Origin of the sequence: Pseudomonas sp. NPDC096950 (assembly GCF_044762525.1) — a bacterium.
Taxonomy (GTDB): domain Bacteria; phylum Pseudomonadota; class Gammaproteobacteria; order Pseudomonadales; family Pseudomonadaceae; genus Aquipseudomonas.
Map to the genome: position 1 here is coordinate 1 of NZ_JBIWEL010000006.1, position 46,062 is coordinate 46,062.

Consider the following 46,062-nt stretch of genomic DNA (forward strand, 5'->3'; position numbering starts at 1 on the left):
GTGGCGTAGATTACCATGGTGCCGTTGGGCGCAACAGTAGGCGACTCGTCCAGAGTGCTATCAGTGAGGATTTTTACGCTTCCGCGCTGCAAATCCTGGGCCGCCACCTTGAAATTAGTGAAGCCATCCTGGCGGTGAATCATCACCAGGGTCTTTTCATCGGCCGAAAGTTTCGGGTTGGCGTTGTAGTTACCGATGAAAGTCACGCGTTCCGCACCGCCACCACCGACGCTGGTTTTGTAGATTTGTGGCTTGCCGCCACGGTCGGAGGTGAAGTAGATGGTCGAACCATCCTTGCCCCAGAACGGTTCGGTGTTGATGCCGGGACCGTTGGTGACGCGGGAGATCTGACGTGAACCCAGGTTCATCACATAGATGTCAGGGTTGCCGTCTTTCGACAGTACGAAGGCCAGGCGATTGCCATCCGGAGACCAGGCTGGCGCGCCATTCAGGCCTTCGAAGTTGGTGATCTGCTCACGGCGACCGGTGTCGATGTTCTGCATGAAGATGCGCGGACGCTTCTGCTCGAACGAAACATAGGCGATGCGCTTGCCATCCGGTGCGAAACGCGGCGACAGGATTGGCTCGCGCGATTGCAGCAGGGTCACGGCGCGGGCACCGTCATAGTCCGAACGTTGCAGTGTGTAGCGCGTGTTCTTCTCGGAGAAACGCTCGGCTGTCACGTACAGAAGACGCGTCGAGAACGCACCTTTAATACCGGTGAGTTTTTCGAACGACTGGTCCGCGATGTAGTGCGCCATGTCGCGCAGCTGATCGACGCTGCCCGACACGCTGCCGGTCAGCACTTGCTGCTCGGTGGCGACGTTGAACAATGCGTACTGGACCTGCAGGCGACCGCCCGCCGGAACAATGCTGCCGACCATGATGTACTGGGCGCTGATCGCCTTCCAGTCACGGAAAATGATTTCGCTGGCCTGGCTCGGCTGGCTGATCATTTGCTGCTTTGGAATCGGCGAGTAGTAGCCCGAGTTGCGCAGATCGTTACCAATGATTTCGGCCATGTCGTCCGGCAGGACAGTGCCGCCCTGGAAACCGAACGGCACTACCGCGATCGGGGTAGCCCGATCACTGCCGCTGGTGACCAGAATGTTTTTTTCATCTGCTACCGCCATCCCTGCCAGGCAGCAGATAACGACAAGCATTCCTCGAAGAAGGTTTCTCACAAGGCTAGATCCTCAGGTGTGAATGTCATCTTGAATGAACGATACGGAGCGAAATCGCTCGGCTTCATTCCCTGCATTTCTGTCAAACGTCCAATATTCTTGACCGCGGCCACAGCGGACGAGTCAAACGGACCATCGCCACTGGACTTGGCAACGCTGACCGAAGTCACCGTACCGTCCGGCAACATGCCGATTTGCAACACGACCGTCATGCCTTTGCGTGCCGAAGGTGGACGAGCCCAGCCTTCCGCTGCACGAGCACGAATCAGGTCATCGAAACTGCCGGCGACTTCGTCACCCTGCTCATCGGCCAACGCCTGCTGACGCTGTGGCGTGTCGGAAAGCAAATCAGCCAAGGCCTGGGCCTTTTTGTCTTCGGTCGATTTACGTGCCGCATCCTGCGATTTCTTCTTCGCAGCATCGGCAGCAGCTTTCTTCTTCGCTTCGTCGGCGACTTTCTTCTTCGCCTCTTCAGCTTCAGCTTTTTTCTTGGCGTCGTCCGCGGCTTTCTTCTTCGCGTCTTCGACGATCTTTTTCTTCGCTTCTTCAGCGGCCGCTTTCTTGGCCTCTTCTTCAGCAGCCTTCTTGGCTTCTTCTTCAGATTTCTTCTTGGCTATATCAGCCAATTGTTTCTCTTCGGCCTTTTTGGCTTCGGCGGTCTTCTTCGCTTCGTCGGCCTTCTTGGCTTCATCAGCCTTTTTCGCTTCCTCAGACTTCTTGGACTCGTCGGCCTTCTTGGCTTCCTCGGCTTTTTGAGCCGCTTCTTCTTTCTTTTGTTCCGCAGCCTTTACCGCTTCCTGCTCGACCTTCTTCTGTTCCATCTGTTCGACTTCGGTCTGGCGCGCAGCAGACTTCACCGCTTCACCCGCAATCTTCTGATTGGTCTGGGTGGTCGCCCGACTTTTCGATTTCAGCTGGTACAGGGTCGCCTGGACAATCGGCTTGGCCGGCGGCAACTCAGGCGTCATGGCGAAACTGACGAACAGCATGCCGAAAACCAGCACGTGCAAGCCAATCGCCCAGACACTAGGCCAGAAGTAGCTTTCCGAGGCTGTTGGCTCTCGTTGTTGCTGCATCAGGGCGCCTCGGTAATCAAGCCAACATTACCGACTCCGGCCTTCTGCAACCCGCCCATGGCGCCCATGACCGAACCGTAGTCGACGGTCTTGTCGCCACGAATGAAGACTTGGGTGTGCTTGCCGTTTTCGTTGCCGGCGCTGATGATTTTGGTCACGGCGCTGGTCATCTGCGGCAAGGTCATGGCCTTGTCCTGCTGCTTGTCGGTGTCGACTTCGCTGCCAAGGTTCCAGTAGTAGGTCTTGTCAGACTTGATCGAAATGGTCAGGACCTGGGTGTTGTTGTCCTGCGGCAAGGCTTCGCTGGAAACCTTGGGCAGATCAACTTTCACGCCCTGATTGAGCATCGGCGCGGTCACCATGAAGATGACCAGCAGTACCAGCATCACGTCGATGTAAGGCACTACGTTCATCTCGGCGACCGGCTTGCGCTTTTTGCGAGCTCGAGCGATTAAAGCCATTGGAAATTACCTGCTTATTCTTCGCTGGTGTGCACTTTGCGGTGCAGGATCGCCTGGAATTCGTCGGCGAAGGTGTAGTAACGGCTCAGCAGGGTTTCGCTGCGAGCAGCAAAACGGTTGTAAGCGATAACGGCCGGGATCGCTGCGAACAGGCCGATGGCGGTGGCCACCAGTGCTTCGGCGATGCCCGGGGCCACGGTGGCCAGGGTCGCTTGCTGGGCAGTTGCCAGGCCACGGAAGGAGTTCATGATGCCCCAGACCGTACCGAACAGACCGATGTACGGGCTGACGGAACCGACGGTGGCGAGGAACGGCAGGCTCTGCTCGAGCTTTTCTTCTTCGCGGGAAATGGCGACGCGCATGGCACGGGCCACGCCTTCCATGACCGCTTCCGGGTCAACGCCTGGCTGCTGGCGCAGACGGGAGAATTCCTTGAAACCGGCACGGAAGATCTGCTCGACGCCCGAATCCGGGTCAGGGTTGCTGCCGGCCTGACGGTAGAGTTTGGACAGGTCGATACCCGACCAGAAGCGCTCTTCAAAGCTCTCCAGGGCACGTCGACCGGCGCGCAGCAAGTTGCTGCGCTGAAAGATCATGATCCATGAGGTCACCGATGCGGCTACCAGAATCAGCATTACCAACTGCACCACGACGCTGGCATTGCTGACCAGGCTCCACATGGAGGAATGGTCGACGACGTTAGCTTCCACGCTTTATCTCCTGCTTTGAGTGTGTACCCGCGCCGCTCACGTCGGCAAAGGCCGCACGTAGAGCTTCGGGAATGGCCCGGGGTTTCAAACTGTTAGTGCGCACACAGGCCACCAAAAACTGCCCTTCACAGAGCAGCGCATTATCCGTAGCCCGCCTGACCTGCTGTTTAAAGCGCAGGCTGACACGGTTCAATTCGATTACTTCAGCGCTTACCAGCAGCTCGTCGTCCAGTCGCGCCGGCGCGTGGTAACGCGCTTCGCTGGAATGCACGACGAACAACAGGTCCTCCCCTGCCAGCTGGGATTGGGCAAAGCCCAGTTCCCGGAGCCGCTCGGTTCGAGCCCGTTCCATAAACTTGAGGTAATTAACGTAATACACGATGCCGCCCGCATCGGTGTCCTCGTAATAAACGCGACAACGATGTGCGAAAGGCTCAAGCCCGTTTTGCGCGCGCATACTCTAGTGCTTACTCCTCAGGTTGCCAATCCGGCGAGGCAACTGTTTTTCATTGTTCTGCGGCTTTCTAGTGAAAGATTCGTCATGTGAGCCAGTAGGACCACACAAACCCCCAATCGATCAGCCCGCAAACGTTAATTAATCGTCCACTGCATCGAGAAATTCGTCTACCACGGGCATCTCGCCCAATCGTGACGGAATGTTTAAACCGAAATGCAGATACGCGTGCCGGGTCACGACCCGCCCCCGCGGGGTACGCATGATATAGCCTTGCTGGATCAGGTACGGTTCCAGCACGTCTTCAATGGTGTGACGCTCTTCGCTGATAGCCGCCGCGAGACTGTCCACGCCAACCGGACCGCCGTCGAATTTCTCGATCATGGTCAACAGCAGACGCCGGTCCTGATGATCGAAGCCACGTTCGTCGACGTCCAGCAGGTTCAGGGCCAAGTCGGCGATCGGTTTGGTGATGTGACCCTTGGCGCGCACTTCGGCGAAATCCCGCACCCGGCGCAGCAACCGGTTGGCGATCCGCGGCGTACCACGGGCGCGACGGGCGATTTCGAAAGCACCCTCCGGGTCCAGCGGCAGGCCGAGAATGTTCGCCGAACGGCTGACAATCGTCGCCAGGTCGGCGGTGCTGTAGAACTCCAGGCGCTGGACAATCCCGAAGCGGTCGCGCAACGGGTTGGTCAACATGCCGGCGCGAGTGGTCGCGCCGACCAGGGTGAACGGCGGCAGATCCAGCTTGATCGAACGCGCGGCCGGCCCTTCGCCGATCATGATGTCGAGCTGGAAATCTTCCATGGCCGGGTACAGCACTTCTTCGACGATCGGCGACAGCCGATGGATTTCGTCGATGAACAGCACGTCGTGGGGCTCAAGGTTGGTCAGTAGCGCCGCCAGGTCACCCGGACGTTCAAGGACCGGGCCCGAGGTGCTTTTGATCGACACGCCCATTTCCTGGGCGATGATATTGGCGAGCGTAGTTTTACCCAGGCCCGGCGGACCGAAGATCAGCGTGTGGTCCAGGGATTCGCTGCGGCCACGGGCGGCCTGGATGAACAACTCCATTTGCTCGCGAACGGTCGGCTGGCCAATGTACTCGGCCAGGCTGAGGGGACGAATCGCCCGGTCCTGGACTTCCTCGCGGTCGCGAGGGCCAGGCGTGGCGGCAATCAGACGATCAGCTTCAATCACTTAAATCATTCCCTTCAGGGCACGACGAATCATGTCTTCACTGCTCAAACCTTTCTCCTTGATCGCGGAAATCGCCTTGCTGGCTTCCTGCGGCTTGTAGCCCAGGGAAATCAGCGCGCTGACCGCGTCATTTTCGGCGGTGGCCACCGGCGCCGGGGCATCCGGACCACCCGGCTGGTTGGGCACCAGGGCGAACATCGCCGGCACGGTTTCCCAAGCCTTGAAGCGGTCCTTGAGTTCCACCAACAGACGCTCGGCAGTCTTCTTGCCCACACCCGGCACCTTGGTCAGCGCCGAAGTGTCCTGGGACTGCACGCAGCGCACCAGCTCATCGACTTCCAGGCTCGACATCAAGGCCAGGGCCAATTTCGGCCCCACACCATTAAGACGGATCAACTCGCGAAAAAAGTCTCGCTCACGCTTGCCGTAGAAGCCATAGAGTAACTGCGCGTCTTCGCGTACGACTAAATGGGTGTGCAAGGTCAGCGGTTCACCGACCGACGGCAAGCGATACAGCGTGGTCATGGGCACTTCCAGCTCATACCCCAGGCCGTTTACATCCAGAATCAGGTGCGGCGGCTGTTTCTCAGCCAGGGTGCCGCGCAAGCGTCCAATCACGTTTCGAATCCTTGAGCGTTGGCCAGCCTGAGGCCAGCGACTGACAGAGTAAGGGTTTTGCGCCGACAACCCAGGCGCAAAACCCTCATCCCGTAAAAATGATTGCTGATGCTATCAGAGACGCAGGCGCCCGCCACGACTGCGTGCCGTGCCCAAGCCATGGGGCAGCAGGCTGGAACGGGTGTGAGCGTGGCAAATCGCGATGGCCAAGGCATCCGAGGCATCGATTTGCGGCTTGCTGGTCAATTTGAGCATATGCATGACCATCATTTGCACCTGCTCTTTATTCGCCGCACCAGTACCGGTTACCGCCTGCTTGACCTGGGTCGCGGTGTATTCAGCGATTTCCAGGCTTTCTTCGGCGCCGGCAACGATGGCGGCACCACGGGCCTGGCCCAGTTTCAGCGCGGAGTCGGCATTGCGGGCCATGAAGACCTTTTCGATGCCCATGGTCGTCGGGCCGTAGGTCTGGATGACTTCCCGCACGCCGCGATAGACGATTTGCAGACGTTCGTGCAACTCGCCGGAGCCGGTGCGAATACAGCCCGAGGCCACGTAGACGCAGCCGCGCCCGGTATCGCGTACCACGCCATAACCGGTGATGCGCGAACCGGGGTCGATACCAAGGATTAAAGTCATAACGCCTGCGGGTTCAGTAAAAGCAAGATATCCAATACACCAAATAAAATGTGGGAGCGAGCCTGCTCGCGAAAGCGGTTTCATATTCAGCAACGATGTTGCCTGAAAATCCGCATTCGCGAGCAGGCTCGCTCCCACATTGAATCCTGGTCGCCCTTAACCCAGTTGCGCGGCAACCGACTCCGGAATGTCCGCGTTGGAGTAGACGTTCTGCACGTCATCCAGGTCTTCCAGCATGTCGATCAGCTTGAGCACCTTCTCTGCACCTTCCAGGTCCAGTTCGGCACTGGTGGTCGGCAGCATCACGATTTCCGCGTCATCGCCTTTGAAACCGGCGGCTTCCAAGGCGTTACGCACCGAGTAGAACCCGGCGAACGAAGTGAACACATCAATCGAGCCGTCTTCATGGGTGACCACGTCATCCGCGTCGGCTTCCATGGCCGCTTCCATCAGCGCGTCTTCATCGACGCCCGGAGCGAAGGAAATCTGGCCCTTGCGCTCGAACAGATAGGCCACCGAACCGTCGGTGCCCAGGTTGCCGCCGCACTTGCTGAATGCGTGGCGAACCGCGGCTGCGGTGCGGTTACGGTTGTCGGTCATGCACTCGACCATCACCGCCACACCGCCCGGGCCGTAACCTTCATAGGTCAGCTCGACCATGTCGTCGGTATCGGCCGCACCGGCACCGCGGGCCACTGCGCGATCAATGATGTCGCGACTCATGTTCGCGCCGAGGGCCTTGTCCAGGGCCAGGCGCAGACGCGGATTGGAACCCGGATCGCCGCCGCCCTGACGGGCCGCAACGGTCAGCTCACGAATCCACTTGGTGAAAATCTTGCCCTTCTTGGCATCCTGACGTTCTTTGCGGTGCTTGATGTTCGCCCACTTGGAATGACCCGCCATATCTCGCTCCGAATTCTCTTTGAAACATTGCCCGCCGCGCGTTGAGCGCCAGCCAGCAACAAAAAAATCTCGACCTGTAAAAAAGGCGCATCCCATGAGGATGCGCCTTCAGGGTCAGCCTTACTCAGCCTTTGGCGTTTCGCGCAGACGAATGTGCAATTCGCGCAATGCCTTGGCATCTACAGCACCCGGTGCCTGAGTCATGACATCAGCCGCGCTCTGGGTTTTCGGGAACGCGATGACTTCACGGATCGACTGGGCGCCGGTCATCAGCATTACCAGACGGTCCAGACCGAAGGCCAGGCCACCGTGGGGCGGCGCGCCGTATTTCAGGGCGTCGAGCAGGAAGCCGAATTTCTCTTCCTGTTCCGCTTCATTGATACCCAACAGGCGGAACACGGTCTGCTGCATTTCCTTGCGGTGGATACGGATCGAACCGCCACCCAGCTCGGTGCCGTTCAGGACCATGTCGTAGGCACGGGACAGAGCGATGGCCGGGTTGGCTTCCAGCTCTTCCGGGGTGCACTTCGGCGCGGTGAACGGGTGGTGCAAGGCGGTGAAGCTGCCGTCTTCGTTCTCTTCGAACATCGGGAAGTCGACAACCCACATCGGTGCCCACTTGCAGGTCAGCAGGTCCAGGTCGTTACCGACCTTGATCCGCAGCGCGCCCAGGGCTTCGCTGACGATCTTAGCTTTGTCGGCACCGAAGAACACGATGTCGCCGTCAACCGCGCCAACGCGATCGAGGATCACATTGAGGTTGGCTTCAGGGATGTTCTTGACGATAGGCGATTGCAGGCCTTCGACGCCTTTGGCGCGCTCGTTGACCTTGATGTACGCCAGGCCCTTGGCACCGTAGATGCCGACGAACTTGGTGTAATCGTCAATCTGCTTGCGTGGCATGCTCGCCCCGCCTGGAACGCGCAGAGCGGCAATGCGGCATTTCGGGTCGTTGGCCGGACCGCTGAACACCTTGAAGTCGACTTCTTTCAGTTGGTCGGCAACGTCAACCAGTTCCAGCGGGTTACGCAGGTCTGGCTTGTCGGAACCGTAACGGCGCATGGCTTCTTCGAAGGTCATGTGCGGGAAGTCGCCGAATTCCAGGTCCAGCACTTCCTTGAACAGGTTGCGGATCATTTTTTCGGTGATGGCCATGATCTCTTTTTCATCGAGGAAGCTGGTCTCGATGTCGATCTGGGTGAACTCAGGCTGACGGTCGGCACGCAGGTCTTCGTCGCGGAAGCACTTGGCGATCTGGTAGTAACGGTCGAAGCCGGCGACCATCAGCAGCTGCTTGAACAGCTGTGGCGATTGCGGCAAGGCGAAGAAAGAACCGGCGTGAGTACGGCTCGGCACCAGGTAGTCGCGAGCGCCTTCTGGTGTGGCACGGGTCAGGATCGGCGTTTCGACGTCGAGGAAGCCATTCTCGTCCAGGAAGCGACGGATGCTGGTGGTCATGCGCGAACGCAGGCGCAGCTTCTCGAGCATTTCCGGGCGACGCAGGTCGAGGAAGCGATAACGCAGGCGGGTTTCTTCGCCGACGTCGGAGAATTCGTTGAGCGGGAACGGCGGGGTTTCCGATTCGTTCAGCACTTCAAGCTCGTAGCCCAGCACTTCGATCATGCCCGACGCCATGTTGGCGTTGGTGGCACCGGCCGGACGCAGGCGCACCTTGCCAGTGACCTTGACCACGTATTCGCTGCGCACACGGTCGGCGACGGCGAAGGTTTCAGCGCGGTCCGGGTCGAACACAACCTGGGCCAGACCATCACGATCACGGATATCGAGGAAAATCACCCCACCGTGGTCACGGCGACGGTGAACCCATCCGCAAAGGGTAATTTCCTGGCCTTCCAGGGCTTCGTTCAGTTGGCCGCAATAATGGCTGCGCATCATGGTAGTGGTTTCACTTCTCGTAATCGAAATTCGGTTGGAGGCCTTGCAGATGATGCAAGAGCTCGCGCGTGTCGTTCAACTCAGGTTCCAGACCTTAGTCAGCTTTGTCGCCGCCGGCCAGATTCTTCTTGGAACCGGTCTTGAAGTCGGTTTCATACCAACCGGTGCCGCTGAGGCGGAAACCCGGCATGGACAGCATCTTCTTGAGCTCTGGCGCCTGGCACGCAGGGCAGTCGACCAGCGGTGCTGCGCTGATCTTTTGAATGGCTTCCAACTGATGACCACAGGAAGCACATTGATAGTCGTACATCGGCATGGGGGTTGTCTCGGCGATCAGATTGCTACCGCTTACGCTGGGTTTTGCGGCAAAGAGCGGGATTATATCCATTAAATGCAGCCTGTGCAGCCGTAAGACTGCACAGACTGACATACCACCTGTTCCAGGCCGAAACCTGTGAGCCCGACGTTACTTCAAGCTGTGCACGACACACACGACGCGCACCAGACCGGTGAAATTCTTCACCCCGCCGTGACGCAAATGCACTTCGCGATCCACGTGGGACAACAGTGCACTGACCGAGCAGCCATTGAGCGTGGCCATTTCGCCGAGGATTTCCCAATACACCTGCTCAAGCCGCAGGCACGTCGCAAAACCGTTCAGGCGTACCGATCGGGCTAAGGGCTTGGCCAACCCCATATCGAATTCACTGACGAACGGGTCAATCTTTATCGCCGGTTGCGCACCGAGCCTCCATTCGCTGCCACTTTCTCCATAAACCATCGCGCTGACACTCCTTTGTCATACCTGATTTTCATAAGAGCAATCTCCTGTTTCCTTATAAAAACGCAGGCGCAAAGTTATATCCAGATGACTTTATGACCATCAACGTAGGATAAGCCAACAATGAAGTGAGGATCATGGACACGGTCCTACGTCGGACCATTTCCTACGAAACCCGGGAAATTTTCTTCAGCCGAAAGGGCGTTTATCTGAGAGAAAAAGCTGTGTGCGAACAACGCCCCCGGCGCCATTCGCACACTGGCGTGATTACTGATCGAGCAGCGAGCGCAACATCCACGCGGTTTTTTCATGAACCTGCATACGCTGGGTCAGCAGGTCCGCCGTGGGCTCGTCGCTGACCTTGTCCAGCAACGGGAAGATCCCGCGGGCGGTCCGGGTCACCGCTTCCTGCCCATCGACCAACTGCTTGATCATGTCTTCGGCGCTGGGTACGCCCTCTTCTTCCTTAATAGAAGAAAGACGGGCATACACCGAATAGGCGCCGGGTGCTGGAAAGCCCAGTGCGCGAATGCGCTCGGCAATCGAATCGACCGCCAGGGCCAACTCATTGTATTGCTCCTCGAACATCAAGTGCAGGGTGCGAAACATCGGGCCCGTGACGTTCCAGTGGAAGTTATGGGTTTTCAAATACAGCACATAAGTGTCCGACAACAGCCGCGACAGCCCGTCGACGATGGACTTGCGATCCTCTTCACTGATACCGATATCGATTGCCATGCTTATCCCCTAATGAAATTCATCCGACAAGTGCAAGACCACTGTAGCAAGGCTGTCCACACCCTGCAGCCATGGATGGCCGGCCAACCTGCGACAAATCGCCCCCGGGGACACCGCCGGACCGCCTGATTTGAGTAGCCGCGGGCTTTGCTGTTAAATAGGCAGTGTGTCGCTACGCCCCTATTTTTCGGGGTGCAGCGCATAGGCTGATAGCGGGTACGTGTCCACCGCCTCTTATTGTTTTGAAGCGGACCGTGCTCAATCAGCTCTTCCTTGTGATCCGTCTTAACGTGAGTCAATCAAAATGTTGAAAATCGTCCACCTGCTAATGGGCGCAGCTGCTTTGCTGCTGTCCTTCTTCCCTAGCTTGCAACCCGAAGCTGTTCCTTACCTGCAACAACCCGATGCGCTGTACCTGGCCTTTTTCGGCCTGCTCAACCTGACCCTCGCTCCGGTTATCCCATACTGGAACAAAGGTCCTCGTCACCAACTGCAAAACCTGGTCAGTGCCCTGCTGGTCCTGGCTGTTGTCCTGCAAACCCTGACCCTGATCGCGAAGATGCCTTTTATCGCCGGCCAACCTTCCGTTCTGTTCAGCCTGCTGACTGCCGTGGTCGCCGTCCTTCTGCACCTGGCCATCAGCTTCTACAAATCGTCACCGGCCGCCGCCTCGCCTAGCTATGACATGAGCAACCGCGATACCGGCACCGTCAAGTGGTTCAACACCTCCAAAGGCTTCGGCTTTATCTCCCGGGATTCCGGCGATGATATTTTCGTGCACTTCCGGGCCATTCGTGGCGAAGGTCACCGCGTCCTGGTCGAAGGCCAGCGCGTGGAGTTCTCCGTCATGAATCGTGACAAAGGCCTGCAAGCCGAAGATGTGATTGCCGCACTGCCCCGTCGCTGATCCCGAGCGATAAAAAAACCGCGAACAGCCTGGCTGTTCGCGGTTTTTTATTGCCCGACGTTTCGCCGGCCCACTCAATAATGCGGCGGCGGGGCCTCTTCCTCGGAGGACTCGAACTGCCCGGCCATTTCTTCCTGGCGCCGCAGCAGCGCGGCCATTTGCAGTTGCAGGCGCTCGACCACCCGCTGTTGCGTCACCAGGATATCGTTCAATGACTGAATGGTGTCGTCCTGGAACGCCAGTTGGCTTTCCAGATCGTTGACGCGTTCTTCCAGGCTCATGGCTCAGCCCTCCAGAAACGTGAAGTGATCGGTCAGGACCAGGCGCAGTCGTTCGCGAATCACCGCGACCTGCTCGGCACTGTAGGGCGTGGCCGGGTGTTTGCCCCAGACCGGGGCTGGCCAGGCGGCGTCCTCGCGTTTGCGCACAATCACATGCATATGCAACTGGCTGACGACATTACCCAGAGTCGCGACATTCAACTTGTCGGCGTCGAACGAGTCCTTGAGCATTTCCGCCAGGGCGGTGGTTTCCTGCCACAGCTGCTGCTGATCGGCGACATCCAACTGAAACAACTCGCTGATATCTTCGCGGCGCGGCACCAGGATGAACCAGGGGTAGTTCGAATCGTTGGACAAGAGCAGCCGGCAGAGTGGGAAGTCTCCGATCGGTAAGGTGTCTTGTTGAAGTCGTGGATCTAAAGCGAACACTGTGCGCACTCCCGCCGGTTTCATCATTTTTCAGCTTAGCGCCCCTCAATTGAGGCTGCGCGCCAAGCGACAGGACCGCAGCATACCTGCGAATGCACCGAGCTTCACGACCAACCTTGGTCGACGTCCGCGCGAATAATTCTGCTGAGCGGAGCTCGCGCCCCGACATGAGACATTTTTCGCCGGAGCGCACCATTACAGAACCGCTGCTGCGACAAAAAATGCCGAAGTGACCGATGAACACTCATCGGTTCGCAGGCTACCGATCGCCGCACTGTATGAATTCAGCACAGCGATTAAAATTTTTTGCACCAAAACCGCACATCACGTCTACGCTGAGAGCGTCGGGGATCCGCCGATTACTCACTTTTGGGGTGAACCGGTAACGTTTTTTGTGGTCGCGCTATTGTCATGATGGCGCAACACCATGCAACGGACGGCGTCAAGTGCAAACAAAACGCGCTTGAAACCCCCGGTTTTATGAGGTTTTTACAGCTGCAAACGGGCCTTCGGAAAAAAACAGTGACAGATTTCTGATTTGAGCACGCTTGTTGCATTCACACCTATATCGCCTGCAAAGCGTCCGCTGGAAGTGGAAGCTCTCAGGCAAATAAAAACAGCGGCAGGGTTGCCCGATGGAGATTCAAACGTTTCACCAGGGACTCTTTTTACCAGTGCTCAAGGCTTGGAAAACAACGCTAAAGTTGTCAATCCGCTTGCATTGGGGCAGTGAATTTGCGACATCTACCAAGCCATTTGCGACAGGGTCGTAAAGAAGCTGAAAGGATAGATACGCAAGTATCGCCAACATTGTCGGCGTGATATAAGTTTGCGCCGACACAAAAAGAAAGAGCCGCCCAGATAATAAAACAGGTGGGACGGCAGTACTCTTCTAAAACCAAAGGAGCAAATCACGATGCGCGTGATGAAGTGGAGCATGATCGCACTGGCAGTTGCAGCAGCAGCCAGTACTCAATTGGCTACGGCCGCACCTTTCGTAAGTGACCAGTCTGAAGCCAAGGGTTTTGTTGACGACGCCAAGTTGAACTTGCTGGTTCGCAACTATTACTTCAACCGTGACAACAAGAATGGCGGCCGCGACCAAAAAGACTGGACCCAGGGCATTTGGGGCAACTTCAGCTCCGGTTACACCCAGGGTACTGTTGGTGTTGGCGTTGACGCATTCGGCTACCTGGCCATCAAACTGGATGGCGGCGATGGCACTTCCGGCTCGGGTAACATGAGCCGTAGCGACACCGTTAACGCTAACGGCGGCCGCGACGTCAATGACAGCCAGGGTAAAGCAGGCGCAGCGATTAAATTCCGCGTCTCCAAAACCGAGCTGAAAGTCGGCGACATGCAGCCAAGTACTGCTCCAGTGTTCGCTGTAGGCGGTTCCCGTATCCTTCCGCAAACTGCCAGCGGTTTCCAACTGCAAAGCAGCGAAGTCAAAGATCTTGACCTCGAAGCCGGTCACTTCTACTCGGGTACCAGCCAAGACAAAAACGCCCATGACGGCGGCGTGTTTGCAACCTACGCAGGCGTTGAAGCTGACACCATCGACTACTTCGGTGGCAAATACGGCATCACCGAAAACCTGAGCGCATCGTTGTATGGCGCCAAGCTGGAAGATATCTGGAACCAGTACTACGCGAACGTGAACCTCACCACCCCAATCAGTGGTGACACCTCGCTGAACACTGACTTCAACATCTATCGCACCACCGACACCGGTGACGCGAAAGCCGGTGACATCAGCAACACCGCGTTCTCGCTGGCTACTGCTCTCTCGTTCCTGAAAGCACACACCATCACCCTGGCCTTCCAGAAGGTTAATGGCGATACCCCGTTCGACTACATCGGTATCGGCAAGAACAACCGTGGCGGCGACTCGATCTTCCTCGCCAACTCCATCCAGTACTCTGACTTCAACGCCCCTGGCGAGAAGTCTGCCCAGATCCGTTACGATCTGAAAATGGCTGAGTACGGCGTTCCTGGTCTGAGCTTCATGACCCGTTACGTAACCGGTTGGGACATCGACGGTACCCACACCCCGGCTGGCAGTGCTTACACTGGCCTGTACGGCGAAGACGGCAAGCACCACGAAACCAACTTCGAAGCCAAGTACGTAGTTCAATCTGGCCCAGCGAAAGACCTGTCTTTCCGCCTGCGTCAAGCTTGGCACGTAGCTAACGCCGACGAAGGTGAAGGCGACGTTAAAGAGTTCCGCCTGATCGTTGACTACCCGCTGTCGGTTTTGTAATCGCATCCAGTTAGTTTGCGGTAACAAACAAAAAGGCCCATCTTCGGATGGGCCTTTTTTATTTGACTGCGGTTTACGCTTAATTGATTAGCTTGCTACTCAATAAGCCTGACTGTTAAGTCAGGCATGAGTCGCACTCACCTCAATTCACCGATGCTTCCTGAACCACACGAATAACTCGCTGCGGGAACGGAATATCGATACCAGCCGTTTTCAAACGATCACGGGACTGTTCATTGAACATGAACATCACATCCCAGTAATCCGCGGTCTTCACCCACACTCGCAGGGAAACAGTAATCGAACTGTCGCCCAGGGTAGAAATGACGGCTTGTGGCGCAGGTTCCGCCAGGATTCGTTCATCTTTGGCCAGTTCCAACAACACTTCGCGGGCCTTCTGCAAGTCCGCTTCGTAGTCCACGCCTACATCGAACACGACTTTGCGGGTTGGCTGACGGTTGGTGTTGGTGATGATGCCGTTCGACAGATTACCATTCGGGACAATGATGGTTTTGTTGTCGCCAGTGCGCAGCACGGTATGGAAAATCTGAATGCTGTCCACCGTACCGGCAACGCCTTGGGCTTCGATCCAGTCACCAATGCGGAACGGACGGAACAACAGAATCAGCACGCCGCCCGCGAAGTTCGCCAGGCTGCCCTGCAACGCCAGACCAATGGCCAGGCCGGCCGCACCGATGGCTGCGACGAACGAGGTGGTTTCCACACCGATCATCGAAGCCACGCTGACAATCAGCAAAACCTTGAGAATGATGTTGGCCAGGCTGCTGATAAAGCCTTGCAGCGCCAAGTCGGCATTGCGCAGGGCCAGCAGACCGCCGAGCTTTTGCGTGACTTTATTGATCAGCCACCAGCCGATGCCCAGAGTTATCACCGCCAGCAGCACACGGCTGCCATATTCCATGATCATCGGGATCCAGGCTTGAGACGCCTTGACCAGATTGTCTACTTCAGCATTCAAATCCATCTACTTTCTCCTGATTCCCGGCCATCCGGCACGCGAAAAATAAGCGGCATAAAGGACTGCCGGGGTTAAGCACAATCCAGTGTGGGAGCGGGCTTGCTCGCAAAGGCCGTGTCAGTCGAAATCATTGCTGAATGACACACCGCTTTCGCGAGCAAGCCCGCTCCCACAATGGTCAGTCGCGGAAGTTGTTGAACTGCAGCGGCATGTCGAACGTCTTGGCGCGCAGGGCCGCGATGGCTTCCTGCAAATCGTCGCGCTTCTTGCCGGTGATGCGTACTTGCTCGCCCTGGATGGAGGCCTGGACCTTGAGTTTGGCGTCCTTGACGTGAGCGACGATTTTCTTCGCCAGCTCTTTGTCGATGCCTTCCTTGAGGACGGCTTCCTGCTTCATCAGCTTGCCCGACGCATAGGCGTCCTTGACCTCAAGGCACTGCACGTCGATCTTGCGCTTGACCAGGGACAGCTTGAGGATCTCGATCATCGCTTCAAGCTGGAAGTCGGCTTCAGCGGTCAGGTTGACGGTCAGGTCCTTTTCCTTGAACTCGAAGGTGCCCTTGCCTTTCAGGTCATAACGACGATCGAGTTCCTTGACGGCGTTCTCGACCGCGTTGGTGACTTCGTGTTTGTCCAGTTCGGATACCACGTCGAACGACGGCATGTAGTTTCTCCAATAAAAAGGCGCGCGCGATCACGATGGCGCGCGCTTGGCTTGCGGTTAAAATCGGGCTCATTATAACGGGTCTTTCCCCACCGATACTGCGAGCCTCACATGCCAGCCTCAAACCGAGCAAAAAGCTGATGTCCATGACCTGGCATGTCCTCGGCGCCGGCAGCCTTGGCACCTTGTGGGCCACCCGCCTGGCGCGGGCCGGCGTTCCGGTGCGGTTAATTGTGCGCGATGAGCAACGCTTGCAGGCGTATCGGGCGGCCGGTGGCCTGACGCTGGTGGAGCACGGCGAAGCAAAAATCTATGAGATCCCCGGCGAAACGTCCGACAGCAGCGAACCGATCAATCGCCTGCTGGTGGCCTGCAAAGCCTACGACGCCGTGCACGCCGTGGCCCGCCTGGCGCCGCGCCTGGCCCCCGGTGCCGAGCTGATTCTGTTGCAGAACGGTCTCGGCAGTCAGGATGCAGTCGCCGCGCAGGTGCCCCAGGCCCGCTGCATCAGCGCTTCGAGCACCGAAGGCGCATTTCGTGATGGCGACTGGCGCGTGGTGTTCGCCGGTCACGGTTACACCTGGCTGGGGGATGCCAGCCATCCGGTGGCGCCGATCTGGCTGGAAGACCTGACGGCCGCCGGAATCCCCCACGAGTGGACGACCGACATTCTTACCCGTCTGTGGCGAAAACTCGCGCTCAACTGTGCGATTAATCCGCTGACCGTGCTGCACGACTGTCGCAATGGCGGTTTGCAGCAGCACCATTGCGAAGTGGCCACCCTTTGCGCCGAGCTGACCGAATTGCTGGAGCGCTGCGGGCAACCGGCTGCCGCCGAACATCTGCAACAGGAAGTTGAACGGGTGATCCAGGCCACCGCCGCCAATTACTCATCGATGTATCAGGATGTCGCCAACCAGCGCCGCACCGAAATCAGCTATCTATTGGGCCATGTCTGCAAAGTCGCGGCGCGGCACCAGTTGAACCTGCCGCATCTCAATCAGCTTGAAGCAAGGTTGACCGCCCATCTGCACAGCCTTGGATTGCCCAGCGACTGAGCAGCGGCTACGCTGGCCACTTGTTCCTTTGCAGCGATGAACCTGATGCCACTGCGCCAGCGCCTCGAAAACCTCCCTGTCGGCCAGAAACTGCTGGCCGCCCTGCTGGTGCTGTTGATCACCGTCCTGCTGGTCGCCAACCTGACCTTTATCAGCGCCGCGTACTACATTTCCCAGGAAAGCATGGCGCCCCAAGCCCTGCAGACCATCGGCCGGCTGGTGTCGAACCCGAGCCTGGTGTCCGAGGCATTGAAATCGCCGCAAAGCGCCGAACGTCTGCTCAACGAACTCAACAGCTACTCGCCGTTGCGCGCAGCAGCGCTGTATGACGGCGATGGTGTGCGCCTTGCCCAGTTGCAGCACGGCGAAAAGCTCAAGTTGCCGGAGCGCTACCGGCATATCGAAGCGTGGCAAGCCACGGAGTTTCGCAGCAATCAAATCATCACCCTGCCCCGCCCCGGCACCGAGCCGGGCCACCTGTTGCTGGTGGCAAGTAGCGAACTGCCAGTGGCGTTCTACACCGGCACTCTGACCGCCAGCCTGGGCATCCTGATCTTCAGCGTGTTGCTGTGGCTGGTGATCGCCCGGCAGATCAAGCGCCTGATCACCCGGCCGATCCATGAACTCGAAGAGTTGTCCCGGCAGGTCACCCGGGAAGAGAACTACGCCTTGCGCGCCTCCCGGGGCAACCATGACGAAATCGGCAGCCTCGCCGAGGCGTTCAACACGATGCTTTCGCGCATTGAAGCCCGGGAACAGCAGCTCAAGCGCGCCCGGGACGATTCCCAGGCCGCTTATGATCAGGCCCAGGGCCTGGCGGAAGAAACCCGTCACACCAACCGCAAACTGGAACTGGAAGTCCAGGTGCGGAGCAAGATCGAGAAGAAACTCACCGGGTTCCAGAATTACCTCAACAGCATCATCGACTCCATGCCGTCGGCCCTGATCGCCCTCGACGAACAGCTCTATGTCACCCAGTGGAATCAGGAGGCCAGTGCCTTGTCCGGCACGCGCCTGGATGAAGCCCTGAACCAGCCGATCTTCCTCGCGTTCGAACCGCTCAAGCCGTTCCTGCCGCAACTCAAGCAAACCGTCGAACAGCACACCGTGGCCAAGATCGAGCGGGTGACGTGGTTCAAGGACGATGAAGCCAAGCACTACGCCCTGACCTTCTACCCGCTGATGGGCGGCGCCGGGCGTGGTGTGGTGATCCGGATCGACGACATCACCCAGCGCCTGTCCCTGGAAGAAATGATGGTGCAGTCGGAAAAAATGCTCTCGGTCGGCGGTCTCGCCGCCGGCATGGCCCACGAGATCAACAACCCGTTGGGAGCAATCCTGCACAACGTGCAAAACATTCGCCGCCGCCTGTCCCCGGACCTGCCGAAAAACCTGGAGCAAGCCGAACACGTCGGCGTCGAACTGGAAACGGTCAACCAGTACCTGCAAGCCCGGGAAGTGCCGCAATTGCTCGATGGCATCCAGCAGGCTGGGGCGCGGGCGGCGAAGATTGTCACGCACATGCTCAGCTTCAGCCGTCGCAGCACCCGCCAGATGGCGCCGTGCGACCTGCCGGCGTTGATCGATCAAGCGGTGGAAATCGCCGGTAACGACTTTGATCTGGCCATCGGTTTCGACTTCAAGGGCCAGGCGATCATTCGTCAGTTCGACCCAGCGCTGGGCCCGGTGCCCGGAACCGCCAACGAATTGGAACAGGTGCTGCTCAACCTGCTGAAAAACGCGGCCCAGGCGATTCATCAACGGGAAGACGATCGCGAACCGGGTCGGATCATCCTGCGCACCAAGCTCAATCCACCCTGGGCGGAAATCCAGGTCGAGGACAACGGCATCGGCATGAGCGAGAACGTGCGCAAACGCACCTTCGAGCCGTTCTTCACCACCAAGGAAATCGGCCAGGGCACCGGCCTCGGGCTGTCGGTGTCGTATTTCATCATCACCAACAACCACAAGGGTCAGATGGAAGTCCAATCGACCCTCGGCCAAGGCACCTGCTTCACCTTGCGCCTGCCGTTGGCGGGCACCCCGCTCGTCTCCCAAGAACTCAATCAGCTATCGAGGTAACCATGGGCTTTCGCCTGTCGAAGATTTACACCCGCACCGGCGACACAGGCGAAACCGGCCTGGGCGATGGCCGTCGCGTGCCCAAGGATCACCCGCGAATCGAAGCGATTGGCGAAGTCGATACGCTGAACAGTCAGGTGGGTGTTTTGCTGGCCGGGCTGGAAGCGGAAAGCGCTGCTTATCCAGGCTTGAAGGAAGTGATCGAGGTACTGGCGCCGTGTCAGCATCGGTTGTTCGACCTTGGCGGTGAACTGGCAATGCCGGTGTATCAGGCGCTGAATGCGGTGGAAATCGAACGGCTGGAAGCGGCGATCGATGTGTGGAATGAAGAACTGGGGCCGCTGGAGAATTTCATTCTGCCGGGCGGTTCGGCTTTGATTGCCCAGGCTCACGTTTGCCGCAGCCTGGCTCGCAGTGCGGAGCGGCGGTGTCAGCATTTGAATGCGCTTGAGCCGTTGGCCGGGGTGGGCCTGGCGTATATCAATCGGTTGTCGGATTTGCTGTTTGTGGTGGCGCGGCTGATTGCCAAGCGCCAGGGGATTGCCGAGATTCTTTGGCAGCCGGCGGCAAAGCCTGAGGTTTAGTCGCCGTATGTAAGGACGCCTTCGCGAGCAAGCCCGCTCCCACATTGGATTTGTGAACGCCACAGATCCAATGTGGGAGCGGGCTTGCTCGCGAAGGGGCCAGCAGCCTCAACGCAGAATCAGGCCTCAGGCCAAAACGCCCGAATCCCCGCCACACCCTGCGCCCCAATTTCCCAAGCCTTCTGCCGCTCCGCCGGGCCAACACCACCCAGCAAGAACACCGGTTTGCTGGAGCCTGCGATCAGGGTTTCAGCCTGTTCCCAACCCAACGGCTGGCCATCCGGATGCGTCTGAGTCACTTGCACCGGCGACAGGGTCACGAAGTCCACGCCCATCTGCTCGGCCAACGCCAGTTCTTCCGCGTTATGGCAGGACGCCGCCAACCAGCGCGACGCCGGCAACGGGCGACCGGCCGACGCGTACTTGCGTAACTGCGCGGCGGTGATGTGCCAACCGGCGGACGGGAAGTCGCCCAGCCACTCGAACGGTCCCTTGATCATCAACTGCGCCTTGCCGGCACACAGCCCCGCCGCGTCTACCGCCAGATCCCGATACTTCGGGTCGTAGCCGTTGGGTGCCCGCAACACGATCAATTTGATACCACCGGCAATCGCTTTCTGAATACCGCGCAGCAGAGCCGGGGTTTCCAGGTCTTCGGGGGTAATCAGGTATTCCGCCGGCAGTCGTGCCGCGGCGACGATCGGCTGGTTGGCCGCCGGGAACTCGTAGTTCAGCAAATCACGGGGTGCGACCCACTCCAGCGGCTGGCCTTCGGCGCCGTGGGGCTCGCCGGTAAACGCCGAGACTTCCCAGACATCCAGCAACACCTGTTTGTCCGGGTAGTCGTGTTGAACCTTGATCAGCGGCCGCGCCGCTTCGACGACAATGCCCAACTCTTCCTGAAGCTCACGGGCCAGGGCGGTTTCGACCGATTCGTCGGCCTCGACCTTGCCACCGGGAAACTCCCACAAACCGCCCTGGTGCTGGGTGTCGGCACGCCGGGCGATAAGGATCTTGCCAGCGCTGTTACGGATAACAGCGGCGGCGACGTGTACTCGTTTCACTGCCCTACCTCCTCCAGTCCGGCCTTCTGCCAGGCCTTGAAGGCTGGCCATTGGTAAATGGTTTCGACGTAGGCTTCAGCCACCGCCGGCAATTTCACCCGGTAGGTGCGCAGACGCACGGCAATCGGCGCGAAGTACGCATCCGCCAGGGTGGCACCGCCAAACAGGAACGGACCGGCTTCAGTAGCGACGGCACGGCATTCAGCCCACAACGCCAGCATGCGCTCGATTTCCGCCTGAACGTCAGGCGGGGTTGATGGCAGCGCTTCGTCACGGCTCAGGTCGAACGACATGTTGCTGCGCAAGGCGAAGAAACCGCTGTGCATCTGCGCGCAAGCCGAACGGGCCTGGGCGCGGGCGGCGACGTCCTTGGGCCAGAGGCCGGCGTCGGGAAACTGCTCGGCCAGGTACTCGGCAATCGCCAGGGAGTCGGCGATGACCCCGTGTTCGGTTTTCAGCAGCGGGACTTTGCCGGTCGGCGAATGCTTGAGCACGCGCTCACGGGTGTCGGGCTGGCCGAGTTTGATCAGCTCTTCGGTGTAGGGTGCGCCGGTCAGTTCGAGGGCCAAGGCACTGCGCAGGGACCAGGAGGAAAGCAGTTTGTCGCCGATGATCAGGTGGAGGCTCATGTTTTGGCGCCTTTTGGAGAAGGTAGCAGCCAGAATCTCTAGCGTCTGGTAGTCCGTCTTCGCGGGCAAGCCCGCTCCCACATTGGATTTGTGTACACCTCAATATCCTGTGGGAGCGGGCTTGCTCGCGAATGGAGCGACTCGGTCTTAAGTCCGGTACTCCGCGTTGATCTTCACGTATTCGTGGGACAGGTCGGTGGTCCAGATGGTTTCGCTGCAATCGCCGCGACCCAGTTCGATACGGATGGTGATTTCTTCCTGCTGCATCACCGCAGAGCCTTGGGCTTCGGTGTAGGTTTCAGCGCGGGCACCACGGCTGGCGATGCACACTTCGCCGAGGAATACGTCGATCTTGCTCACGTCCAGGTCCGGCACGCCGGCACGACCAACAGCAGCCAGGATGCGGCCCCAGTTCGGGTCGGAGGCGAACAGCGCGGTCTTGATCAATGGCGAGTGCGCCACGGTGTAGCCGACGTCCAGGCATTCCTGGTGATTGCCGCCGCCGTTGACTTCAACGGTCACGAACTTGGTCGCGCCTTCGCCGTCACGCACGATGGCCTGGGCCACGTCCATGCACACTTCGAACACCGCTTGCTTCAGCTTGGCGAACAATTCACCGCTGGCGGAAGTGATTTCCGGCAGTGCGGCCTGACCGGTGGCGATCAGCATGCAGCAGTCGTTGGTCGAGGTGTCGCCGTCGATGGTGATGCGGTTGAACGACTTGTTTGCACCGTCCAGCAGCAGGTTTTGCAGGACTTCGCGGGAGACTTTGGCATCGGTAGCGATGTAGCCGAGCATGGTCGCCATGTTCGGACGGATCATGCCCGCGCCTTTGCTGATGCCGGTGACGGTAATGGTCACGCCGTCATGCTGGAACTGGCGGCTGGCGCCCTTCGGCAGGGTGTCAGTGGTCATGATGCCGGTAGCAGCGGCTTCCCAGTTATTCACCGACAGGTCGTCGAGGGCGGCTTGCAACGCGCCTTCGATTTTCTCGACCGGCAGCGGCTCGCCGATCACACCGGTGGAGTACGGCAGCACCAGGCTGGCATCGACGCCGGTCAGTTCAGCCAGTTTCGCGCAGGTGCGCTCGGCTGCTGCCAGGCCAGGTTCGCCGGTGCCGGCGTTGGCATTGCCGGTGTTGGTCAGCAGGTAACGCACCGGGCCTTGCACGCGTTGCTTGGCCAGGATCACGGGAGCGGCGCAAAACGCGTTCAGGGTGAACACACCTGCAACGGTGGAACCTTCGGCACAGCGCATGACCACGACATCCTTGCGCCCCGGGCGCTTGATGCCGGCCGAAGCGATACCGAGTTCAAAACCGGCAACCGGGTGCAACGTTGGCAAAGGACCAAGACCAACAGCCATGAATGCGCTCCTTAATAAATGATGTCTGCACCGCTTTCAGGAAGAACGGTGGTTTAAATGGCAAAACGCCGCGACGGCTGATGCCGGTCGCGGCGCGGGTATTTCAGCGGTTGAAACGGGTTTTACTGGATCTGCCCGTGGCAATGCTTGAATTTCTTGCCCGAACCGCAGTAGCACAGTTCGTTACGGCCCAGCTTCTGTTCGTTGCGTACTGGTGCGGTGGCGAGGGCGACATCGACCTCTTCACCCAGCAGTTCCGGTTGCTCGAGACCCGGCGCTTCGTCGTGCTGGAACTGCATGCGGGCGGCCAGTGCTTCGGCTTCCTGACGCAGGCGTTGTTCTTCTTCGATCGGATCTTCGCGGCGAACCTGAACGTGGGACAGCACACGGATCGAGTCGCGCTTGATCGAATCCAGCAGCTCGGAGAACAGCGTGTACGACTCGCGCTTGTACTCTTGCTTCGGGTTCTTCTGCGCATAACCACGCAAGTGGATGCCGTGACGCAGGTGATCCATGGTCGACAGGTGGTCTTTCCACAGGTCGTCGAGGACACGCAGGACGATTTGCTTCTCGAAGGTGCGCAGCGCTTCAGCGCTCGCTTGCTCTTCTTTCTCGTTGTACGCCGCCAGCAGCTCGGTCATGAGCTTCTCGCGCAGGGTTTCTTCGTACAGGTGATCGTCTTCGTCGAGCCATTTCTGGATCGGCAGCGCCACACCGAAGTCGCTCTGCAACGCGGCTTCCAGACCGGCAACGTCCCACTGCTCAGGCAACGATTGCGGTGGAATGTGCGCGCTGACGGTAGCGTTGAGCACGTCCTGACGGAAGTCAGCGATGGTTTCGCCAATGTTGTCGGCGGCCAGCAACGTGTTACGCATGTGATAGATCACTTTACGCTGTTCGTTGTTGACGTCATCGAACTCGAGCAGTTGCTTGCGAATGTCGAAGTTGCGGCCTTCAACCTTGCGCTGGGCCTTCTCGATGGCGTTGGTCACCATGCGGTGCTCGATCGCTTCACCGGACTGCATGCCCAGGGCCTTCATGAAGTTCTTCACCCGATCAGAGGCGAAGATGCGCATCAGGCTGTCTTCCAGGGACAGGTAGAAACGGCTGGAACCGGCATCACCCTGACGACCGGCACGACCACGCAACTGGTTGTCGATACGGCGCGATTCGTGACGCTCGGATGCAATCACCTGCAAGCCACCGGACTCCAGCACTTGCTGGTGACGCTTCTGCCAGTCGGCCTTGATCTGGGCGATTTGCTCAGGTGTCGGGTCTTCCAGGGAAGCCACTTCCACTTCCCAGTTACCGCCCAACAGGATGTCGGTACCACGACCGGCCATGTTGGTGGCGATGGTCAGTGCGCCTGGGCGACCGGCCTGGGCAATGATCTCGGCTTCCTTTTCGTGGAACTTGGCGTTCAGAACCTTGTGTTCGATGCCTTCTTTCACGAGCAGGCTGGACATGTGTTCCGACGTTTCAATGGTCGCAGTACCCACCAGCACCGGACGGCCCTGGGTCATGCATTCCTTGATGTCGGCCACGATGGCCGCGTATTTCTCGTCCGCGGTGAGGAACACCAGGTCGTTGTAGTCTTTACGCGCCAGCGGCTTGTTCGGCGGGATAACCATCACCGACAGACCGTAGATCTGGTGGAATTCGAACGCTTCGGTGTCAGCGGTACCGGTCATGCCGGACAGCTTGTTGTACAGACGGAAGTAGTTCTGGAACGTGGTCGAGGCCAGCGTCTGGCTTTCGGCCTGGATATTCAGGTTTTCCTTGGCTTCGATGGCCTGGTGCAGGCCTTCGGAAAGACGACGGCCCGGCATGGTACGGCCGGTGTGTTCGTCGACCAGTACAACCTGACCGTCCTGCACGATGTATTCGATGTTGCGATGGAACAGCTTGTGCGCACGCAGCCCCGCATAAACGTGGGTCAGCAGGCCCAGGTTATGCGCCGAGTACAGGCTCTCGCCTTCGGCCAGCAGGCCGATACGGGTGAGCATTTCTTCGACGTACTGGTGACCGGCTTCGTTGAGTTCGACCTGACGGGTCTTCTCGTCGACGGTGTAGTGGCCAGCCTTGGTGACTTCGCCTTCGACTTCTTCGACGTGCAGTTCCAGTTGCGGGATCAGTTTGTTGATCTCGACATACATCTTGGAGCTGTCTTCAGCCTGACCGGAAATGATCAGCGGGGTACGGGCTTCGTCGATGAGGATGGAGTCGACTTCGTCGATCACGGCAAAATTGAGTTCGCGCTGGAATTTTTCTTCCATGCTGAACGCCATGTTGTCGCGCAGGTAGTCGAAACCGAATTCGTTGTTGGTGCCGTAGGTGATATCGGCGGCGTAGGCCAGGCGTTTCTCTTCCGGCGGCTGGAATGGGGTGACCACGCCGACCGTCATGCCGAGGAATTCGTAGAGCGGACGCATCCAGTTGGCGTCGCGACGGGCCAGGTAGTCGTTCACGGTAACAACGTGCACGCCTTTCCCGGACAGCGCGTTCAGGTAAACGCCCAGTGTTGCCACCAGGGTCTTGCCTTCACCGGTACGCATTTCCGCGATCATGCCTTCATGCAAGGTCATGCCGCCGATCAGCTGGACATCGAAGTGACGCATACCCATGACGCGCTTGCCGGCTTCGCGGGCGACCGCAAAGGCTTCTGGCAACAGCTTGTCGAGGGTTTCCCCTTTGGCGATGCGGGCCTTGAACTCATCTGTCTTGGCACGCAATTGATCGTCCGAAAGGGCCACCATTTGCTCTTCGAAGGCATTGACGAGTTGCACCGTCTTGAGCATGCGTTTGACTTCACGCTCATTCTTGCTTCCAAAAAGTTTCTTTAACAAAGGCGCAAACATATCGGCAGGATCTTCCACACTAAAGGGATGGAGGGCGGCCCCGTGAGTCGCCCGTGCAGCCCTCATGGCCGCATGCGAACGAGCATTCTACCCGGAAACGATGGTGAGGAAAGTGGCGTTATTCCACGATGCATGCACTGCGCTGTTACGGGGCTCACTTAAAATAAGGGCTTTTTGCTGAACTTCAAGCCATTCACGGTAGAAGTTACTTGTTGATTTAATGGGTAAAGCGCTCGCAAAGCAATGGGTCAGGCGTATCGGGTGCTTTCTGCTACCATGGCCGCTCTGTTACTTCAGGTGTCTGATCATGGCATTTCGCCCTCTCACGGCCAGAGCACCCGCCGTTCTGCTTCGCGAAGCCAAACCGCTGAAAGCCATTTTCGGCCATGCTCAACGCCTGGGTCATTTACAACGTCTGGTGGAAAGCCAGTTGCAGCCTGCCGCGCGTGAACATTGCCACGTGGCCTCGTGGCGCGAAGGCAGTTTGTTGCTGATTGTCACCGACGGTCATTGGGCGACACGCCTGCGTTATCAACAAAAGCGCCTGCAACGGCAATTGCAGTTGTTCGATGAGTTCGCCAGCCTGACCCGGATCCTGTTTAAGGTGCAACCACCGACCGTCCAACAGGGCGCGGCAGGGCATACCATCAGTTTGTCCAGCGATGCGGGGGCGACGATCCAGGCGACGGCTGACGGGATCAGCGATCCGAATTTGCGCGCGGCACTGGAACGGCTTGCAGCGCACGCCAAACCCAAGGATTGACCCAAATCCCTTGTGGGAGCGGGCTTGCTCGCGAAGAGGGAGTGTCAGTCGACATTATTGTTGAATGACACAGCGCATTCGCGAGCAAGCCCGCTCCCACATTTTGATTGTGTCCGCTGGTTATCGGCGTTTGCTTCCGCCTAATAAAGACCCCATCAACCCGCGCACCAACTGCCGGCCCAATTGATTGGCCGCCTGTCGCATCGCCGATTTCAGTGCCTGGCCCGCCGCCGTGCCGAGGAATTCCCCGGCCTTGTCGGTGAAGCTTGGTTCTTCAGCGGCCGGTTTGCCCGGAGCCACTTCAGCCTTCGGCGCCAGGCCTTTTCGCCCCATCAACACTTCATACGCGGATTCGCGATCAACCGGCTTGTCGTAACGCCCCTTGAACGGCGACCCGGCGATCAGCAGCGTGCGCTCGGTTTCGGTCAACGGCCCGATCCGCGATTGCGGCGGTGCGACCAACACCCGCTGGACCATCTCCGGCGTGCCCTTGTCCTGCAAGGTGCCGACCAGCGCCTCGCCGATCCCCAGTTCGGTCAACACCGACAAGGCGTCAAACGCCGGATTCGGCCGGAAGCCGTCAGCCACGGCGCGCAGGGATTTCTGTTCCTTGGCGGTAAACGCGCGCAAACCGTGCTGGACCCGCAGACCGAGTTGGGCCAGCACGTCGTCCGGCAAATCCCCCGGAGATTGGGTGACGAAATACACGCCCACGCCTTTGGAGCGAATCAGCCGCACCACTTGTTCCAGCCGCTCCTGCAACGCCTTGGGCGTGTCGGTGAACAGCAAGTGCGCCTCGTCGAAAAACAGCGCCAGCAGCGGTTTGTCCGCATCGCCGCGTTCCGGCAGTTGTTCGAACAGTTCCGCCAGCAACCACAACAGGAACGTCGCGTAGACCTTCGGCGCTTCGTGCACCAGACGACTGGCATCCAGCAAATGAATGCGCCCACGCCCATCGGCGGTCGGTTGCAGGATGTCTTCGAGTTGCAGCGCCGGTTCGCCGAACAAGGCTTCCGCGCCCTGTTGCTCCAGGGTCGCCAGGCGCCGCAGCAGGGCCTGACTGGAGCCGGTGGTCATCAATGCCGCGTCGTCGCCCAACAATTGCGGGTTGTCCCGCAGGTGATTGAGCAGCGCTTTCAAATCCTTGAGGTCCAGCAGCAACAGGCCTTCACGGTCGGCAACCTTGAATGCGGCGTAGAGCGCCGATTGCTGGCTGTCGCTCAGTTCCAGCAGCGCGCCGATCAACAGCGGGCCCATTTCGCTCAACGTGGTGCGCAACGGATGACCGGACTCACCGTGAATGTCCCACAGGGTCACCGGGTACGCCTGGGGCTTGTAGTTCAGCCACGGCATCCCGGCGATCCGCTCGGCGACCTTGCCTTGGGGGTTGCCGGCGGCGCCCAGGCCACACAGGTCACCCTTGATGTCTGCGGCAAACACCGCCACGCCGGCATCGCTGAAAGCTTCGGCCAGGCGCTGCAACGTGACGGTCTTGCCGGTGCCCGTGGCGCCCGCGACCAGACCGTGACGGTTCGCCAGGCGCATGGCCTGGGCGATCGGCTGCCCCGCGAGGTCGGCGCCGATAACGAGTTGCGATGAGTCAGGCATTTTGTCACCCATGGTTAATCTTTGATCCTTCACGGCCGATAAAAAGAGGTGAGAGACCAGACTGAAAAGAGCGTCGGTAATTCCCTAAGGAGAGACGGAATATCAGCTTGATTTCAACACTGCCCATTTTGCGCGTCTTTATAAAAGCACGCCCTGGACATATAAGACCTTAGCGGACACCCCAAGCCATGAATAAAAATCTGCGCTTCAGCCATAAGATACTGCTTGCCGCCGCCTTGATCGTTATCGCTGCCTTTGCCTCGTTCACCCTGTACAACGACTATTTGCAGCGCAACGCGATCCGCGAAGACCTGGACAATTACCTCAATGAAATGGGGGAAGTCACGGCCAGCAACATTCAAACCTGGCTGAACGGTCGCATCCTGCTGATCGACAACCTCGCGCAAAACATCGCCATCAACCCTGAACCGTCCACCGTCGCCAGCCTGCTCGAGCAGAAAGCCCTGACGTCGACGTTCATGGCGTCCTACCTCGGCGACGCCACCGGGCACTTCACCATTCGCCCGGACGCGAAAATGCCTGACGGCTTCGACCCACGGGTTCGCCCCTGGTACAAAGGCGCCGAAAGCAGCAGCACGCCAACCCTGACCGAACCCTACATCGATGCGGCCACCGGCCAGACCATCATCTCCATCGCCACCGCCTCGAAAAAGGCCGGGCAAAGCGTGGGCGTGGTGGGCGGCGACCTGAGCCTGCAAACCCTGATCGACACCCTCAGCGCCCGGGATTTCGACGGCATGGGTTATGCCTTCCTGGTCAGCGCTGACGGCAAGATCCTGGTGCACCCGGACAAAGCGCTGGTGATGAAGTCACTCAGCGAGGCCTACCCGAAAAACACTCCGCGCATCAGCAGCGATTACAGCGAAGTGGACGTCGATGGCAAGACCCGCATCGTCACCTTCACCGCGATCAAAGGCCTGCCATCGGTCAACTGGTACATCGGCCTGTCCGTGGATAAGGGCAAAGCCTTCGCCATGCTCAGCGAATTCCGCGCCTCGGCGGTGATTGCGACGGTGATTGCCGTGGCCATCATCATCGCCCTGCTCGGCATGCTGATCCGTATTCTGATCCAGCCGCTGCACGTCATGACCCGCGCCATGGAAGACATCGCCGACGGTGAAGGCGACCTGACCAAACGCCTGACCATTCAGAATAATGACGAATTCGGCATCCTCGGCACCGCGTTCAACCGCTTTGTGGAGCGGATTCATACGTCGATACGCGAAGTGTCCTCGGCCACCGGCCAGGTCAACGAAGTCGCCCTGCGTGTGGTGGCAGCTTCGAACTCATCGATGTTCAACTCCGACCAGCAGGCTTCGCGTACCAACAGCGTGGCCGCCGCGATCAACCAGCTCGGCGCCGCCGCCCAGGAAATTGCGCGCAACGCGGCGCAAGCGTCGAACCAGGCCAGCGATGCCCGCAGCCTGGCGGAAGACGGCCAGCAAGTGGTGGATCGCAGCATCAAGGCGATGAATCAGCTGTCGAGCATGCTCAGCGCGTCGAGCACCAACATTGAGTCGCTGAACAGTAAAACCGTAAACATCGGGCAGATTCTGGAAGTGATCACCAGCATTTCCCAGCAAACCAACCTGCTGGCGCTCAACGCCGCGATTGAAGCGGCGCGTGCGGGTGAAGCCGGTCGCGGGTTTGCGGTGGTGGCCGACGAGGTGCGCAACCTGGCGCACCGCACCCAGGAATCGGCGCAACAGGTGCAGACCATGATCGAGGAGCTGCAAGTCGGCGCCCGGGAATCCGTCAGCACCATGAGCGAAAGCCAGCGCCACAGCCAGGACAGCGTGGAAATCGCCAACCTGGCCGGCGAACGCCTGAACAGCGTGACCTTGCGCATCGGCGAGATCGACGGCATGAACCAGTCGGTGGCCACGGCGACCGAGGAGCAGACGGCGGTGGTGGAATCGATCAACGTCGATATCACCGAGATCAACACGCTGAACCAGGAAGGCGTGGAGAACCTGCAATCGACCTTGCGCGCGTGCTCGGACCTTGAGCAGCAGGCGGCGCGGTTGAAGCAGTTGGTGGGCAGTTTCCGGATCTGAGGCGTCCTTTCGGGCCTCTTCGCGGGCAAGCCCGCTCCCACAGGGGATCTGCTGTGAACACACCCATTGGGTGCACCACAGATCCAGTGTGGGAGCGGGCTTGCCCGCGAAGACGGCTTCACTAACACCACATCCCTCGCGGCCCCTCCACCGCAAAACCCCAAACGAACATCTATCCTTCATAAAGGTCAACCTAGGGAGAGGACCGGACCGGAGGGATGTTCATCGTGCATATCGCGGACATAACCATGTTCTACGCCCCGGCCAGCGGTGGCGTGCGCACTTATCTGGATGCCAAGCACCGTCGCCTGAGTGTAAAACCGGGTATTCGCCACAGCCTGTTGATACCGGGTAAACACCTGAGCGAGCAGGACGGTGTGTATCAGGTTCCCGCCCCCGCCCTGCCCTTCGGCAAGGGTTATCGCTTTCCCCTCCGCTTGGCGCCATGGCGCAATGTCCTGCAGGATCTGCAACCTGACCTGATCGAAGTCGGCGACCCGTACCTCACCGCGTGGGCGGCGCTGGATGCCCGGCGGCAACTGGATGTGCCGGTGATCGGCTTCTATCATTCGGACCTGCCGCTGCTGGTCAGCAATCGCATGGGCCATTGGGTGACCACCAATGTCGAGGCCTATGTCAGCAAGCTGTATGGCAACTTCGACCGGGTGCTCGCGCCGAGCCAGGTCATGGCCGACAAACTGATCGGCCTCGGTGTGCGCAATGTGTTCGTGCAACCCCTGGGCGTCGACTTGCAAACCTTTAACCCCACGGCTCGCGATCCCGGTCTGCGGGCCGAATTGGGTATTGCTGAAGACACTCGGCTGCTGATCTTCGCCGGCCGTGGTTCCAAGGAGAAAAACCTGCCGGTGCTGCTCGACTGCATGAAACGGCTGGGTCCTCGCTACCACCTGCTGCTGGTGGGCTCCTCGATGCCGGCGCAGGTGCCGGACAACGTCACCGTTGTGGATGAATTCTGCCCGGCGCCACAAGTCGCGCGCCTGATGGCCAGTGCCGACGCACTGCTGCATGCCGGCGACCAGGAAACCTTCGGCCTGGTGATCCTCGAAGCCATGGCCAGCGGCATTCCGGTGGTGGCCGTGGCGGCCGGGGCTTTTCAGGAAATTGTCACCGAGCAATGCGGCCTGCTCTGCACGCCAAACAATCCCCTGGCCATGGCCAATGCGGTGCGCGAATTGTTCAGCCAGGGCAGCACCACCCTCGGCGAACAAGCCCGGCAGCATGTCGAACGGCATTACGCCTGGGACGCGGTGGTCAACAGCCTGCTCGGCCATTATCACGCCGTGCTCGGCAGCCAATGGCCGCTGACCGCCAATGGCTGACTCTATAACCACGCCAGCGCTGCTGTTGGTGCTGCACGATGTGACGCCGCAGACCTGGGCCGATTACCAACCTTTCGTCGAAGCCGTCGATGCCTTGGGCGGGGTGCCGATGACCTGGCTCGTGGTGCCCGACTTCCACAAACACAACGATCTGGAGGCACATCCAGGATTTCGGCGGATGTTGAGCGGTCGCGTCGATCGAGGCGATGAACTGGCGCTGCACGGTTACTTTCATTGCGACGACAGTCCGCCGGCCACCACGCCGAAAGACTGGTTCATGCGGCGCATCTACACCCACGAAGGCGAGTTCTACAGCCTGTCCCAAGCCGCAGCCCTCGCCCGCCTGCGCGCCGGCATCGAGGTGTTTCACCGTTACCGTTGGCCCTTGCAGGGCTTCGTCGCCCCGGCCTGGCTGATGAGCGACGGCACGCGCCAGGCGTTGCGTCAGTTGCCATTGAGTTACACCAGCGATGCGCAACACCTGTATCGTCTGCCGGACTTCAGCGTGATCGATGCGCCCGGACTGGTCTGGAGTGCGCGCAGTGCCTGGCGCCGTGGACTGTCGAAACTGCTCAGCGATCAGCGCGAACAGCGCTGGCAGCACGCGCCGGTGATTCGCCTGGGCCTGCACCCGGTGGACATGCGCCATGGATTTTCCCGCGATTACTGGCTACAAACCCTTAAACGCTTACTCGACGAGGGCCGTGTGCCAATGACCAAGGCCAACTGGCTAACGCTGCACCAAGACCGTATCGGCCGCGCCGCATGAGTCGCGGGATTCTGCTGTTCCTCGCCCTGCTCGCGGCGGTGATGATCCCGCTGGTGCTGGGCGGCAACGAAACCTGGTCGCGCCTGCAAAGCTTCCCGTTGAGCGGGTTGCTGATCATGTTCGGCATGATCTTGCTGTGCTGGGTCGTGAACACCATGCGCTTGCGCCTGTTGCTGGGCGATCAGCGCGACAAGGTCAGCCGTGTCAAAAGCCTCGGCGTGGTCATGGCCGCCGAGTTCGCCTATTGCGCCACCCCCGGCGGCAGTGGCGGACCGCTGACAATCATGGCCCTGCTGGCCCGCAACGGCGTGCGCCCGGCCAGGGGCAGCGCAGTGTTTGCCATGGACCAGCTAAGCGATCTGCTGTTTTTCCTCTGCGCCCTGAGTGGGATTCTGATTTACGCGCTGTTCCAGCACCTCAGTCAGCGCATGGAATGGTTACTGACGGTCAGCGCCATCTCGATGTTCGGCGGGTTGGTCAGTTGCGTGGTCGTGGCGCGTTATCACCGTTTGTTGATTCGCCTGAGCGGCAGGCTGTTGGCGCGCCTGAATGTCAAAGCCACCACACGCCTGCGCTGGGCGCGAAAACTCCTGCACTTCCTGGCGGCGTTTACCGACACGTTGAAGTTGCCCTATCAGACGCTGATCAAGGTGTTTGCCTTGACCTGCGTGCATTGGTTACTGCGCTACAGCGTTTTGTACCTGGCGTTGCGCGGGCTCGGGGCGGATTTGCAGTGGGCCTGGAGTTTTCTGATCCAGATGCTTTCGCTGAGTGCGGGGCAGTTCAGCCTGTTGCCGGGCGGCGCCGGGGCGGCTGAATTGACGTCGGCGGCGTTGTTGGCGCCGATGGTGGGGAAATCCACCGCAGCGGCGGCGATCCTGATCTGGCGGGCGGTCACGTATTACTTTTATCTGGTGGTCGGCGGGCCGGTGTTTTTAATCATGCTCGGGCGGCCGCTGCTCAAGAAGTTGATGAAGTTCAAGCAAGCCTGAAAGCAAAAGATCGTCCGATCGCGGCCCGAGCCTCCGGCAGCTGCTACAGGGAAACGCATTCCAACTGTAGGAGCTGCAGAAGGCTGCGATCTTTTCAGGGTTTAACCCCTTCGTCGTCAGACTCCGGCTTCAACTCTTCCCACAACTCCGCCGCTCCGGGAAACTCCGTCCCGTCCTCCGGGCTCATGTCGTCCGGGTCATAACGACTCAAACAACCCTCGCCTAATGTGGCGGGTGCCTTGGACGTAGCTTTGTCCAGTGGATCGGCCATGGTCAATATCCTCTCGCTACACAGATCGTTCCCACGCTCTGCGTGGGAATGCCGCCATGGACGCTCTGCGTCCGCTTAGTGACGCGGAGCGTCACGGGATACATTCCCACGCAGAGCGTGGAAACGATCATTGCGTAGTTTAGAACACGACGGTTTTATTGCCGTGCACCAGCACCCGGTCTTCCAGGTGATAACGCAAGCCACGGGCCAGCACCATCTTCTCCACGTCGCGGCCGAAGCGCACCATGTCTTCGATGCTGTCGCTGTGGCTGACGCGCACCACGTCTTGCTCGATGATCGGACCGGCGTCCAGTTCTTCGGTGACGTAATGGCAAGTCGCGCCGATCAACTTCACGCCACGCAGGGAAGCCTGGTGATACGGCTTGGCCCCGACGAACGACGGCAGGAAGCTGTGGTGAATGTTGATGACCTTGTGGGCATATTCGCTGCACAACTCAGGCGGCAGAATCTGCATGTAACGGGCAAGTACCACCACTTCGGCATCGTGCTGTTTGACCAGACGCGAAACTTCAGCAAAGGCAGGCTCTTTGTCCTGTGGATTGACCGGAACGTGGTAGTACGGAATGCCGTGCCACTCGACCATGCTGCGCAAGTCATCGTGGTTGGAAATCACGCAGGAAATTTCGCAGTTCAGTTCATCGCTGTGCCAGCGGTGCAACAAGTCCGCCAGGCAATGGGATTCACGGCTGGCCATCAATACCACGCGCTTTTTCTGCTCGGTATCGGTAATACGCCAGTTCATCGAGAACTCTTCGGCGATCGGCGCAAAGGCTTCGCGAAAGGCTTCAAGACCGAAAGGCAGCGAATCGGCACGAATTTCGTGACGCATGAAGAACCAGCCACTGAGATTATCCGAGTGATGGCTCGCTTCAGTGATCCAGCCGTTATGTGACGCCAGAAAGTTACTGACTTTAGCAACGATGCCGACGCGGTCCGGGCAAGCAATCACCAGCCGAAAAGTGCGCATGAGGGTAAAACTCCAGAACTTCGCAAAGGCCGCCATTCTAGCGATTGCGGCGCAAAACTGCAGTATTGATGACGTCTTGACCCGCACGCCGCCCAGCGCCCCGGATTTCTGGTCGCGTCGCCGCCCGCGCGATGGAGTTCTTCTGGCCCATCTTCAAGAGTCAATTTGTGAATATCTGTGTTGATTCGCCTGACACTATTTAACAACACATCAAATTTGTGACGGACTCACCGCAACTAAATTAAATAAACTCCGGTTAAATGTTTACTTGATGAAACAGCCTGACTATTATTGCCGCACTGTCCCTGCCATCCTGCGTCCTACATAAGGTAGTCCTCAATGTCCTTGATCAACGAATACCGCGCCACCGAAGAAGCTATCAAAGAGCTGCAAGCCCGTTTGAAGAATCTGTCCCAAGACGACAAACTGCAAACCGAGCTGGAATTCGAAGGCAAACTGCGCACCCTGATGGGTGAATACTCCAAATCCCTGCGTGACATCATCGCGCTGTTGGATCCAGAGTCCAAAACCAAAGCACCACGCGGCGGCGCAGTAAAAACTACCGCCACCAAACGTGCTCGCAAAGTTAAACAATACAAAAACCCGCACAACGGCGAAGTCATCGAAACCAAAGGTGGCAATCACAAAACTCTGAAAGAGTGGAAAGCCAAGTGGGGCGGTGACGTGGTTGAAGGCTGGGCTACCCTGCTGGGCTAAGCCGCACGCCTGTCGCAGACCGATTCTGTGACACAAAAGAACGCCAGCTGATGCTGGCGTTTTTTTATGCCTGGATTTCAGGCGATCTCATTTTCAAATTCAAAGAGTCAAACGTTTGCGTAATGCCTGGACATAATTTGCCCACTCATTCAGAACCTCTTGCTGAAACGGTGTAGCACTTATCGTCAATTGAGCCGCCGCCTGCGCAAAAGATTCGAGGGTATTAGGTGCCCCCCACTCAGGAGCGGACAAACGTTGCTGACAAAACATCCGCCAGCGTTCTTGCTCTTCGAAATTCAACGTATCGGGGAAGTTGCGTGCGCGATATCGAAACAATAATTCCGGTAAACGTTCATCATCGAACGGCCATTGTTGTTGCGCTAATTGCACAGGGTCGGCGGCCCGGACTTGCTCACATAGACGCCGATCCCGATCACCGATAAAGCCATCGTATAACTGTTGCTCCGGGTCCTGGCTCGCGGCGAAATCTTCGCTGGCATAAATCGCCATGACTTTATCTCGCCAAACTTGTTGTGCGTCACTTAGCCGCAGTGCCCGTGCCTGATATAGCGCCATATCCAGCCCAAGCCGTTGCTGATCTTCAGGGCGAAGTACCGACAGCGGCGCCACCACCGGGCACTTGTTGATATGAATGAGTTTGAGCGGCACCGGCAGTTCGCCTTCCGCCAGATCATCGCGGCGGGTATACAAGCGCTGACGCAATGACTCGGCATCCAGGTCGAGCAAGCCTTGGGGATCCAGGTGCAAGTCACAGACAATCAGCGCGTTCTTGTTCCGCGGATGCCAGGCCAAGGGCAACACCACGCCAATAAAACTGCGCGCCGCCGAGAAACGCCCGGAGATGTGCACCATCGGCTGCAACAGCCGAACCTGATCCATCACCTTTTGCTTACTGCGCAACTGGAACAGCCAGTCATACAGCTTGGGTTGTTTTTCCCGGATCAGGCGCGCCAGGGCAATCGTCGCGCGTACGTCCGACAAGGCTTCGTGGGCGTTGCCGTGATCGATGCTATTGGCGACCGTCAGGCGATCCAGCTTCAACGTCACCCGCCCTTCGTCGTCCGTGGGCCAGGCCAGGCCATCGGGGCGCAAGGCATAAGCTGTGCGCACCACATCGATCAGGTCCCAACGACTGTTGCCGCCCTGCCACTCGCGGGCATACGGATCGAAAAAGTTTCGATACAGGCTGTAACGGGTCATCTCGTCGTCAAAGCGCAACGTGTTGTACCCCGCGCCACAGGTGCCGGGGGCCGCGAGCTGGGCATGCACCCGGGTCATGAAATCGGCTTCGCTCAAACCTTGTTCGGCCAGACGACTCGGCGTGATGCCAGTGATCGCGCAGGCTGCCGGGTGCGGCAGGATGTCGTCACTGGGCTGGCAATACAGATTGACCGGCTCGTCTATTTCATTGAGGTCGAAGTCGGTGCGAATCCCCGCGACTTGCAGCGGGCGGTCGCAACGGGGGTTGATGCCAGTGGTTTCATAGTCGTACCAGAAGATGGAGGTCACGGGCTATTCCTGAACTGAAGACCGGCGAAGTCTAGGCGCAGACCAGTCGCTGCGGCCAGTCATCTTGTCATTCAATCATTTCCGGCTTTGCATCGTGCAATACATAGTTATGTCGTTTTCCCCCGAGAGGCTGCTAGCATCGGACAGACATTGAATCCCGATCCGGCCACATCATTCAGGTTGCCCATGCTCGAGACCACAGCACTGCCAAGGAAAGCGACGCTGTCCCCGCCCCTGGACACGCGGTATCAAGTCGAAACGCCCGAAGGCATCGACTTGCCACTGCGTCCGGCCGGGCTGATGGTCCGTGCGTTGGCGTTCACCATCGACCTTGGCCTGCGCGGGTTGATTCTCGGCCTGTTGTTCATCGTCCTCGCGTTTCTCGGCAAACTCGGCGCCGGGCTGGGTTCGATCCTGCTGTTCGGGATCAGTTGGTGGTACATGGTGCTGTTCGAAGTGCTCAACCAAGGCCGCTCGCCGGGCAAGCAGTGGATGGGCTTGCGGGTGGTGCAGGACGACGGCACGCCCGTCGGCTGGTCGGCCTCGCTGCTGCGTAACCTGTTGCGGTTTGTCGACCTGCTGCCGTTCGGCTATTTCCTCGGCGCCATCAGTTGCCTGCAACATCCCACCTTCAAGCGCCTCGGCGACCTTGCCGCCGGCACGCTGGTGATCTACAGCGAAAAACCGCTCACCCGCCCTGACCTGCCCGACGCCCCGCCCCGGCGCCCGCCCTTTGCCCTGACGCTCACCGAGCAACGCGCCATCCTCGGTTTCGCCGAACGCCAGGGTGAACTCTCTCCCGCACGGGTGAATGAACTGGCGAGCATCCTCGCCCAACCGTTGCAGGTTCCGCCGCCACGAGCCGTGGCCGAACTCAACGGCATCGCCCGCGGCTTGTTGGGCCCCACATGAAGCAAAGCCTTTTCGAAAGTCGCCACAAGGCCGAATGGGAACAATTCGCCCTGGTCCTCGACCGCTTGGAACGGGGCAAGGACGCCTCGCGCATCGCCAGTTTCCCGAAAGACTATCGTCGCCTCTGCCACCACCTGGCCCTGGCCCGGGAGCGCGGCTACAGCAGTTTCCTGGTGGACTCCTTGCAGCATCAGGTGCTGCGCGGGCACCAGCAGTTTTATCGGTATCGCAGCCGACTCGGGGCCAACGCGCTGGCGTTTATCCTGGCCGACTTCCCGCGCCTGGTGCGTCAACAGTGGCCCTTCGTGCTCGCCGCCGGGCTGATGTTTTTTGGCAGCCTGGTCGGCATGGGTTTGCTGGTGTATTTCTTTCCGGACCTGATCTACAACCTGATCCCGGCCGATCAGGTCAGTGAGATGCAAAGCATGTACGACCCCGTCGCCGGGCACCTCGGGCGTTCGGCCGAACGGGCAGCCAGCGAAGACTGGGTGATGTTCGGCTACTACATCATGCACAACATCGGCATCGCCTTTCAGACCTTCGCCAGCGGTTTGCTGTTTGGCCTGGGCAGTGCGTTTTTCCTGTTCTTCAACGGCTTGACCATCGGCGCGGTGGCCGGGCACCTGACCCACATCGGCTACGGGCAAACCTTCTGGTCATTCGTGATCGGCCACGGCGCTTTCGAACTGAGCGCCATCGCACTGTCCGGCGCCGCCGGCCTGCAATTGGGCTGGGCCTTGATTGCACCGGGGCGCCTGCCCCGGGCCGAAGCCTTGCGCCTGGCCGCGCGTAAAAGCGTGCTGTTGATTTGCGGGGTGATGCTGTTCCTGCTGATTGCCGCGTTTATCGAAGCCTATTGGTCATCCATGACCACCCTGACACCGCTGACCAAATACCTGGTCGGTGCCGGGCTCTGGATTGTGATGGCGTTGTATCTGCTGTTGGCCGGACGGACTCGCCATGCGCCTGAGTGACGCCACGGTGGTGATTCGTCCGCGCAACACCTGGGAAGCCATGGACCTCGGTGTGCTGCTGACCCAACGACATCGTCGACTGTTGATGACCAGTTGGGCCATCGTGACCTTGCCGGTGTTCGCCTTGCTCAGCGTGTTGCTGTGGGATTCGCCGTCCCTGGCCGTGTTTATTTTCTGGTGGCTCAAACCGGCGTTCGAACGGCTGCCGCTGTATATCCTGTCGAAAACCCTGTTCGGTGAAACCCCAACGCTCAAACAAGCCCTGCGCCAATGGCCACATTTGCTCAAGCCGCAACTATTGGCCAGCCTGACCTGGCGCCGCCTCAGCCTGAGCCGCAGCTTCCTGATGCCCGTGGTGCAACTCGAAGGTCTGGACGGCACGGCACGCCAACAACGTTTGCACGTGCTGTTGCAACGCAATGCCGGCGCCGCGCAATGGCTGACGATCATCGGCGTGCAGCTGGAAAGCGCCTTGTGGATCGGCTTGATGGTGCTGTTCTACCTGCTGCTGCCGCAACAGATCGAACTCGATTGGGACTGGCAAACCCTCATCGCCGCGACCACCCACGACTGGCGCTGGCTGGAGCACCTGACCAACGCCTTCTACGCGCTGGTGCTGGTGGTGTGGGAACCGATCTATGTGGCCTGCGGCTTCAGCCTCTACCTGAACCGGCGCACGGCATTGGAAGCCTGGGACATCGAACTGGTGTTCCGCCGGATGCGCCAGCGCCTCGGCAGCGCGGCGGTCATGCTACTACTGGCCGTCGTGGTGTTGATGCCGACGACGCACAGTGTCTGGGCCGCCGAACCGGTGATTTCACCAGACACGCCACGCCTGCTGGACCAACCCCTGACCAGTCAGGCGTCCCGGGACAGCATCAAGGCGATCCTCGATCAGCCACCGTTCAAGAACAAGGAATCCGTCACTCGCTATCGTTTTGGCGAAGACAAACCCGAAGGAGCCAAAACCAAGGACGATGGCACTACGCCCGAATGGTTGAAGGCATTGTTGCGGCTGCTGGACAACCCACGCTTCGGCGCCCTGGCCACGCTGATTGAAGTGTTGCTGTGGGGCACGGTGATCGCGGCCCTCGGGTTGTTGATCTGGCGCTACCGCGACTGGCTGCAGGCGTTTGTCAGTCGCCGGCCGGCCGTGCGCCGCAGGGTGGAGCGACCAGTGCCGAAACAACTGTTCGGGCTGGACGTGCATCACGAAACCTTGCCCGCCGATGTCGCCGCCAGTGCCGAAGCGCTCTGGCAAACCCATCCTCGCGAAGCCCTCGGCCTGCTTTACCGGGCGCTGCTCAGCCGTTTGTTGCATGACTACAACCTGCCCTTGAAAGATGCCGACACCGAAGGCCAGGTGCTGGAGCGCGTTGGGCAACTGCAACAACCGGCGTTGCTGGCCTTCAGTCAAACCCTGACCCGCCACTGGCAGAACCTGGCCTACGGACATCGCTTGCCGCCGGCGCAACTGCAACAGGAACTCTGTGACGGCTGGCGAGCGCTGTTCAATCCGGGAGCTGCCCGTTGAACCGGCGTGGGTGGCAGGTCCTCGGCGTGGTGTTCGCGGTGCTGTTCGGCGCGTTGTGCTTTTATCTGTTCCTCAAGGCCACGCCCTATCAGGAGATCGTCGATCACGGCCCTTCCCCCGAAGCCCGGGCCAATCCTTATCTGGCGGCGGAGCAGTTCCTGCGCAAACACGGCGTGCCCGTCACTCACGCCAACAGCCTCGACGTGCTGCCCGGCATCGATCCACGCCAGCACAGCCTGTTGCTGTTCGGCGACCGCTCGAACATGACCCCGCGCCAGATTGATCAGGTGCTGAACTGGACCCGGGCCGGCGGCCGGCTGGTGTTCGTCGCCGAGTCCCTGTGGGACGAGAAGTCCGGCCAGAGCAATGACCTGCTGCTCGACCGAGTGCAGTTGCATCAATTTTTGAGTAAGGACCTCAAGGACCTGCCACCCGATCCAGACCCCGATCCGTATCCGAACCTGACCAAGCTTTACCTCGAAGACGAAAACGCCCCAGCCTACATCGGCTTCGACACCGCGTTCCACCTGGACGACCCGAAGAACCTCGCCCAGGCCTGGGCCAACAGCGGCAAGGGCACGCACATGATGCAGCTGAACCACGGGCTCGGTTCAATCACCGTGGTCACCGACGCCGACCTGTGGAAAACCCCGGCCATCGAGCAATACGACAATGCCTGGCTGCTCTGGTACTTGAACGCCGATACCAGCGTGACGCTGCTGTACAACACCGATCACGATTCGCTGCTGACCTTGCTGCTGCGCTATTTCCCCCAGGCGCTGGTCGCCCTCGCCGCCCTGATCGGCCTCGCTTGCTGGCACGTCGGCGTGCGCCATGGTCCGCTGCTGCAACCGGCCCCGAGGGCGCGCAGACAACTTCAGGAACACCTGCGCGCCAGCGCCGATTTCATGCTGCGCCGTCATGGGCAGGACAGCCTGTTGCACGCCTTGCAGCAAGACATCCTGCGCCGCGCCCGCCGCCGTCATCCCGGTTTCGAACAATTGGCGGTTGCCGAACAATGGCTGGTGCTCGCGCGCCTGACCCGGCAACCCACCCGCGCCATCAGCCAGGCCCTGAGCCCGCGCCCGAAACAGCGGCTGTCCAGCGCTGAGTTCAGCCGTCAGGTCGCCCACCTGCAAACCTTGAGGAATGCCTTATGAGTGACATCGAGCCCGGCACACCCAACCACGCCGCCCAGCAACGCCAGCGCGCCAGTCAATTGGCCCAGGCGGTGCGCAGCGAATTGCAGAAAGCCGTGATCGGCCAGGACATCGTGATCGATAACGTGCTCACCGCGCTGATTGCCGGCGGCCATGTGTTGCTCGAAGGCGTGCCGGGGCTGGGCAAGACTTTGCTGGTCCGCGCCCTCGCGCGCTGCTTCGGTGGCGAATTTGCGCGCATCCAGTTCACCCCGGACCTGATGCCCAGCGACGTTACCGGGCACGCGGTGTACGACCTGCAAACCGAGCAGTTCAAATTGCGCAAAGGCCCACTTTTCACCAACCTGTTGCTGGCGGACGAAATTAACCGCGCACCGGCGAAAACCCAGGCCGCGCTGCTCGAAGCCATGCAGGAACGCCAGGTCACCCTCGAAGGCCGGGCACTGCCAATTGCGCAACCGTTCATGGTCCTCGCCACGCAAAACCCGATCGAACAGGAGGGCACTTACCCACTGCCGGAAGCCGAGCTGGATCGCTTCATGCTCAAGGTGCGCATGGACTATCCCGATGCCGAGCAAGAGCTGGACATGGTCCGTCAGGTCACCCGTTCGACCCGGGCCGACATGCTCGATGTGCAACCGCTGCGCACCGTACTGCAGGCCAAGGACGTCATGGCGTTGCAACGGATTGCCAGCGACTTGCCCCTCGATGAACAGGTGCTCGACTACGCCATCCGCCTGGCCCGCGCAACCCGCACCTGGCCCGGCCTGACCCTCGGCGCCGGGCCACGGGCCTCGATCGCGCTGGTGCGTTGCGCCCGGGCGCGGGCGTTGTTGCGCGGTGGCGAGTTTGTGATTCCGGATGACATCAAGGGCTGTGCACTGGCGGTGTTGCGCCATCGGGTGCGGATTGCACCGGAGCTGGATATTGAAGGGCTGGATGTCGATCAGGTGCTCGGCCAGATGCTGGACCAAGTCATGGCGCCGCGCCTGTGAAACCCTCGCGTCTGCTGCTGATCTGGCTATCAGTGCTGCTTTTCTTGGGCATCGTGCTGGGAGCCCTGCGAGCGCTCGACATCGCGATGCCGAAAAACCTGCAATCGATCAGCTGGGCATTGTTGCTGGCGCTGCTGGTGCTGGCGGTCTACGACGCCATCCGCCTCAAGCGCTTGCCTTCGCCACGCCTCAAACGGTTAATGCCCGGCAGTCTGGCGCTGGGCCGCTGGGGCGAAGTGCAGTTGGAAATCGAGCATGCTTTTGCCCAGCCGCTGAACATACACCTCTTCGATCACGCCCCCGACGGCCTGACCTTCGAACACCTGCCACAAGCCGTCGAACTGCAACCCGGCCAACGCAGCCTGATCCACTATCGCCTGCGGCCTCTGCGGCGCGGGCACTTCGCTTTTGAGCACTGCGAAATCAACCTGCCGAGCCCATTGGGTTTGTGGTCCGACAAACGCTTGCTGAACGTGATCGATACCACCCGGGTCTACCCGGACTTCGCCCGACTCTACGGCGGCCAGTTGCTGGCGGTGGACAACTGGCTGAGCCAGCTCGGCGTGCGCCAACGCCAGCGCCGTGGCCTGGGGCTGGAGTTTCATCAGTTGCGCGAATTCCGCGAAGGCGACAGCCTGCGCCAGATCGACTGGAAAGCCACCGCACGCCAGCGCACGCCGATTGCCCGTGAGTACCAGGACGAACGCGACCAACAGATCATTTTCATGCTCGATTGCGGGCGGCGGATGCGCAGTCAGGATGGCGAACTGAGCCATTTCGACCACGCGCTGAATGCCTGCCTGCTGCTCAGTTACGTGGCTTTGCGCCAGGGCGATGCGGTGGGCCTGAGTACCTTCGCCAGCGATCAACCACGCTATCTCGCACCGGTCAAAGGCCCCGGCCAGCTCAAGGTGTTGCTCAATGGCGTCTACGACCTCGGCAACACACAGCGCCCCGCCGACTACCAGGCCGCCGTCAGCCAGTTGCTCGCCCGGCAGAAACGCCGATCACTGGTGGTGCTGGTCACCAACCTGCGGGACGAAGACGACGACGAACTGCTCAACGCCGTGCAACGCCTGGGACAACAGCACCGGGTGATGGTCGCCAGCCTGCGCGAAGACACCCTCGACGAACTGCGGCAAACGCCGGTGCAAACCTTGCCCGAGGCGTTGATGTATTGCGGGACGGTAGATTATTTGAATGCGCGGGCCGAACTGCATGAGCGCCTGAAGACTCACGGGGTTCCCGTGGTCGATGCCACCACCGGCGAATTAGGTCCTGCACTGGTGACTCGCTATCTGGAGTGGAAAAAGGCCGGGATGTTTTAGTGTCGGGTGAAAGCGCTCTTCGGATGGGCAAGAACGCTTTCACCGCTGTGACTCACCCGGTTGGATACCGATTATGTAGCGTGAACCCGGCAGACTCGTCTTCTGCGTGATAGACGTAACACCAACCAGTACTGTCAGTCGAAGCGGTATACGGTGCCTTGCCGGAAATGTGCACCGTCACCGGCACGCTCACGACATTGCCCGTGAATTCAGAGGCCACGCGAATACCCGTCCTCCAACGCCCACCGGCACCGCCAATTTCCCGGGGACCATCACGGTCGATAACGTTGACTTTGTAATCTCCCAACGACAGGTTGAAGTCCGAGGAGACGAACGCGTTGAAAACCAGTTGCAAGGAAAAACTGCCATCTCGCGTGCTGTTGACGCAATTAAATTCCCACGTAAGGCCTTGCTCCCCAAGGAGTCGAGGAGCTTGAACGCTTGGTGTAGTAACAATACCCAGCCCGTAGCCCGAGTCGCCCTGCCAGGTCATGCTTATATTTCTGTTCAACATCGGGCTACCAGGCTTGGGTTTTAGCGTAAGGGTATGCTTCGCGCCATGACATAGATAAGCCGCCCCCTTCCCGAACCCCGTCACAACGCCATCGAAAAAAACCTCCACTTCATTGGCAAGGTCCTTGGAGATGACGCGTATCGGCAAGTGCCTGTCCGGCAGCTTGGGACTGCTGAGCTTCAATCCATAAAAACCGCTGAACTCCGTGTCTGGCTCAATCCACCAAACCATACCGGCGTGATCCACAGGAACAAGCGTTCCCAAGGGTGGTCTGGCCGTAAAGTCAGAATTCTCGGTACCAGGTAAGGTCTGCAGAGTAACGGTGGTCGTACCGATGAGAGGGCTGCCGGGTTTTGTTAGAACGTAGATGAGCAGCATTGAGCCATACGAAACAACAATATCTTCTCTCAGATCCAACCGTTCGCCATCAATGAGCAGATCAAACTCCCGCGCCCACACATCGTTCTCAACCGCCGTCAGCATGAAGGGTTGCACCACCGACACGTCGTCATTCTCGGCGCTCATATCCGCCCAGACGGTATGTTCACCCGCAGTGGCCGGGCGGTAACGATAGCGGGTCCAGCCGTTCGGATCCGTGAGGGTGGTGGCAATAACCACCTGTTCATCCAGATACCAGCGCACTTCAAGTCCACCGACACCCAACCCGGTATCCGCAGACACTGCCCGCACCCGCAGCCATACACCTTCCTCGTTACTCACCACCGGCTGCCCGATCACAGGGCCTGCCTCAGCGAACTCGAACGTGGATGCACTGACCTTGAAAGGCACTGCCGGCACCGTCCACCCGGATTCGTCAGCCCCATATTGTTGCTGGACTTCCAGGGTGTAAGTGATGCCCGCCGGCAAACGGAATGAGGGGCGAGACGTCCAGTTCCTGCTCCCGTTGACGGGCACTCTGTCGGTACCTTTCTCCACCCCGTCCTGTTTCACCCTGATATTGACCTGCGCGTTCACAACGCCACTTCCCGAAAACCACAGCACGGGATTGACGGTGCTGTCCTTCAGTGGCCGCTCGATGGTCGGCACCGAGACCGGGGTTCTGATCACAATAAAGGGATGCTCCTCGCCCCAAACGGATGACTGGCCTCGGAGCGCCTGCATCGCCTGGAGTGAATGCGGCCCAAGCGGCAGGTGTGCCTTGACCACGAAGGCCCAGTAACCATCAGCGTCGGCCGGGCCGTGAAACAGTTGCTCCTGGCTACCCACATGACGCACCGTCACATCGGCAAAAGGTTCGCTGGTGCCGCTGATCTGCGGGCTGGATGGGCTGTTCGAACCCGCCACGGGAACCTCGAACTCAGGCGGCTTCAGGCTCGCTTCGACAATGAAGGAGCACAGCTCGCTCGGGGCAGAGGTTATATTTTGAAGGGTCTGTACAACCTTGACGTGGTGCTCCCCCTCCGACCAGGCTGGATCGGGGATAAAGTCGCGCCGGCCGCCACTCCCGGTAAAACTACCCGTCACCTCATTGTTGTCATCATTAAGCATCTTCAGCGTGACAGCGTCCGAATAAATGCCCATCACCGTGAGCGGCTGACTCGCCTCTATCGGGGCACCCGGTGGCTCAATTCCAGGCTTGGGCGGCCTTACTTTCAACGTGACCAGATCGCTGGGGTCCGACGGCACGCCGCCGACTGTTTGTACGATCTTGACCGTCTGCTCGCCCGGTGGCGTCCAGGCGGCCGTCGGCGTGAAGGTGCGCGTGGTTCCACTTCCCGAAAAAGTGCCGGCCACCGCCCCAC

General features: G+C 59.5%; 43 protein-coding genes and 1 pseudogene. 18 read left to right on the forward strand and 26 right to left on the reverse strand.

Annotated elements, in window-relative coordinates; all coding sequences use genetic code 11:
• The 13 genes from tolB to ACIQY3_RS12480 all read right to left on the reverse strand — a co-directional run.
• A partial coding sequence (gene tolB, locus ACIQY3_RS12420; protein WP_403019699.1) for a Tol-Pal system beta propeller repeat protein TolB occupies window positions 1-1,133 on the reverse strand: 1,133 nt, incomplete at its 3' end.
• 47 nt (window positions 1,134-1,180) lie between these two features.
• A complete protein-coding gene (gene tolA / locus ACIQY3_RS12425) occupies window positions 1,181-2,260 on the reverse strand; it encodes a cell envelope integrity protein TolA (RefSeq protein WP_163912563.1) in 1,080 nt (359 codons plus the stop codon).
• Window positions 2,260-2,712 carry a protein TolR gene (tolR, locus tag ACIQY3_RS12430; protein ID WP_161807657.1) on the reverse strand — a complete coding sequence of 151 codons (453 nt, stop codon included), beginning with the start codon at window positions 2,710-2,712 and terminating at the stop codon, window positions 2,260-2,262. The genes tolA and tolR overlap by 1 nt, the downstream gene beginning before the upstream one ends.
• A gap of 23 nt (window positions 2,713-2,735) precedes the next feature.
• Window positions 2,736-3,431 carry a protein TolQ gene (tolQ, locus tag ACIQY3_RS12435; protein ID WP_054044990.1) on the reverse strand — a complete coding sequence of 232 codons (696 nt, stop codon included), beginning with the start codon at window positions 3,429-3,431 and terminating at the stop codon, window positions 2,736-2,738.
• Window positions 3,421-3,888: a tol-pal system-associated acyl-CoA thioesterase gene (gene ybgC, locus ACIQY3_RS12440; RefSeq protein ID WP_054044992.1), complete on the reverse strand. Its 468-nt coding sequence runs from the start codon at window positions 3,886-3,888 to the stop codon at window positions 3,421-3,423. The genes tolQ and ybgC overlap by 11 nt, the downstream gene beginning before the upstream one ends.
• A 138-nt stretch (window positions 3,889-4,026) precedes the next feature.
• Window positions 4,027-5,088 carry a Holliday junction branch migration DNA helicase RuvB gene (gene ruvB / locus ACIQY3_RS12445; protein ID WP_403019700.1) on the reverse strand — a complete coding sequence of 354 codons (1,062 nt, stop codon included), beginning with the start codon at window positions 5,086-5,088 and terminating at the stop codon, window positions 4,027-4,029.
• Window positions 5,089-5,706 (reverse strand): Holliday junction branch migration protein RuvA, encoded by a 618-nt coding sequence (gene ruvA / locus ACIQY3_RS12450; RefSeq protein WP_090187430.1) that lies wholly within the window; start codon window positions 5,704-5,706, stop codon window positions 5,089-5,091.
• Window positions 5,707-5,820: 114 nt separating this feature from the next.
• Window positions 5,821-6,345: a crossover junction endodeoxyribonuclease RuvC gene (gene ruvC, locus ACIQY3_RS12455; protein WP_054044997.1), complete on the reverse strand. Its 525-nt coding sequence runs from the start codon at window positions 6,343-6,345 to the stop codon at window positions 5,821-5,823.
• 156 nt (window positions 6,346-6,501) lie between these two features.
• Window positions 6,502-7,248: a YebC/PmpR family DNA-binding transcriptional regulator gene (locus ACIQY3_RS12460; protein WP_008072427.1), complete on the reverse strand. Its 747-nt coding sequence runs from the start codon at window positions 7,246-7,248 to the stop codon at window positions 6,502-6,504.
• A gap of 120 nt (window positions 7,249-7,368) precedes the next feature.
• Complete coding sequence (gene aspS, locus ACIQY3_RS12465; RefSeq protein WP_403019702.1) at window positions 7,369-9,144, reverse strand: aspartate--tRNA ligase; 1,776 nt, start codon at window positions 9,142-9,144, stop codon at window positions 7,369-7,371.
• A gap of 94 nt (window positions 9,145-9,238) precedes the next feature.
• Window positions 9,239-9,460, reverse strand: a complete 222-nt coding sequence (locus tag ACIQY3_RS12470; protein WP_010457489.1) for an FmdB family zinc ribbon protein — start codon at window positions 9,458-9,460, stop codon at window positions 9,239-9,241.
• A 150-nt stretch (window positions 9,461-9,610) separates the two neighbouring features.
• A complete protein-coding gene (locus ACIQY3_RS12475; RefSeq protein ID WP_403019704.1) occupies window positions 9,611-9,925 on the reverse strand; it encodes a ribbon-helix-helix domain-containing protein in 315 nt (104 codons plus the stop codon).
• 267 nt (window positions 9,926-10,192) lie between these two features.
• Window positions 10,193-10,663 carry a Dps family protein gene (locus ACIQY3_RS12480; RefSeq protein WP_054045005.1) on the reverse strand — a complete coding sequence of 157 codons (471 nt, stop codon included), beginning with the start codon at window positions 10,661-10,663 and terminating at the stop codon, window positions 10,193-10,195.
• A 304-nt stretch (window positions 10,664-10,967) separates the two neighbouring features.
• Between ACIQY3_RS12480 and ACIQY3_RS12485 the strand changes: the two genes are divergently transcribed.
• Window positions 10,968-11,570: a cold-shock protein gene (locus tag ACIQY3_RS12485; protein WP_054045007.1), complete on the forward strand. Its 603-nt coding sequence runs from the start codon at window positions 10,968-10,970 to the stop codon at window positions 11,568-11,570.
• 74 nt (window positions 11,571-11,644) lie between these two features.
• On the opposite strand, the gene ACIQY3_RS12490 is transcribed toward ACIQY3_RS12485, so the two are convergent.
• Window positions 11,645-11,851 carry a SlyX family protein gene (locus ACIQY3_RS12490; RefSeq protein WP_054045009.1) on the reverse strand — a complete coding sequence of 69 codons (207 nt, stop codon included), beginning with the start codon at window positions 11,849-11,851 and terminating at the stop codon, window positions 11,645-11,647.
• Window positions 11,852-11,854: 3 nt separating this feature from the next.
• Window positions 11,855-12,280, reverse strand: coding sequence for an HIT domain-containing protein (locus ACIQY3_RS12495; RefSeq protein ID WP_403019706.1), 426 nt, complete (start codon window positions 12,278-12,280; stop codon window positions 11,855-11,857).
• 916 nt (window positions 12,281-13,196) lie between these two features.
• On the opposite strand from ACIQY3_RS12495, the gene ACIQY3_RS12500 reads away from it, so the two are divergent.
• Entirely contained in the window at window positions 13,197-14,543 is a 1,347-nt protein-coding gene (locus tag ACIQY3_RS12500) for an OprD family porin (RefSeq protein WP_403019707.1), read from the forward strand.
• Between the two features lie 142 nt (window positions 14,544-14,685).
• Here ACIQY3_RS12500 and ACIQY3_RS12505 read toward each other — a convergent pair whose 3' ends face one another.
• Both ACIQY3_RS12505 and ACIQY3_RS12510 read right to left on the reverse strand, forming a co-directional pair.
• Window positions 14,686-15,528, reverse strand: coding sequence for a mechanosensitive ion channel family protein (locus ACIQY3_RS12505; RefSeq protein WP_403019709.1), 843 nt, complete (start codon window positions 15,526-15,528; stop codon window positions 14,686-14,688).
• 172 nt (window positions 15,529-15,700) lie between these two features.
• Window positions 15,701-16,186, reverse strand: coding sequence for a YajQ family cyclic di-GMP-binding protein (locus tag ACIQY3_RS12510; protein ID WP_054045015.1), 486 nt, complete (start codon window positions 16,184-16,186; stop codon window positions 15,701-15,703).
• A gap of 140 nt (window positions 16,187-16,326) precedes the next feature.
• Here ACIQY3_RS12510 and ACIQY3_RS12515 point away from each other — a divergent pair, with 140 nt between their 5' ends.
• The 3 genes from ACIQY3_RS12515 to ACIQY3_RS12525 are packed head-to-tail and all read left to right on the forward strand — an operon-like array spanning window position 16,327 to window position 19,910.
• Window positions 16,327-17,244, forward strand: a complete 918-nt coding sequence (locus ACIQY3_RS12515; RefSeq protein WP_403019710.1) for a putative 2-dehydropantoate 2-reductase — start codon at window positions 16,327-16,329, stop codon at window positions 17,242-17,244.
• Between the two features lie 45 nt (window positions 17,245-17,289).
• Window positions 17,290-19,326: an ATP-binding protein gene (locus ACIQY3_RS12520; protein WP_403019712.1), complete on the forward strand. Its 2,037-nt coding sequence runs from the start codon at window positions 17,290-17,292 to the stop codon at window positions 19,324-19,326.
• Window positions 19,327-19,328: 2 nt separating this feature from the next.
• Window positions 19,329-19,910 carry a cob(I)yrinic acid a,c-diamide adenosyltransferase gene (locus ACIQY3_RS12525; protein WP_403019713.1) on the forward strand — a complete coding sequence of 194 codons (582 nt, stop codon included), beginning with the start codon at window positions 19,329-19,331 and terminating at the stop codon, window positions 19,908-19,910.
• 119 nt (window positions 19,911-20,029) lie between these two features.
• Here ACIQY3_RS12525 and ACIQY3_RS12530 read toward each other — a convergent pair whose 3' ends face one another.
• The 4 genes from ACIQY3_RS12530 to secA form a co-directional block, all read right to left on the reverse strand.
• Window positions 20,030-20,974 carry a Nudix family hydrolase gene (locus tag ACIQY3_RS12530; protein WP_403019714.1) on the reverse strand — a complete coding sequence of 315 codons (945 nt, stop codon included), beginning with the start codon at window positions 20,972-20,974 and terminating at the stop codon, window positions 20,030-20,032.
• Window positions 20,971-21,603 (reverse strand): glutathione S-transferase family protein, encoded by a 633-nt coding sequence (locus ACIQY3_RS12535; RefSeq protein ID WP_403019716.1) that lies wholly within the window; start codon window positions 21,601-21,603, stop codon window positions 20,971-20,973. The genes ACIQY3_RS12530 and ACIQY3_RS12535 overlap by 4 nt, the downstream gene beginning before the upstream one ends.
• Before the next feature lie 147 nt (window positions 21,604-21,750).
• Window positions 21,751-22,968 carry a bifunctional glutamate N-acetyltransferase/amino-acid acetyltransferase ArgJ gene (gene argJ, locus ACIQY3_RS12540; protein ID WP_403019718.1) on the reverse strand — a complete coding sequence of 406 codons (1,218 nt, stop codon included), beginning with the start codon at window positions 22,966-22,968 and terminating at the stop codon, window positions 21,751-21,753.
• Window positions 22,969-23,090: 122 nt separating this feature from the next.
• Window positions 23,091-25,826, reverse strand: coding sequence for a preprotein translocase subunit SecA (secA, locus tag ACIQY3_RS12545; RefSeq protein ID WP_403019720.1), 2,736 nt, complete (start codon window positions 25,824-25,826; stop codon window positions 23,091-23,093).
• Between the two features lie 307 nt (window positions 25,827-26,133).
• On the opposite strand from secA, the gene ACIQY3_RS12550 reads away from it, so the two are divergent.
• Entirely contained in the window at window positions 26,134-26,589 is a 456-nt protein-coding gene (locus tag ACIQY3_RS12550; RefSeq protein WP_092278773.1) for a DUF721 domain-containing protein, read from the forward strand.
• A gap of 120 nt (window positions 26,590-26,709) precedes the next feature.
• Here the strand turns inward: ACIQY3_RS12550 and ACIQY3_RS12555 are convergent, their stop codons facing one another.
• On the reverse strand, window positions 26,710-28,197 hold the full coding sequence (locus ACIQY3_RS12555) for a helicase HerA-like domain-containing protein (protein ID WP_403019721.1): 1,488 nt from the start codon (window positions 28,195-28,197) through the stop codon (window positions 26,710-26,712).
• Window positions 28,198-28,385: 188 nt separating this feature from the next.
• Here ACIQY3_RS12555 and ACIQY3_RS12560 point away from each other — a divergent pair.
• From ACIQY3_RS12560 to ACIQY3_RS12580, 5 genes and pseudogenes are all read left to right on the forward strand, one after another.
• Window positions 28,386-29,417: pseudogene (locus tag ACIQY3_RS12560) on the forward strand (cache domain-containing protein); the annotation flags it as partial.
• 93 nt (window positions 29,418-29,510) lie between these two features.
• Window positions 29,511-30,275: a methyl-accepting chemotaxis protein gene (locus tag ACIQY3_RS12565; RefSeq protein ID WP_375538741.1), complete on the forward strand. Its 765-nt coding sequence runs from the start codon at window positions 29,511-29,513 to the stop codon at window positions 30,273-30,275.
• A 218-nt stretch (window positions 30,276-30,493) separates the two neighbouring features.
• Window positions 30,494-31,615: a glycosyltransferase family 4 protein gene (locus ACIQY3_RS12570; protein ID WP_403019723.1), complete on the forward strand. Its 1,122-nt coding sequence runs from the start codon at window positions 30,494-30,496 to the stop codon at window positions 31,613-31,615.
• Entirely contained in the window at window positions 31,608-32,384 is a 777-nt protein-coding gene (locus tag ACIQY3_RS12575; RefSeq protein WP_403019724.1) for a DUF2334 domain-containing protein, read from the forward strand. Before ACIQY3_RS12570 ends, ACIQY3_RS12575 begins: the two co-directional genes overlap by 8 nt.
• The gene (locus ACIQY3_RS12580) at window positions 32,381-33,376 is read left to right on the forward strand and encodes a YbhN family protein (RefSeq protein WP_403019726.1); all 996 of its coding nucleotides are present in this window, start codon (window positions 32,381-32,383) and stop codon (window positions 33,374-33,376) included. Before ACIQY3_RS12575 ends, ACIQY3_RS12580 begins: the two co-directional genes overlap by 4 nt.
• A gap of 94 nt (window positions 33,377-33,470) precedes the next feature.
• Here ACIQY3_RS12580 and ACIQY3_RS12585 read toward each other — a convergent pair whose 3' ends face one another.
• Complete coding sequence (locus tag ACIQY3_RS12585; RefSeq protein ID WP_265040532.1) at window positions 33,471-33,647, reverse strand: hypothetical protein; 177 nt, start codon at window positions 33,645-33,647, stop codon at window positions 33,471-33,473.
• Between the two features lie 139 nt (window positions 33,648-33,786).
• On the reverse strand, window positions 33,787-34,635 hold the full coding sequence (gene purU / locus ACIQY3_RS12590) for a formyltetrahydrofolate deformylase (protein ID WP_403019729.1): 849 nt from the start codon (window positions 34,633-34,635) through the stop codon (window positions 33,787-33,789).
• A gap of 339 nt (window positions 34,636-34,974) precedes the next feature.
• Between purU and mvaT the strand changes: the two genes are divergently transcribed.
• The gene (mvaT, locus tag ACIQY3_RS12595; protein WP_403019730.1) at window positions 34,975-35,352 is read left to right on the forward strand and encodes a histone-like nucleoid-structuring protein MvaT; all 378 of its coding nucleotides are present in this window, start codon (window positions 34,975-34,977) and stop codon (window positions 35,350-35,352) included.
• A gap of 99 nt (window positions 35,353-35,451) precedes the next feature.
• On the opposite strand, the gene sbcB is transcribed toward mvaT, so the two are convergent.
• Window positions 35,452-36,882 carry an exodeoxyribonuclease I gene (gene sbcB / locus ACIQY3_RS12600; RefSeq protein ID WP_403019732.1) on the reverse strand — a complete coding sequence of 477 codons (1,431 nt, stop codon included), beginning with the start codon at window positions 36,880-36,882 and terminating at the stop codon, window positions 35,452-35,454.
• Between the two features lie 186 nt (window positions 36,883-37,068).
• On the opposite strand from sbcB, the gene ACIQY3_RS12605 reads away from it, so the two are divergent.
• The 6 genes from ACIQY3_RS12605 to ACIQY3_RS12630 are packed head-to-tail and all read left to right on the forward strand — an operon-like array spanning window position 37,069 to window position 43,785.
• Complete coding sequence (locus ACIQY3_RS12605; protein ID WP_403019734.1) at window positions 37,069-37,794, forward strand: RDD family protein; 726 nt, start codon at window positions 37,069-37,071, stop codon at window positions 37,792-37,794.
• Window positions 37,791-38,768, forward strand: coding sequence for a stage II sporulation protein M (locus ACIQY3_RS12610; protein ID WP_403019736.1), 978 nt, complete (start codon window positions 37,791-37,793; stop codon window positions 38,766-38,768). Before ACIQY3_RS12605 ends, ACIQY3_RS12610 begins: the two co-directional genes overlap by 4 nt.
• Window positions 38,755-40,302, forward strand: coding sequence for a DUF4129 domain-containing protein (locus ACIQY3_RS12615; protein WP_403019738.1), 1,548 nt, complete (start codon window positions 38,755-38,757; stop codon window positions 40,300-40,302). Before ACIQY3_RS12610 ends, ACIQY3_RS12615 begins: the two co-directional genes overlap by 14 nt.
• Window positions 40,299-41,462 (forward strand): DUF4350 domain-containing protein, encoded by a 1,164-nt coding sequence (locus tag ACIQY3_RS12620; RefSeq protein WP_403019739.1) that lies wholly within the window; start codon window positions 40,299-40,301, stop codon window positions 41,460-41,462. The genes ACIQY3_RS12615 and ACIQY3_RS12620 overlap by 4 nt, the downstream gene beginning before the upstream one ends.
• Window positions 41,459-42,457, forward strand: a complete 999-nt coding sequence (locus ACIQY3_RS12625) for an AAA family ATPase (protein ID WP_403019740.1) — start codon at window positions 41,459-41,461, stop codon at window positions 42,455-42,457. The genes ACIQY3_RS12620 and ACIQY3_RS12625 overlap by 4 nt, the downstream gene beginning before the upstream one ends.
• Window positions 42,454-43,785 (forward strand): DUF58 domain-containing protein, encoded by a 1,332-nt coding sequence (locus tag ACIQY3_RS12630; RefSeq protein WP_403019741.1) that lies wholly within the window; start codon window positions 42,454-42,456, stop codon window positions 43,783-43,785. The genes ACIQY3_RS12625 and ACIQY3_RS12630 overlap by 4 nt, the downstream gene beginning before the upstream one ends.
• A 52-nt stretch (window positions 43,786-43,837) precedes the next feature.
• Here the strand turns inward: ACIQY3_RS12630 and ACIQY3_RS12635 are convergent.
• Window positions 43,838-46,062 (reverse strand): hypothetical protein (locus tag ACIQY3_RS12635; RefSeq protein ID WP_403019742.1); only part of this gene is annotated, 2,225 nt, incomplete at its 5' end.

Bases quoted from the DNA above. Each gene is read 5' to 3' on its own strand.
- ACIQY3_RS12490 (WP_054045009.1), bottom strand. From the start codon at position 11,851: ATGAGCCTGGAAGAACGCGTCAACGATCTGGAAAGCCAACTGGCGTTC.
- ACIQY3_RS12605 (WP_403019734.1), top strand. From the start codon at position 37,069: ATGCTCGAGACCACAGCACTGCCAAGGAAAGCGACGCTGTCCCCGCCC.
- ACIQY3_RS12625 (WP_403019740.1), top strand. From the start codon at position 41,459: ATGAGTGACATCGAGCCCGGCACACCCAACCACGCCGCCCAGCAACGC.
- ACIQY3_RS12470 (WP_010457489.1), bottom strand. From the start codon at position 9,460: ATGCCGATGTACGACTATCAATGTGCTTCCTGTGGTCATCAGTTGGAA.
- ACIQY3_RS12580 (WP_403019726.1), top strand. From the start codon at position 32,381: ATGAGTCGCGGGATTCTGCTGTTCCTCGCCCTGCTCGCGGCGGTGATG.
- ACIQY3_RS12500 (WP_403019707.1), top strand. From the start codon at position 13,197: ATGCGCGTGATGAAGTGGAGCATGATCGCACTGGCAGTTGCAGCAGCA.
- ACIQY3_RS12570 (WP_403019723.1), top strand. From the start codon at position 30,494: ATGTTCATCGTGCATATCGCGGACATAACCATGTTCTACGCCCCGGCC.
- tolA (WP_163912563.1), bottom strand. From the start codon at position 2,260: ATGCAGCAACAACGAGAGCCAACAGCCTCGGAAAGCTACTTCTGGCCT.
- secA (WP_403019720.1), bottom strand. From the start codon at position 25,826: ATGTTTGCGCCTTTGTTAAAGAAACTTTTTGGAAGCAAGAATGAGCGT.
- ACIQY3_RS12615 (WP_403019738.1), top strand. From the start codon at position 38,755: ATGCGCCTGAGTGACGCCACGGTGGTGATTCGTCCGCGCAACACCTGG.
- ACIQY3_RS12520 (WP_403019712.1), top strand. From the start codon at position 17,290: ATGCCACTGCGCCAGCGCCTCGAAAACCTCCCTGTCGGCCAGAAACTG.
- ruvC (WP_054044997.1), bottom strand. From the start codon at position 6,345: ATGACTTTAATCCTTGGTATCGACCCCGGTTCGCGCATCACCGGTTAT.
- ACIQY3_RS12475 (WP_403019704.1), bottom strand. From the start codon at position 9,925: ATGGTTTATGGAGAAAGTGGCAGCGAATGGAGGCTCGGTGCGCAACCG.
- ACIQY3_RS12610 (WP_403019736.1), top strand. From the start codon at position 37,791: ATGAAGCAAAGCCTTTTCGAAAGTCGCCACAAGGCCGAATGGGAACAA.
- ACIQY3_RS12535 (WP_403019716.1), bottom strand. From the start codon at position 21,603: ATGAGCCTCCACCTGATCATCGGCGACAAACTGCTTTCCTCCTGGTCC.
- ACIQY3_RS12565 (WP_375538741.1), top strand. From the start codon at position 29,511: ATGTTCAACTCCGACCAGCAGGCTTCGCGTACCAACAGCGTGGCCGCC.
- ACIQY3_RS12460 (WP_008072427.1), bottom strand. From the start codon at position 7,248: ATGGCGGGTCATTCCAAGTGGGCGAACATCAAGCACCGCAAAGAACGT.
- ACIQY3_RS12480 (WP_054045005.1), bottom strand. From the start codon at position 10,663: ATGGCAATCGATATCGGTATCAGTGAAGAGGATCGCAAGTCCATCGTC.
- aspS (WP_403019702.1), bottom strand. From the start codon at position 9,144: ATGATGCGCAGCCATTATTGCGGCCAACTGAACGAAGCCCTGGAAGGC.
- ACIQY3_RS12505 (WP_403019709.1), bottom strand. From the start codon at position 15,528: ATGGATTTGAATGCTGAAGTAGACAATCTGGTCAAGGCGTCTCAAGCC.
- argJ (WP_403019718.1), bottom strand. From the start codon at position 22,968: ATGGCTGTTGGTCTTGGTCCTTTGCCAACGTTGCACCCGGTTGCCGGT.
- ACIQY3_RS12575 (WP_403019724.1), top strand. From the start codon at position 31,608: ATGGCTGACTCTATAACCACGCCAGCGCTGCTGTTGGTGCTGCACGAT.
- mvaT (WP_403019730.1), top strand. From the start codon at position 34,975: ATGTCCTTGATCAACGAATACCGCGCCACCGAAGAAGCTATCAAAGAG.
- ybgC (WP_054044992.1), bottom strand. From the start codon at position 3,888: ATGCGCGCGCAAAACGGGCTTGAGCCTTTCGCACATCGTTGTCGCGTT.
- ACIQY3_RS12550 (WP_092278773.1), top strand. From the start codon at position 26,134: ATGGCATTTCGCCCTCTCACGGCCAGAGCACCCGCCGTTCTGCTTCGC.
- ACIQY3_RS12510 (WP_054045015.1), bottom strand. From the start codon at position 16,186: ATGCCGTCGTTCGACGTGGTATCCGAACTGGACAAACACGAAGTCACC.
- ACIQY3_RS12515 (WP_403019710.1), top strand. From the start codon at position 16,327: ATGTCCATGACCTGGCATGTCCTCGGCGCCGGCAGCCTTGGCACCTTG.
- purU (WP_403019729.1), bottom strand. From the start codon at position 34,635: ATGCGCACTTTTCGGCTGGTGATTGCTTGCCCGGACCGCGTCGGCATC.
- ACIQY3_RS12585 (WP_265040532.1), bottom strand. From the start codon at position 33,647: ATGGCCGATCCACTGGACAAAGCTACGTCCAAGGCACCCGCCACATTA.
- ACIQY3_RS12485 (WP_054045007.1), top strand. From the start codon at position 10,968: ATGTTGAAAATCGTCCACCTGCTAATGGGCGCAGCTGCTTTGCTGCTG.
- ACIQY3_RS12525 (WP_403019713.1), top strand. From the start codon at position 19,329: ATGGGCTTTCGCCTGTCGAAGATTTACACCCGCACCGGCGACACAGGC.
- ACIQY3_RS12555 (WP_403019721.1), bottom strand. From the start codon at position 28,197: ATGCCTGACTCATCGCAACTCGTTATCGGCGCCGACCTCGCGGGGCAG.